At 60.1% G+C, this 45846-nt stretch carries 41 protein-coding genes and 8 pseudogenes; 31 read left to right on the forward strand and 18 right to left on the reverse strand.

Annotated features, from left to right (window positions below; translation table 11 throughout):
* Together ccoO and ccoN are read right to left on the reverse strand one after the other, a co-directional pair.
* A partial coding sequence (ccoO, locus tag NKH38_RS29160) for a cytochrome-c oxidase, cbb3-type subunit II (RefSeq protein ID WP_352904694.1) occupies positions 1 to 391 on the reverse strand: 391 nt, incomplete at its 3' end.
* An 11-nt stretch (positions 392 to 402) separates the two neighbouring features.
* Positions 403 to 2013: a cytochrome-c oxidase, cbb3-type subunit I gene (ccoN, locus tag NKH38_RS29165; RefSeq protein ID WP_352764859.1), complete on the reverse strand. Its 1611-nt coding sequence runs from the start codon at positions 2011 to 2013 to the stop codon at positions 403 to 405.
* 252 nt (positions 2014 to 2265) lie between these two features.
* On the opposite strand from ccoN, the gene NKH38_RS29170 reads away from it, so the two are divergent.
* Entirely contained in the window at positions 2266 to 2679 is a 414-nt protein-coding gene (locus NKH38_RS29170; protein ID WP_023686750.1) for a hemerythrin domain-containing protein, read from the forward strand.
* Here NKH38_RS29170 and NKH38_RS29175 read toward each other — a convergent pair.
* A complete protein-coding gene (locus NKH38_RS29175; protein ID WP_352764923.1) occupies positions 2676 to 3404 on the reverse strand; it encodes a Crp/Fnr family transcriptional regulator in 729 nt (242 codons plus the stop codon). The two genes, NKH38_RS29170 and NKH38_RS29175, sit on opposite strands and share 4 nt — an antisense overlap.
* A gap of 156 nt (positions 3405 to 3560) precedes the next feature.
* On the opposite strand from NKH38_RS29175, the gene hemN reads away from it, so the two are divergent.
* Complete coding sequence (gene hemN, locus NKH38_RS29180; protein ID WP_352764862.1) at positions 3561 to 4910, forward strand: oxygen-independent coproporphyrinogen III oxidase; 1350 nt, start codon at positions 3561 to 3563, stop codon at positions 4908 to 4910.
* A 13-nt stretch (positions 4911 to 4923) separates the two neighbouring features.
* On the opposite strand, the gene NKH38_RS29185 is transcribed toward hemN, so the two are convergent.
* The 5 genes and pseudogenes from NKH38_RS29185 to NKH38_RS29205 form a co-directional block, all read right to left on the reverse strand.
* The gene (locus NKH38_RS29185) at positions 4924 to 5196 is read right to left on the reverse strand and encodes a potassium channel family protein (protein ID WP_502896665.1); all 273 of its coding nucleotides are present in this window, start codon (positions 5194 to 5196) and stop codon (positions 4924 to 4926) included.
* Positions 5196 to 5480, reverse strand: a complete 285-nt coding sequence (locus tag NKH38_RS29190; protein WP_352764864.1) for a hypothetical protein — start codon at positions 5478 to 5480, stop codon at positions 5196 to 5198. Before NKH38_RS29190 ends, NKH38_RS29185 begins: the two co-directional genes overlap by 1 nt.
* A 65-nt stretch (positions 5481 to 5545) precedes the next feature.
* Positions 5546 to 7063, reverse strand: coding sequence for an aldehyde dehydrogenase (gene adh, locus NKH38_RS29195; RefSeq protein WP_352764866.1), 1518 nt, complete (start codon positions 7061 to 7063; stop codon positions 5546 to 5548).
* A 145-nt stretch (positions 7064 to 7208) separates the two neighbouring features.
* Entirely contained in the window at positions 7209 to 8177 is a 969-nt protein-coding gene (locus tag NKH38_RS29200; RefSeq protein WP_023729589.1) for a helix-turn-helix domain-containing protein, read from the reverse strand.
* 854 nt (positions 8178 to 9031) lie between these two features.
* Positions 9032 to 9478 (reverse strand): annotated as a pseudogene (locus NKH38_RS29205) (alcohol dehydrogenase catalytic domain-containing protein); the annotation flags it as partial.
* 367 nt (positions 9479 to 9845) lie between these two features.
* On the opposite strand from NKH38_RS29205, the gene NKH38_RS29210 reads away from it, so the two are divergent.
* Positions 9846 to 10769 carry an MBL fold metallo-hydrolase gene (locus NKH38_RS29210; protein ID WP_352764869.1) on the forward strand — a complete coding sequence of 308 codons (924 nt, stop codon included), beginning with the start codon at positions 9846 to 9848 and terminating at the stop codon, positions 10767 to 10769.
* A 139-nt stretch (positions 10770 to 10908) separates the two neighbouring features.
* Here NKH38_RS29210 and NKH38_RS29215 read toward each other — a convergent pair whose 3' ends face one another.
* Positions 10909 to 11373 carry an SDR family NAD(P)-dependent oxidoreductase gene (locus NKH38_RS29215; RefSeq protein ID WP_352764925.1) on the reverse strand — a complete coding sequence of 155 codons (465 nt, stop codon included), beginning with the start codon at positions 11371 to 11373 and terminating at the stop codon, positions 10909 to 10911.
* Between the two features lie 167 nt (positions 11374 to 11540).
* On the opposite strand from NKH38_RS29215, the gene NKH38_RS29220 reads away from it, so the two are divergent.
* The 8 genes and pseudogenes from NKH38_RS29220 to NKH38_RS29255 all read left to right on the forward strand — a co-directional run bounded on the left by NKH38_RS29220 (position 11541) and on the right by NKH38_RS29255 (position 22329).
* Positions 11541 to 12632 (forward strand): HlyD family secretion protein, encoded by a 1092-nt coding sequence (locus NKH38_RS29220; protein ID WP_352764871.1) that lies wholly within the window; start codon positions 11541 to 11543, stop codon positions 12630 to 12632.
* A gap of 23 nt (positions 12633 to 12655) precedes the next feature.
* Positions 12656 to 14242, forward strand: a complete 1587-nt coding sequence (locus NKH38_RS29225) for an MFS transporter (RefSeq protein WP_352764872.1) — start codon at positions 12656 to 12658, stop codon at positions 14240 to 14242.
* A gap of 308 nt (positions 14243 to 14550) precedes the next feature.
* Positions 14551 to 17946 carry a PAS domain-containing protein gene (locus tag NKH38_RS29230; protein WP_352764874.1) on the forward strand — a complete coding sequence of 1132 codons (3396 nt, stop codon included), beginning with the start codon at positions 14551 to 14553 and terminating at the stop codon, positions 17944 to 17946.
* A gap of 396 nt (positions 17947 to 18342) precedes the next feature.
* Positions 18343 to 18984, forward strand: coding sequence for a response regulator transcription factor (locus NKH38_RS29235; RefSeq protein WP_352764876.1), 642 nt, complete (start codon positions 18343 to 18345; stop codon positions 18982 to 18984).
* Between the two features lie 2 nt (positions 18985 to 18986).
* The gene (locus tag NKH38_RS29240) at positions 18987 to 19364 is read left to right on the forward strand and encodes a response regulator (protein WP_027026534.1); all 378 of its coding nucleotides are present in this window, start codon (positions 18987 to 18989) and stop codon (positions 19362 to 19364) included.
* A gap of 2 nt (positions 19365 to 19366) precedes the next feature.
* The gene (locus NKH38_RS29245) at positions 19367 to 20059 is read left to right on the forward strand and encodes a response regulator transcription factor (RefSeq protein WP_352764927.1); all 693 of its coding nucleotides are present in this window, start codon (positions 19367 to 19369) and stop codon (positions 20057 to 20059) included.
* 393 nt (positions 20060 to 20452) lie between these two features.
* A complete protein-coding gene (locus NKH38_RS29250; protein WP_502896666.1) occupies positions 20453 to 21436 on the forward strand; it encodes an alpha/beta fold hydrolase in 984 nt (327 codons plus the stop codon).
* Positions 21437 to 21580: 144 nt separating this feature from the next.
* Positions 21581 to 22329: pseudogene (locus tag NKH38_RS29255) on the forward strand (glucose 1-dehydrogenase).
* A gap of 158 nt (positions 22330 to 22487) precedes the next feature.
* Here NKH38_RS29255 and NKH38_RS29260 read toward each other — a convergent pair.
* Positions 22488 to 22790 (reverse strand): DUF680 domain-containing protein, encoded by a 303-nt coding sequence (locus NKH38_RS29260; RefSeq protein WP_352764880.1) that lies wholly within the window; start codon positions 22788 to 22790, stop codon positions 22488 to 22490.
* 394 nt (positions 22791 to 23184) lie between these two features.
* Here NKH38_RS29260 and NKH38_RS29265 point away from each other — a divergent pair, with 394 nt between their 5' ends.
* The 9 genes and pseudogenes from NKH38_RS29265 to NKH38_RS29305 all read left to right on the forward strand — a co-directional run bounded on the left by NKH38_RS29265 (position 23185) and on the right by NKH38_RS29305 (position 28144).
* Positions 23185 to 23976 (forward strand): alpha/beta fold hydrolase, encoded by a 792-nt coding sequence (locus NKH38_RS29265; protein ID WP_352764882.1) that lies wholly within the window; start codon positions 23185 to 23187, stop codon positions 23974 to 23976.
* Positions 23977 to 24035: 59 nt separating this feature from the next.
* On the forward strand, positions 24036 to 24794 hold the full coding sequence (locus NKH38_RS29270; RefSeq protein ID WP_352764884.1) for an SDR family oxidoreductase: 759 nt from the start codon (positions 24036 to 24038) through the stop codon (positions 24792 to 24794).
* Positions 24795 to 24873: 79 nt separating this feature from the next.
* Positions 24874 to 25272, forward strand: a complete 399-nt coding sequence (locus tag NKH38_RS29275) for a cupin domain-containing protein (protein ID WP_352764886.1) — start codon at positions 24874 to 24876, stop codon at positions 25270 to 25272.
* Positions 25273 to 25312: 40 nt separating this feature from the next.
* On the forward strand, positions 25313 to 25960 hold the full coding sequence (locus NKH38_RS29280) for an HD domain-containing protein (RefSeq protein ID WP_352764888.1): 648 nt from the start codon (positions 25313 to 25315) through the stop codon (positions 25958 to 25960).
* 59 nt (positions 25961 to 26019) lie between these two features.
* Positions 26020 to 26457 (forward strand): CBS domain-containing protein, encoded by a 438-nt coding sequence (locus NKH38_RS29285; protein ID WP_352764890.1) that lies wholly within the window; start codon positions 26020 to 26022, stop codon positions 26455 to 26457.
* A 280-nt stretch (positions 26458 to 26737) separates the two neighbouring features.
* Complete coding sequence (locus tag NKH38_RS29290; protein ID WP_352764892.1) at positions 26738 to 27403, forward strand: sensor histidine kinase; 666 nt, start codon at positions 26738 to 26740, stop codon at positions 27401 to 27403.
* Between the two features lie 143 nt (positions 27404 to 27546).
* The gene (locus NKH38_RS29295) at positions 27547 to 27678 is read left to right on the forward strand and encodes a GNAT family protein (RefSeq protein ID WP_352764929.1); all 132 of its coding nucleotides are present in this window, start codon (positions 27547 to 27549) and stop codon (positions 27676 to 27678) included.
* Between the two features lie 33 nt (positions 27679 to 27711).
* Positions 27712 to 27837 (forward strand): annotated as a pseudogene (locus NKH38_RS29300) (DUF1810 family protein); the annotation flags it as partial.
* Positions 27838 to 27871: 34 nt separating this feature from the next.
* Positions 27872 to 28144, forward strand: a complete 273-nt coding sequence (locus NKH38_RS29305; protein ID WP_352764894.1) for a DUF1810 family protein — start codon at positions 27872 to 27874, stop codon at positions 28142 to 28144.
* A gap of 81 nt (positions 28145 to 28225) precedes the next feature.
* Here the strand turns inward: NKH38_RS29305 and NKH38_RS29310 are convergent.
* From NKH38_RS29310 to petA, 4 genes and pseudogenes are all read right to left on the reverse strand, one after another.
* A pseudogene (locus NKH38_RS29310) lies at positions 28226 to 29135 on the reverse strand (pirin family protein).
* Positions 29132 to 30680, reverse strand: a pseudogene (locus NKH38_RS29315) (mechanosensitive ion channel family protein). The pseudogenes NKH38_RS29310 and NKH38_RS29315 overlap by 4 nt, the downstream one beginning before the upstream one ends.
* A gap of 31 nt (positions 30681 to 30711) precedes the next feature.
* Positions 30712 to 32013, reverse strand: coding sequence for a cytochrome b (locus NKH38_RS29320; protein ID WP_352764898.1), 1302 nt, complete (start codon positions 32011 to 32013; stop codon positions 30712 to 30714).
* 17 nt (positions 32014 to 32030) lie between these two features.
* Complete coding sequence (gene petA / locus NKH38_RS29325) at positions 32031 to 32507, reverse strand: ubiquinol-cytochrome c reductase iron-sulfur subunit (RefSeq protein ID WP_352764900.1); 477 nt, start codon at positions 32505 to 32507, stop codon at positions 32031 to 32033.
* Between the two features lie 663 nt (positions 32508 to 33170).
* Between petA and NKH38_RS29330 the strand changes: the two genes are divergently transcribed.
* The 6 genes and pseudogenes from NKH38_RS29330 (at position 33171) to NKH38_RS29355 (ending at position 37293) form a co-directional block, all read left to right on the forward strand.
* Positions 33171 to 33419 (forward strand): hypothetical protein, encoded by a 249-nt coding sequence (locus NKH38_RS29330; protein WP_352764903.1) that lies wholly within the window; start codon positions 33171 to 33173, stop codon positions 33417 to 33419.
* A gap of 206 nt (positions 33420 to 33625) precedes the next feature.
* Positions 33626 to 34001 (forward strand): annotated as a pseudogene (locus tag NKH38_RS29335) (DUF3788 domain-containing protein); the annotation flags it as partial.
* 91 nt (positions 34002 to 34092) lie between these two features.
* Positions 34093 to 35010: an NADP-dependent oxidoreductase gene (locus NKH38_RS29340; RefSeq protein ID WP_352764905.1), complete on the forward strand. Its 918-nt coding sequence runs from the start codon at positions 34093 to 34095 to the stop codon at positions 35008 to 35010.
* Positions 35011 to 35604: 594 nt separating this feature from the next.
* Positions 35605 to 36363, forward strand: a complete 759-nt coding sequence (locus NKH38_RS29345) for an SDR family oxidoreductase (protein ID WP_352764907.1) — start codon at positions 35605 to 35607, stop codon at positions 36361 to 36363.
* Between the two features lie 53 nt (positions 36364 to 36416).
* Positions 36417 to 36761, forward strand: coding sequence for a hypothetical protein (locus NKH38_RS29350; RefSeq protein ID WP_352764909.1), 345 nt, complete (start codon positions 36417 to 36419; stop codon positions 36759 to 36761).
* A gap of 121 nt (positions 36762 to 36882) precedes the next feature.
* Positions 36883 to 37293: a cupin domain-containing protein gene (locus tag NKH38_RS29355; RefSeq protein WP_352764911.1), complete on the forward strand. Its 411-nt coding sequence runs from the start codon at positions 36883 to 36885 to the stop codon at positions 37291 to 37293.
* On the opposite strand, the gene NKH38_RS29360 is transcribed toward NKH38_RS29355, so the two are convergent.
* From NKH38_RS29360 to NKH38_RS29375, 4 genes and pseudogenes are all read right to left on the reverse strand, one after another.
* Positions 37199 to 38254 (reverse strand): PAS domain-containing protein, encoded by a 1056-nt coding sequence (locus NKH38_RS29360; RefSeq protein WP_352764932.1) that lies wholly within the window; start codon positions 38252 to 38254, stop codon positions 37199 to 37201. The genes NKH38_RS29355 and NKH38_RS29360 overlap by 95 nt on opposite strands.
* A 461-nt stretch (positions 38255 to 38715) precedes the next feature.
* Positions 38716 to 38892, reverse strand: coding sequence for a hypothetical protein (locus NKH38_RS29365; protein WP_352764913.1), 177 nt, complete (start codon positions 38890 to 38892; stop codon positions 38716 to 38718).
* Between the two features lie 284 nt (positions 38893 to 39176).
* On the reverse strand, positions 39177 to 39539 hold the full coding sequence (locus NKH38_RS29370) for an SPW repeat protein (protein WP_352764934.1): 363 nt from the start codon (positions 39537 to 39539) through the stop codon (positions 39177 to 39179).
* 335 nt (positions 39540 to 39874) lie between these two features.
* Positions 39875 to 41060, reverse strand: a pseudogene (locus tag NKH38_RS29375) (ABC transporter ATP-binding protein/permease); the annotation flags it as partial.
* An 854-nt stretch (positions 41061 to 41914) separates the two neighbouring features.
* On the opposite strand from NKH38_RS29375, the gene NKH38_RS29380 reads away from it, so the two are divergent.
* From NKH38_RS29380 to NKH38_RS29400, 5 genes and pseudogenes are all read left to right on the forward strand, one after another.
* Entirely contained in the window at positions 41915 to 42484 is a 570-nt protein-coding gene (locus tag NKH38_RS29380; protein WP_352764915.1) for a glutathione binding-like protein, read from the forward strand.
* Positions 42485 to 42563: 79 nt separating this feature from the next.
* Positions 42564 to 42803, forward strand: coding sequence for a hypothetical protein (locus NKH38_RS29385; RefSeq protein WP_352764917.1), 240 nt, complete (start codon positions 42564 to 42566; stop codon positions 42801 to 42803).
* Between the two features lie 64 nt (positions 42804 to 42867).
* Entirely contained in the window at positions 42868 to 43932 is a 1065-nt protein-coding gene (locus NKH38_RS29390; protein WP_352764919.1) for an alpha/beta fold hydrolase, read from the forward strand.
* Between the two features lie 162 nt (positions 43933 to 44094).
* Positions 44095 to 45076 (forward strand): annotated as a pseudogene (locus NKH38_RS29395) (Dyp-type peroxidase).
* Positions 45077 to 45186: 110 nt separating this feature from the next.
* On the forward strand, positions 45187 to 45570 hold the full coding sequence (locus NKH38_RS29400) for a VOC family protein (RefSeq protein ID WP_352764921.1): 384 nt from the start codon (positions 45187 to 45189) through the stop codon (positions 45568 to 45570).
* The last annotated feature ends 276 nt before the right edge of the window (positions 45571 to 45846 follow it).

Consider the following 45846-nt stretch of genomic DNA (forward strand, 5'->3'; position numbering starts at 1 on the left):
GATCTGTCAGGTGATCCACGTGCCACAGGTTGGAATAGCGGTCACCGACGCGAGCGAGGTCCGGTCCGGTGCGCTTCGATCCCCACTGGAAGGGGTGGTCGTACATCGACTCGGCCGCCAGGCTGTAGTGGCCGTAGCGCTCGACCTCGTCACGGAACGGCCTGATCATCTGGCTGTGGCAGAGGTAGCAGCCCTCGCGCACATAGATGTTTCGTCCGGCAAGTTCGAGCGGCGAGTAAGGCCGCATGCCTTCCACCTTCTCGATCGTATTATCGAGATAGAAGAGCGGCGCGATCTCGACGATGCCGCCGACCGTTACCACTAGGAGGGAGCCCACGAGTAGAAGCGTAGCGTTCTTCTCGATCAATGCGTGTCTGTCCATCAAGCCCATTTTCTGGCTCCTTATTCGGCAGGCTGAAGGGCGGGAACGGAGGCGGGCATCGGCTCCTCCTCGCGCTGGTGTCCGAGAATTGTCATGCCGATGTTCCAGGCCATGATCAGGGTGCCGGAGAGGTACATGGCTCCGCCGATGGCACGCATGACATAGTAGGGGTGCATGGCTGCCACGGTTTCGGCGAAGGAGTAGACCAGGAAGCCCTGTTCGTCGTATTCGCGCCACATCAGGCCCTGCATGATGCCGGACACCCACATCACCGCAGCGTAGACAACGATGCCGAGCGTCGCCAGCCAGAAATGCCAGGTGACGAGCCTGAGCGAATAGAGGCGTTCACGGTTCCAGAGTCTCGGCACCATGAAGTAGATTGCGCCAAACGAGATCATGCCGACCCAGCCGAGTGCGCCGGAATGGACGTGGCCAATGGTCCAGTCGGTATAATGCGACAGCGAGTTGACCGTCTTGATCGACATCATCGGGCCTTCGAAGGTCGACATGCCGTAGAAGGCGATGGCCATCACCATCATGCGGATGATGGGATCGGTGCGCAGCTTGTCCCAGGCGCCCGACAGCGTCATCAGGCCGTTGATCATGCCGCCCCATGACGGCATCCACAGCATGATCGAGAACACCATGCCGAGCGTCTGCGCCCAATCGGGCAGGGCGGTGTAGTGCAGGTGATGGGGCCCGGCCCAGATGTAGAGGAAGATGATTGCCCAGAAATGGACGATCGAGAGGCGGTAGGAATAGACCGGCCGGTTGGCCTGCTTGGGCACGAAATAATACATCATGCCGAGGAAGCCGGCTGTGAGGAAGAACCCGACGGCATTGTGGCCGTACCACCATTGCGTCAGGGCGTCCTGAACTCCGGAAAATGCAGAATAGCTCTTGGAGCCGAGAAAGGAGGCCGGCATCGATAGGTTGTTGATCACATGCAGCATCGCGATGGTCACGATGAAGGAAAGGTAGAACCAGTTGGCGACGTAGATGTGCGGTTCCTTGCGCTTCAGGATGGTGCCCAGAAACAGGATCAGGTAGGCGACCCAGACGATGGTCAGCCAGATGTCGACATACCATTCGGGTTCCGCATATTCGCGGCTCTCGGTGATGCCGAGCAGATAACCGGTCGCGGCCATGACGATGAAGAGCTGGTAGCCCCAGAACACGAACCAGGCGAGATCGCCACCGAACAGCCGGGCGCGGCAGGTGCGTTGGACGACATAGAGAGACGTGCAAAGCAACGCGTTGCCGCCGAAGGCGAAGACGACGCCCGAGGTGTGCAGAGGCCGCAAGCGGCCGAAGTTGAACCAGGGCTGGATGTTGAGATCGGGATAGGCAAGCTGCAGCGCGATGACCACCCCGACCAGCATGCCAACCACACCCCAGAACATGGTGGCGATGGCGCCGTAGCGGATTGGACCATCCATGTAGGCGGACGGGTCGATCGGAGCGGCAGCTTCGAAACTCGTGTTGCGGAGGAGGATGGCGACAAAACCGAGCAGCACAAGAAACAGCACCCACATATGCTGCCGGAAGGGCTCGTCCACTCCGAAACCGGCGGCCACCAGGGCGGCAAAGGTAAAAAGGGCCAAAGCGAAGACTTGCGTGCCGAACTTCATGACCTGTCCCCGACTTCGGATTCCTGTGCGCGGACGTCAATCCGCCTGACACCAATCCAGCAGTCACGCGGCTGGCGCCTTGATCCATGTCAAAGCCATTTGATTTTGGATTGGGCAGCGTTGGATTTGCAAAGGATCGGGAGGCTGTCATTGAACAGGGAGAGGGAGCTGCGATCGTCGCTGTTCGAAACGAGCCGCGACAGATCGATGCCGATAGTTCGATCTGGCAGAGAAGCAGTCCCGGTTGCGCTCATGAAACGTGCGCATCTGGAAAAGCTGCAGCTCTGCGATGCCTTGGAAAAAATAGCCGACACCCTGCCCAGGGTCGATAGCCTGGCATGCCTGGCTGCGGCAAACGCGATCGTTCCGCTGTTGCGCAACATTCATCAATATGAGGAGACGGTGATCTTTCCGGCCTACGAGGCTGTTTTGACCGGCAGGGATGCCAACCTTGCTTCAACTCGTCGACTGCGCGCCGAACACGTGGAGGATGAATGCTTTGCCGGCGAAGTGACTGAAAATCTGTTAGCGATCGGCCATGGCGAGAGTGTTGAGAATGCCGAGGCTGTCGGCTTCATGCTGCGCGGCTTCTTCGAAAGCTTGCGCCGGCATATCGCCTTCGAACGCGAGCACGTCTTGCCGATGATCGGGGTCGATGGCGGTTAGGCGCCGGAGCGGCGTTCCAGCCGGCCCATGTTGTCCACCGTCACGTGCCGATTATTGTCGATCCGGATCACGCTGTCTGTTCGCAGCCTGGTCAGTTGGCGGCTGACCGTCTCGATCGTCAAGCCGAGAAAATCGGCGATATCGGCGCGGGTCAAAGGCAGGTCGAAGGTCGTCGACTGCGCCGCCGGGTCCAGCGTGGGATCGATGTTCCTGGCGATCATCAGGAGAAAGCTCGCCACCTTTTCCGAAGCACTCTTGCGCCCGAGCGTCACCATCCAGTCGCGGGCTTCGTCGAGTTCGTTGAGCGCTTGTTTGAGCAGACGATGCTCGATTTCCGGAGATTCCTTCATCATCCGCTCGATGGCGGCCTTTGGAAACGAACACACGGAAACCGCGGTTGCGGCTTCAGCGTTGATCGCGCTTTCCACCTTGAAGGGCCTGCCCAGAAAATCGGGGGCGAACTGGAGGCCGACAATCTGCTGGCGTCCGTCCGAAAGGCTCTTGGTCAGCTTCACAACGCCGGAAAGCACGTTCGAATAGCTGTCGACGGTCTCGGCGTCGCCAATCAGTTCTGTGCCCGGTTCAACTGTATGCCTCGATGAGGTTTTGGCCAGGCTTACCAATTGGTCGGGATCGAGCGCACCGCAAACGCCGCGGTGCCGTGCCTCGCAAGACTGGCAAAGCACTGGAATGCTGGAACTGTGAACGTCTTGGCGCACGGTCATCTTCATCGTCCGAGAGATTCCATCTGTCCAGAAGGTAGCATTGGCGCACAAAAGAACCTTGCGGCAGTTTGTCCGCGGGCGGCCTTGACCGAAATCAAGGCCGCTCGCCCCCAATGTGATCAGTGTCGCGCCATGCAAAGGGGATCGGATAGCGACATGCGGCCAGAATTAGTTGCCAGGCTCGGTGAGAACGTTCCACGCTACACCAGCTATCCGACCGCGCCGCATTTCCATCCAGGCGTTGATGCTGCCGTTTGTGGTGGCTGGCTGCAAGCGCTCAACGAGGGCGACGAAATCTCGCTCTATCTGCACATCCCATACTGCGACAAGCTTTGCTGGTTTTGTGCCTGCCATACCAAGCAGACACGCCATTACGAACCGGTGACGATCTATCTCCGCTCACTGCATGCCGAGATCGCTACCGTCGCCGGTCTTGTTGCAGGCAAACGTCGTGTGCGTGCCGTCCATTTCGGCGGTGGTTCGCCGACGATGCTCAAGCCCGAAGATATGGTGGCGCTGGGAACCGCCCTGCGCAAGAGCTTCGGCTTTCTTCCCAGCGCCACGATCAGCGTTGAAATCGAACCCAACGATATCGACGATGCCCGCCTCGATGCGCTTGCCGAAATCGGCATGACCCGTGCGAGCCTCGGCGTCCAGGATTTCGATCCGAAGGTGCAGAAGGCGATCAACCGCGAGCAGAGCTTCCTGCAGACCAAGACTGTCGTCGACGGCGTTCGTTCGCGCGGCGTCGAATCGGTCAATCTGGACCTGCTCTACGGTCTGCCGCACCAGACCAGGGAAAGCGTCGCTTCCACGGTTACGCAGGCACTGACCCTGGAACCGGATCGGATCGCACTGTTTGGCTATGCGCATGTACCGTGGTTCAAGAAACATCAGACGATGATCGACGAGGCCTGGTTGCCGGGTCCCGCGGAGCGATTTGCCCAGTCGCAACTGGCAGCACGGGCGATCGTGGACCAGGGATACGAGGCAATCGGGCTCGACCATTTCGCCAAACCGGGCGACGCGTTGGCGCTTGCGGCCCGCGCCGGGACTTTGCACCGGAACTTTCAGGGCTACACGGACGATTGCTGCGAAACCTTGATCGGGCTCGGCCCGTCATCCATTAGCCAGTTTCGGCAAGGCTATGCGCAGAACATGCCTTCAACCAGCGAATATAGACGCATGGTTGATGACGGTGGACTGGCCGCTGTTCGGGGTATCGCCCTTTCCGCCGACGACCGCGTTCGCGGCTGGATCATCGAGCGGCTGATGTGTGATTTCGCCTTCTCGGCGATCGAGCTGGTGGAGCGCTTTGGCGAAGCCGGCCAAAGTCTTCTCGGCAAGGCAAGTGCGACAGCCCTTCATGATCCTGCGCGGTTGCTCAAGCTCGATGGCGACAGTTTCGTCGTGCCGGCGGAAAGTCGGCCCTTTGTCAGAAGCATCGCGGCAAAGTTCGACAAGTATTTCGAAACCGGCAAAGCCAGGCATTCGGCGGCGGTCTGAGCATTGGCTCCTGTCAGAAATGTTCGCCGGCCTTGAACGGGCCGATGCGGGTGCCTGCCGCGATCAGATAGGCGGTCGACCAGCCAATCAGAAGAAATCCGTTCACGCCTTCAAGCGCCGCCAGGACACGCCATGCGTGGGCCGGCACGATGTCGCCGTAGCCAACCGTCGAGAAGGTGATGGTGGAAAAGTACAGGGCGGTTTCGAAATCAGCGAAGATATCAAGCAACCGGTACAGGTTCGCCCAGAGCCAGACCTCCGCGGTCATCACGGTAAAGAGGCCCATCACCACGCGATCATGGCGACGATACGGCTGCGGCGTCCGTGCATGCGAAACCGCGCGACCAGGTGTCCCATCGCGTGCGTGACGCGATCAGACCAAACGTGTGGATCAAAACCGTCAGACTTATGACGAGTGCCGATGAGGAGATTGAGGATCATCGTTGGAAGGTAGAGATTGCAGCGGCGCCTTCCTTGCTCGGACTGATGGAACAACACCGGACCGTGCTCGGCAACGATCTCCGCGATCAGTTCAAGGGCTGCCGGTGCCGCCGCGACCTTAGCCTGCATTGTGTTTTCCGATTTCCAGCCTGTGGCGCGGCCCCTCGCGGAGCCGCGCCTGTAAAAAGCCGCGATCAGAAGAAGCCCAGCTTCTTCGGGCTGTAGCTGACCAGCATGTTCTTGGTCTGCTGGTAGTGGTCGAGCATCATCTTGTGCGTCTCACGGCCGATGCCGGACTGCTTGTAGCCGCCGAAGGCCGCATGCGCGGGGTAGGCGTGGTAGCAGTTGGTCCAGACGCGGCCAGCCTGGATCGCGCGGCCGAACCGATAGGCGCGATTGCTGTCGCGTGTCCAGACACCGGCGCCGAGGCCGTACTGCGTGTCGTTGGCGATTGCCAGCGCTTCGGCGTCATCCTTGAAGGTCGTGACCGAAACCACCGGCCCGAAGATCTCTTCCTGGAAGATACGCATCTTGTTGTGGCCCTTGAAGACCGTCGGCTTGACGTAGTAGCCGCCGGCCAGATCGCCGGGCAGAACATTGCGCTCGCCGCCGGTCAGCAGCTCGGCGCCTTCCTGGCGGCCGATGTCGATGTAGGACAAGATCTTTTCCAGCTGCTCGGACGAGGCTTGGGCGCCGATCATCGTTGCCGGGTCGAGCGGATCGCCCTGCACGATCGCCTCGACACGCTTCAGCGCACGTTCCATGAACCTGTCGTAGATCGATTCATGGACGAGCGCGCGGCTCGGGCAGGTGCAGACTTCGCCCTGGTTCAGCGCGAACATGACAAAGCCTTCGATCGCCTTGTCGAAGAAATCGTCGTCTTCGGCGAAAACATCCTTGAAGAAGATGTTGGGCGACTTGCCGCCAAGTTCCAGCGTGACAGGGATCAGGTTCTGGCTGGCATACTGCATGATCAGCCGGCCGGTCGTGGTTTCGCCGGTGAAGGCGATCTTGGCAATGCGTGGCGAAGACGCGAGTGGCTTGCCGGCCTCGAGGCCGAAGCCGTTGACGATGTTGAGGACGCCTGGCGGCAACAGATCGCCGATAAGATCGGCCCAGAGCATGATGGCGGCCGGGGTCTGCTCGGCAGGCTTCAGGACGACGCAGTTTCCGGCCGCAAGGGCAGGCGCAAGCTTCCAGCAGGCCATCAGCAGCGGGAAGTTCCACGGGATGATCTGGCCGACCACGCCGAGCGGCTCGTGGAAATGGTAGGCGACGGTATCGTCGTCGATCTGCGAAAGGCTGCCCTCCTGGCCACGCACGGCGCCGGCGAAATAGCGGAAATGGTCGATGGCCAAAGGCAGGTCGGCGGCGGTCGTTTCGCGGATCGGTTTGCCGTTGTCCCAGGTTTCGGCGCATGCGAGCAGATCGAGATTTTCCTCCATGCGGTCGGCTATGCGGTTGAGGATAAGGGAGCGCTCGGCAACGCTGGTGCGCCCCCAGGCATCCTTGGCGGCATGGGCCGCGTCTAAAGCCGCCTCGATGTCCTGGGCATCCGAACGCGCCACCTCGCATAGCAACTGCCCGTTCACGGGCGAGAAGTTCTCGAAGTAACGGCCGGAACGTGGCTCGGCCCATTTGCCGCCGATGAAATTGCCGTAACGCTTGTCGAAGGGCGCCTTGACCGGGCGTGAGAACTCAACCTTGTTCATTATGTCTTCCTCCCAAAGCTGACGTCGCGGAATGCGACGCTTCGGAAGGAGACATGCGATCTCCCATCGCGATTGCCAATGCGCCGGGGACAGTGTGCGGGCGGGATGTGTCGCAGAATTGCGACAGTCATGCGACGTTCGAAGGTTAGTGGGACCTGTGGACGTCCAGGCGGTTGAGCTTACGGTGAAGCGTGGCGCGACTGATGCCGAGCGCATGGGCCGCGGCCGAGACATTTCCGTCTGCCCGCGCCAGCGCCCGCTGCAGAACGCCGCGCTCCGCCTCGGCCAGGACTTCAGGGCCGCTCTCGGCCCAACCGAGCAGATCGGCCGCAGGCATCGGCTTATCGAGACACTGTTGCGTAATTCCTAGCGCCAGGCGAGCCGAACGAGTGGCGCCAACCACGAGGTCGTCCGCATCGAGCGCGATCAACGCCCCGGACCCCTTGTCGGGCACCGGCGCCAGCAGAATGCGCGCCTTGGGGAATGCCATCTTGAAGTTCTCCGCCTCGATCCGACGCGCCGCGTCGACCACGGCCATGGAAATGAGATTGGAGAAGATTTCGGTCAGATCAGCACGGCAGGAAGACACGTCAAGCGCAGCCACAAGATCTCCACGGTGATCATAGATCGGAGCTGTGGTGCAACTCAGCCCGGTGTTGCGCGTGTGAAAGTGCTGATCACGGTGGATCGTCAGGACGCGCTGTTCCACCAGACAGGTGCCAATGCCATTGGTGCCCTCGCTCTGTTCGTTCCAGACGGAGCCAGTCCACAAGCCCCAGGAATGAAACGTCTCGTCGTCTACAGGCGCGCCGCGCCGTTCGACCGGCACGCCCTCGCGATCGGCGAGCAGGACGCAGCATCCGACGCCGCCCACCGCAAGATAGAGCCGGTCCAGGCTTGATCGAGCAACCCGGACGAGCGGCTCGATGCGTTGCCGGGCCTCTCCCAATTCCGCCTCTGTCAAATAACGGGGAGGGCTGCAATCGGCCGGATCGAGCCGGTGCAGACTGGAAGACCTTCGCCAGGAAGCGACCAGCGCGGACTTCGCCGCCGCGTTCGAAGCGATTGCGGCCTGAACGCGGTCGGCGTGATGGCCGGATAGATCCTCACCCATGCATATCCTCCCAGAACCCGATCTCTCCCTTTCGGCTATAGTCGTCCTCGCCTGTGCATTCTCTCTTCCAGGCAACTGTTCGGCTGATCCCCCAAGGCTACCGTATAAACTGGGGCATTCATTGATCCAAAGCAAAGACGACTGCCCATAATCAGCTGCGGGACGGTGCGGAACAATACGGGAAGGTTTTTGATTCTGGCCCGCGAAAAAGTCAATAAAATCAACGATCTTTGTACGTCCTCCGGGCCCACCAAACTGTTCAATATCAATTAGTTATGGCCGTCTTCGCTTTGAAGTGGGCCAATTCAGATACGCTATGTTCCCGCGCTCAGTTCACGATACTTGATCCATAAGAGGGGGAGGGGAGACTATGCCTGCCCTTATGTTCTGTTGTCCTCGTGTTCGTCAGTCAGTTTCTTGCAGCCACATATAGTCCAGGCGTTTCAAGGCTGGAAAAGGCCGTTGGCGGTGTGTGCGGCAAAAGGCGGCAACGGCGTACGAATGGGATGGTCGCCGTGACCTCGGGAGACTGCGCTGTGACTCCTGCCGAGCCGGAACTATGGGTCGAAGCCGGCCTGGGTCGGCCACCGCGTGACGACCGCTTTGCGGCCAATGTCAGCCGTTTAAGCACAGCTTGTGCATCACCTGAAAGGGGACACAACTAAACTCAACTATCTTCGCTCATTCACAACGAGCAAAATACCAATTTGGCTGCGATCAGGTCCGCCAAGCGCATGCTCAGGATCCACGATGAGGCTCTGCGCAGCCTGTCGAAGTCGCCATTGCAGGGAAAATCAGCCTTGGCATGACGGAGGATACCACCTGCACCGATCTACCTATCCTCAGTCGGCTCTCAGGACGCTCTGGCCCGCCTGAAGGCGGCCGTGCTGAAACAGTCCCTGCCACGCGATGAGACCCGAGATCGGCAGGCTCGCGCCCACCGCGAAATCGACATCGCCAGGTAGTGGCGCAAGGTTGCGTGCTTCCATGGCTACATACTCCGCGAGCGTGGTCACGATACCAGTCGGCGAGGCCGAAGACCCGCTGCCCCACCGACAGCCCGGTCGTGCCATAGCCTAGAACGGTGACTATCCCGGCCAGCTCGTGCCCAGGGATCGATGGTGTCCGGGCACGACCGACCCGATCGGTCCAGGTCGAGGGCCACTCTAGCTCAGTCGGGACGAATCCCGACGTCTGAATCTAAACGACGGCGTCGTTTATCGCTGCCTGGGGCTCGGCCGCTCGGCCAGCTTCATCGCAGCCGTCCCGCCAGCCTGATCCGTTACTACGATTGCCTTCATCGGAAGTGTCTCCTCGATCATTCGTCAGCTAGCGATGCCAATAGATATGTCCGGCTCTGGAGCCCTCGATGATCTCGCATTACGATTACGAGCTTTCCGGAAATTGTTTCAAGTTGCTCACAGCCGTTGGTCCCTGCCCGAAGGGGGGTCTTTCGACTTTGCGGGAGATCATCCGCCCTTGCAGAGTCTGCCATGCACCTTCGGATTATCTGGCCGATACTTCCGTTTGATAGTCTCGCAAGCCACGGCGGCGCAATGTCGTCCGCACACGCTGTGTGGCCGTCCATGAAGGCGCATGCCAAGCCGGGTGAGCCCACAGCGGATGCGGCGATACAGCCGCGGTAAGGCGACTCAACAGGAGACAAACATGAGCACAAGCATGAATGTGGACGACATTTCTGCTCGACCGGGGACTGACGAGCTGGTTCCGTCGCGCTACGCACTCAAGGTCGGCGAGATTGACGTGCTCGTGGTCAGCGATGGTATCCTACCAATCCCAGCCCCGACTATCGCATACAACGTCGACCCGGCCGTCCGGACAGCCTGGCTGGAGGACGAGTTCCTCTCGCCGGAGACGCTCGAGTGGCCGCTGAACGTGGCTGTGGTGCGCAGCGGCGACCAAACCATACTCGTCGACGCTGGGCTAGGGGCGGACCCGGACTTGCACTTGCCGCGGGCAGGGCAGTTGATCCATCGGCTGAAGGCCGCCGGCATCGATCTGGCATCGGTGACTGACGTGGTGCTGACCCACATGCACATGGACCACATTGGCGGGCTGCTGATCGACGGCGTGAAGGAGCAGCTGAATCCGGACATGCGGATTCACGTTGCAGCCGCTGAGATCAAGTTCTGGGAATCGCCCGATTTCTCCCGCGTGTCCATGCCGCGGGGGTTTCCAGACGCGCTTCGGCGGGCAGCCAGGCGATTCATGAATGAGTATCGCAGCCATCTGCGCCCGTTCGAAGACGAACACGAGGTGGCGCCGGGAGTGGTCGTCCGTCGCACCGGTGGCCACACCCCCGGGCACAGCGTCGTCCGTCTGTGGTCAGGCGACGACCGGCTGACTTTCGCCGGGGACCTGGTGTTCCAGGTTGGATTCGACCATCCCGACTGGCACAACGGCTTCGAACACGACCCCGAGGAAGCAGCCCGCGTCCGCGTCAGTCTTATGCGGGAACTCGCGGCGAACCGCGAGCCGCTGGTGGCCACTCACCTGCCGTTCCCGTCGGTTTGTCATGTGGCGGTCGACGGCGACGCCTTTCGTTGCGTACCGGCCGTTTGGGACTACTGATTGCTTGCCGGGTGACAATAACCTAGGCTCTCTCCGTCGAGAGCCATCGCGCCATGATCATCTGTTCATGCAAATGTAATGAGCGGTCCGACGTCCGCTCCGCCGTCGAGGCGGAGCGGACGCGCTCGAATGGTCAGGTCTATCCCTGTCTCGGCTGCAGTCCCAGGTGCAGCCGTTGCTGCGCACCATCCGCCCCCTCGCGGACGAGACACTCGGCACCGCGTGTGCGACACCCTGCAAACGACCGCTCGCGGTCTGCCCAATCCTGATTCGGCTGACGCAGGCCCCCTTTCAGCGCGTAGGACGCCATGCCTGAGACGGGCATTCGGTCACCGTTCACCGAACCGATCACGATGATCCGGCCGTCCTCAGGCATCTGCCGCGCCGCCTCGACATAGGCATGGTAGGGAGCGTGGACATTGATCCGAAACAGCCGATCAATCTCTCCGGGTCCTGGTCCACGCGCCAGACAAATAGGTAAGCGCTCGCCATGTGATGGGCCAGTTTGCCTCTTTTGCTTCGGAAGTGACCTGTGCTGAGGTCCAATACGAACTACCGATCGGGCGAGTTGGGATGTCCATTCGTGTGATAGCCGCGAGACCATGAAATCCGCGATCGTTCGGCAGCTCTGCTTGGTGCAGAACCGCAACCCGACGGAGACATTCTCGTGAAAGCCTATCACGCACCGCGGCTTGCAGCCTTGCCGACCATCTCTCTCTCCGGGAGTTACCGCCGCGATGGCGCGTGCGTTGACCTGAGGTCGAGGCGATCATGAGCCGAGCCCGCAAGATCGCACTCGCCATCGTTGCCCTTATGGTGGTTCCATCGGCAGCGATATGGAGTTGGCAATGGTTCACGATGGGCCGATTCGAGGAAGCGACCGACAATGCCTATCTGCGCGGAGACACTACCAATATCGCTCCCAAGCTGGCGGGCTATGTCGTCGAAGTCGATGTGAACGACAATGCCAGCGTTGCAAAGGGGGCTGTTCTCTTTCGCATCGACGACAGCGACTACAAGGCCAAAGTGATCCAGGCGAAGGCCAACGTCGCCGCCCGGCACGCGGATATCGCCAACATCGCGGCGACCCGAAAACTTCAGGACGCGTTGATCGCGCAGGCTGAGGCGCAGAAGCAATCCGCCGCGGCTGACCTGCAGTTCGCGCGCGCCAACCTGAATCGCTACGTGACGTTGCAGAAGAACGGGACAGCAAGCGATCAGAAGCTGCAGGATGCACAGGCCGGCCATGACAAGGCACAAGCATCGGTGGACGGTGCGGAAGCCAATCTATTGGCTCAAAAACTGAAGCTCGACGTTCTGGACGCACAATTGTCCGGCGCGAAAGCCGCCCTGTCGCAGGCGCAGGCAGCGCTCGATCTGGCTATGCTCGACCTGGACAACACAGTCGTGAGAGCTCCGGTCGAAGGGGTCGTCGGCAATCGCCAGATCCGTGTCGGCCGCTATGTCACTCCGGGAGCGGCAGCCTTGGACATCGTTCCTGTCAACGACGTCTGGGTCGTCGCCAATTTCAAGGAAACCCAGCTGAAGCAGGTGCAGATCGGTCAACCTGTCCGCGTCAGGGTCGACGGATTTCCAGATCTGGAAATCGCTGGTGTTGTCGACAGCTTCGCACCCGGCAGCGGTGCGGCGTTCAGCCTGCTGCCGCCGGACAATGCGACTGGAAACTTCATTCGCGTTGTCCAACGCGTGCCTGTCAAGATCAGGATGAAGCGCAACCCGTTGCCCGGCCGCCTGGTTCCGGGGCTCTCGGCGCGCGTTGCCATCGCCGTTAGTGCCCGGGATGCGGCTATTGCGCTGGAAACGCAGCCCGGCGGAACCGCGAACGGACGCTCGGTACAGTGACGGGTCTCGCTGAAGGAGGAGCCATGCAGCATCATCTTGGCGCACCATTGCGCGCCTCGCTCATGGCGACGGGCGTTGTGCTGGCCGCCGTCATGGACGCGGTCGCGTCCACTGCTCTGTCCATCGGCCGGATCGACATGCTTGGCGATACCTACGCAACACCGGACGAACTGGCGATGGCCGACATTGTCTTCATCGCGGCGAAGCTGACGGTGTTCCTTGTCGCGCCGCTTTTTGTCAGGGCAGTGGGGCCGACCGCCTGTTTGCGCGCGGGGATCGTCGCGCTTCTGCTGGCATCCGGGGCAATGACGTTCTCAGTTGACCTCACCTGGATCGACATCTGCCGCGTTGTCCAAGGGCTGGCCGGCGGCACAATTCTCGTCGCGGGTCAGACTCTGCTGTTCTTCAGGTTCCCGCACAGAAATCAGCCGGTCGTCCAGGCAATTTTCGCTGTAGGCGCCGTGATGGCTCCGGCTGCCGTTACGCCTGCGCTGGAGGGCTGGCTCGTCGACCATCTCACCTGGGACTGGATATTCCTGAGCAACATTCCCCTCGGCATCGCCTCCCTTGTCCTTCTGGGGGCCGACGGCGACCGGACCTACCGGCGGGAAATCAGGCTTCCTGTCCTTGAGGTCTTGTTGCTCGGCCTGGGTGCCGCGCTTTTGACCTACGTCCTGCTGCAAGGCAACAGGTTCAACTGGTTCGACGACACGGATATCACCGTGCTTGCCACCATCGGTGTCGTGGCCGTCGGCTTTCTGGCCATTTGGGAAATCGCTTTCCGTTCAGAAGGCTCACTGCTGACTGTTTCGCCACTCGATAGTCCGGACTTCCGCTTTGGCCTTCTCGTCAGCATCGTCGCGGGCTTTGCTCTTTCGGGCAGCGCCTATCTCATCCCGGCTTTTGCCCTCAACGTCCTCGATTTTACGGCCACCGGCGCAGGAGTGCTTCTGCTGCCCAGTGGGGCCGCACTCGCGCTGGGGCTTCTGTTCGCTGGCTTCGTCATCGAAAAGACCGGAATTCACTCGATTGCGCTTGTCCCGTTTGGTGTTTTGCTGTTCGCCGGAGCCATGTGGCTCCTGTCGGGTTCGACCAGCGCGAGCGGTTCACCGGACCTGAGCGTTCCTTTGTTTCTGCGGGGATTCGGCCTGGGTCTCCTGTTCGTGGCATTGACCCTGGTTACGCTTCGGGGACTTGCCGCCGATGCGCTGCCGTTCGGCATCGGCCTGTTCGACTTCGGCAAACAGGTGGGCGGTATGACCGGCACAGCCCTTTTGCAAACGTACATTGATCATCAGAATGTCCACAACCGAACCATACTGGCTGCCCACCTCATGAATGGCGACGCGGCCGTGGACCAGCGCCTGCGCGCCACCGCGAACGTTCTGCTGACAAACGGTATGAACAGTGCCACGGCGACGAAGGCCGCACTCCCGCTGCTGCAGCGCGCCCTTGAGAGGCAGGTCGCCACGATCTCGTTCGATGAAGCTTTCTTCGCGCTTGTCGTGCTGTTCGCGGTCGCTGCGCCCTGTCTCATCCTTGCCAAACAATTCCTCGGCCGCCGAGCCGCTCGGCCGAACCGAACAGGTTTCAGAACCTTGCGCCTCTAGGTCATATACGTTGGAACTTGGTTTGCCGGCAGGGCTCCGGTTTGTCTTGCGAGCGGTGTCGACCGGACGAGATAGGCTGGGGGATGCAGGGGCATTCCGGGTCCGCCGTGCGGCAGACGAAGCGGGACGCGACATGAACTGGCCGCATCGTCCAGGTCTCCGGGCGATGCATGGATTTCCATGAGATGCGGCTGGGGCGCGGCGGCTGTATTATGGGCTGCGACTTCGTCAGCCCAGATTCCAGCTGCTGAGAGCAAGTGCTATACGGAGAGCCGACAAGGCTTTTGTGCGTCCGTCAGGAGCAGCCGATGACGACAGCATCCACCTCGCTTAGCGAAACCGAGTCCGAAGCAACGCGCGCGCTGAAGCATGGGTTGGACCAACCCGGATTTGGATCGCAAGGAAGGGGTCGACCTCGCGCGGCAAATGAACCAAGCCTGCCTCCCGGCAATATTCTCAGTGATCTTGAAACAAGCAATTCGTCTCGTCTCTGGGCGCATCGCCCTCGATCCTTGCATCTGGGACTTTTTATCGCGGTTTACGTCTTGGGCTGCGGATTCGCTCAGTCGCTCGCGATCGTACCTGGAACGGGCATCTCCATTTGGCCTCCGAGCGGGCTTTTCATCGCCACGCTTCTCATCGCCTCCAGGTATAGCTGGCCGTGGTGGATGCTGGGAGGCTGTATGGCTGAACTGACCAGCAACTTGTTGTGGTTCCACACTCCGCTGCCTGCGGCCTTCCTGATCTATGCCGGCAACGCTCTTGAAGCGGGGACCGGGGCATGGCTCGTGAATCGGGCTTGCAAGCGCCCGCTTCGGCTGGAAACCTTGCAGGAAGTTCTCGCGTTCGTCGGATTGGCCGCTGGAATCGCGCCAGTTGCAAGCGCCACAGTGGGAAGCGCGACGCTTGCGTGGTTTGGCATTCAGTCACAGAGCTTCGCCGCGGCTTGGCCTCTATGGTGGATCGGCGACGCGACCGGGGTCCTGATCGTGGCGCCGCTGGCGCTGGTAGTATTCCAGAACTGGCGCGGCAAGGCCCGGCTTTCGGCCGCGCGATGGATCGAAGCTTGCGTCCTGGGGCTGATCTTCCTTGGCGTTGCCGCCCTTTCCTTGAGCGGCTACCTGCCCTTCGCCTACATCATCATGCCGCCTCTTCTTTGGGCCGCGGTGCGCTTTGAGTTCAGGGGCGCCGCCGTCGCCTTGATCCTGCTTGCGCTGATCACGGCGGTATTCACGGTATCCGGCGCCAGTCAATTTGCCGGCGATCCCGTTTCCCAAAAGAACAACCAGATCATGCTGCAGCTTTTTCTGGTCATTTCGGCGTTCTCGGCTCTGATCGTGGCCGCCATATCCCGGCAGCACCAGCAGGCGGTGTTCACATTGCACGAAAGCGTCGAGGCATTGAGGCGGAGCGAGCTGCAACTTCAGCAGATGATCGACGCCGTGCCGGTCCGCATCTGGAGCGCCATGCCGACGGGCGGGCCGGCCTACTTCAACAAGCGGTACCAGGACCATTTCCGTTCCGTCATCGCGAACTTCGAAGATCTGGGCGAGCCGCGCATCGACGAATTACTGCAGAAGCTGATCCATCCCGAAGATGCTCCCGGGGTGCAGTGCACCCTGTCGAATAGCTTCGAGACCGGCGATGGCTCCACCATGCGCTTTCGCTGGCTTGAAAAGGATGGCTCTTATCGCTGGGCGGAATGCAGGGTGGAGCCCCGGCGTGATGAAAACGGCGCCGTTGTGCAATGGTACGGCGTTTCTCTCGACATCGACGATGAGGTGCGCGCGCAGGAGGCATTGCGCGAAAGCGAGCGACGCCTTCAGCAACTCATCGACACGGTGCCCGCCTTGATATGGAGCACGACACGTGAAGGAACGCCATCCTATGTCAACAAGCGGTTCACGGATGTAACCGGAGCCACTCTTGGTGACATCACCGCCCCGGACGGCTCGCCATCCCTCAGCGTGATCCATCCAGACGACATCGATACGGCACGGCAAGCGATCCGCCATTCATTCGCGACGGGCGTGCCTTACGTGCAGAGATATCGCCAACGGCGCGCCAACGGCGGCTATCGCTGGACGGAGACTCGTGCCGAGGCCCTGCGCGACGAAGATGGCCATATTCTGCAATGGTACGGTGTGAGCGTCGACATCCACGACCTGGTGACCACCCAGGCTGCGTTGCACAACCGAGAGCAGGCGCTCTCGCAACTCGTCAACATGGTTCCGAGCTACCTCTGGCGGCTGTCTTCGAACGGCGAGCCGACCTTCTTCAACAAGCGCCTGATCGATTTTCTCGGCCTCGACATAACGGACGCGGAGATGCCGGACACGAACCGGCTGGCGGCCTTCATAGCCACCGTCGTTCATCCCGACGATGCACCCAGCCTGCGGGAAGCACTCAACAGTTGCTTCGCCACTGGCGAGCGCTTTTTCATGAAGTATCGCCTGCGTCGTGCCGATGGCGCTTACCGCTGGATGGAGGGCCAGGCCGAGCCGCTGAGGGATGAGAGCGGACGCATTGTCCAGTGGTACGGCCTTACGCACGACATCGACGATCAGCTACGGGTCGAGGAAGCGCTGCGCGAGAGAGAGCGCGCGCTTTGGCAACTCGTAGAAACGCTGCCGGCAATGATCGATTGTGCCGCGCCGGATGGCGAGCCGATGTACCGCAGCCAGCAGCTCCGCGAATTTCTCGGCTACAACCTCGAAAAACTGGACGAAGCGGGGAAATCGCGGCTGGCCGGCACACTCGAAGCGGGTGTTCATCCCGACGACTTGGCAGGTGTCAAGGAGAGATATGCCCATTGCTTGATCACAGGCGAGCCTTATGCGCGGAGACACCGTCTGCGGCGCTTCGATGGCGAATATCGCTGGGTCGAAACGCGAGCTGCACCGATGCGCAACACGGAAGGGGCCATCGTGCAATGGAACGTTATCTGCCTGGACATTGAAAACGAGGTGCGTGCACAAGAGCAGCTTCGACTGGCGCAAGAGAGACTTGCACGCGCGAGCCAGGTGGCGAGCCTTGCCGAACTCTCCGCATCCATCGCACATGAGGTGAACCAGCCGCTGGCCGCGATCGTTGCCAACTCCAATGCATGCCACCGTTGGCTGTCGGCCGAGCCTCCCAATCTCGACCGCGCGAAGATCACAGCCGAGCGCATTATCCGGGACGCCAACTCGGCGGCAGATGTCGTTAGCCGCATTCGCGCCTTGTTCAGGCCGTCCCTTGAACTGAGAACCAGCACGCCGATCACCAGTGTCATTGACGAAGCGCGTGACCTCATGGCCGAGGAAGCCATACGGTGTCGCGTTCGCATGGATATCGACGTCGAACGCAACCTCCCGCTGGTCGCGTTCGATCGCGTCCAGATCCAACAGGTGCTGGTCAATCTTATTCGCAACGGCATCGAGGCTATGTACGCCATTGCCGGGGACAAGGTTCTTGGGATGCGTGTGCGCCGGACACGGGACACAATCCAGATTGAAGTCAGCGACTCCGGCCCGGGAGTCGAACATCCCGATAAGATCTTCGACCCGTTCTTCACGACAAAAGGGCAAGGAATGGGCATGGGACTTGCGATCTCCCGTTCGATCATCGAGTCTCACGGCGGACGCTTATGGGCGGAGAACCTCGTTCCGCATGGGGCGAGATTCGTCTTCACGCTTCCGGTTGAGGCGAAGGCTGCACCATGATCGGGCGACCGCAATAGTTTTGGTCATACGCGGAACGCATCCGAGACGAGGGCACTGATTGCAGACGCCGCTTCGCTCGCTCGGCATCTCGGTATGAAGCGATTGTTTCGCACGGAGCGCTTGGTTTCATTCCGGTTCTCCAAAACGGGTGTGGCGGACAGTCCGATGGAAATCCATGCATGGATTTCCATGAGGTGCGCATGGCGTGTAGCGGGACTAGGATAGCGCTATGAGCATCCGCCCAAATCCAGCCACTGATAGAAGATGCCATGCGGAGCACCGACAATCTCGAGCCTTTGTTGGTCCGTCGAGATCAACCGATGGCGATGCTTCTCAAACAGCGGCTCGCCCTTTCGATCTCGGCATTCTCGCGTCCGTCGATGCGAAAGTCGCGCCATGACTAGGGACGAGCAAATTGTCTTCATCGTGGATGACGATCAACGCATCCGCGAGGCGCTCAGCGAACTGCTGGTTTCGCACGGCATGCGCGCCATAGCCTTCGGGTCGGCCGGTGAGTATATCGATGCCGACAAGCCGGATTTGCCTGCCTGTCTCATCCTCGATGTCGAGTTGCCAGATATCAACGGCCTTGATCTTCAGAGGGAGATCGCGGTGGGCGGTCATCCGCCGATTGTTTTCATAACAGGACATGGCGATATCCCATCCTCGGTGCGTGCGATCAAGCACGGCGCCGTGGATTTCCTGACCAAGCCTTTCAGCGATGCGGACCTCATGACCGCAATCCATGCCGCGATTGCCCAGGATAAGGAACAGAGATCGCAGCGCGCCGGACTTGGCGTGTTGAAGCAACGTTACCTCGAGTTGACGCCGCGCGAGCGCGAGGTGCTGCCGCTGGTGGTGAGTGGTCTGCTCAACAAGCAGGCCGCCGCTGAACTGGGAATCAGCGAAGTTACGTTGGAAATTCACAGAAGGAACGTGATGCAGAAAATGGGCGCCGCGTCGCTTGCCGACCTCGTCCGCATGGCGGAGCGACTGGAAATACCGATCACGCACTCGCGCCGATCGGGAGGGGGCTGAACGTGAGCAAGCGAAGGCCCGTCGTGGCAGTGGTTGACGACGATCCGAGGCTGCTTGAGTCGCTGGAGGATCTTCTGGAGTCCGCCGGCTATATAGCCCGCAGCTTCTCGTCGGCGGGATCGCTGGTCGTCAGTGGGTTGTCGGACGTGGACGTGCTCATCACCGACATCGGGATGCCCGGCATGGACGGCTTTGAGCTTCGTGACCTGGTCAAGAGGGCGCGTCCGAACCTTCCGGTATTCCTGATTACCGGCCGGCACGAGCTAGCGGATCAGTACCGCGCCAAAGGTATCAGCGGGTTTTTCCGCAAGCCCTTCGATGGCCAGGCCCTGCTTGTGGCGGTGGGTGACGCTTTACGCAACCAAGAAACCGAGGGATGATCATGACAGTTGACCAGCCGCTCCAGCGGAGATCGCTATCGTCGGCGCCGCAGCGCCGCAGTGAAGCGGAGCAACCGCTCGTCATTATTGTCGATGACGATGCGTCTGTCCGCGAGGCGCTATCGGAATTGATCCTGTCGGCGGGTTTCGAGCCAGTTTGCTTTGCCTCGACCCGCGAGTTGATCGACGCCGACATCTTGGATAGCCCCGGCTGCTTGATCCTCGACGTGCGCATGCCAGGATCGAGCGGCCTCGATCTGCAGCAGCACCTTGCGAAAAACGGCAAGCTCAAACCCATCATCTTCCTGACCGGGCATGGCGACATCCCGATGACTGTCCAGGCGATGAAGGCCGGCGCCGTGGACTTTCTCACCAAGCCGGTGCGGGACCAGACGCTGCTTGACGCCGTCATCGCGGGTATTGCGATGGATGCCAAGCGGCGGGCGGATGCCGTGATCGTCAAGCGCAACATCGAGCGCGTTGAAACGCTGACGCCACGCGAGCGTGAGGTTCTGCATGAAGTGGCGCGCGGACGCCTCAACAAACAGATCGCCTTTGACCTCGGCATTAGCGAAGTGACGGTCAAGCTCCACCGCGGCAATGTCATGCGCAAGATGGAAGCCGCTTCCATCGGCGAGCTGATCCGGGCATGGGAGACACTGCCCGCGCCGATGCGACAGGGCGACGCGACATAGATCTCTGCCCAACCTTCCTGCAAGTATGATGCAGGGACAGCCGATTGATCGCGGATTTGCGCGGGTCCACTCCACCTACACTTATCCAGCGATGACGCTTGGCGACTGCTGCGTCAAATCGGTGCCGCACAGGCTTGGGGGCAGCGTAGACCAAATTACTCCGCCGAGCCTTTTCTCAGCGTATCTCTCCTACACCTTGGCATCGCACGACAGACCCTTCCGCAGAATAGGTTTGCAGGCCGGATAAGCGCATCCTCTTCCTCGCAAGCCATCACGATCGTCGAGTGTCGCCCGCTCCTTCGCTCACCCCTCCCCGAAAGCGACCATGCAGGTCGGATCGATGATCGTGATGGTGAGCCAGTTGTTGAAGGCCAAGCATCAGGGATGGGCACGATGAGCAGGGATGGACTTTTCACGATTGGCGCATCCCGCCGTGACGTCTTGGTGGGCGGATTGATCCTCGCCGCTACGGCCGGACTGCCGGTCGCTTCGCAATCTACCGCGGGCCGAAAGCCAAACGCCGCCATCCACCAAAAAGGCAAAGGAACCAGGACTATGAGCACAATCACGACCAAGGACGGCACCGAAATCTACTACAAGGACTGGGGCAGGGGGCCGGTTGTAACCTTCTCGCATGGCTGGCCGCTGAATTCCGACGCCTGGGACGGGCAGATGCTCTTTCTTGCCCATAACGGCTTTCGTGTGGTTGCACATGACCGGCGTGGCCACGGCCGCTCCAGCCAAGCTACGTCCGGCAACGACATGAACGGCTATGCGGACGATCTCGCAGCGGTGATCGACGCGCTTGATCTGCGGGACGTCACGCTGGTCGGACATTCCACCGGAGGAGGCGAGGTTGCTCGCTATATCGGACGGCACGGGACGAAGCGGGTGTCCAAGGCTGTGCTGATCGCTGCCGTCCCCCCGATCATGGTGAAGACGCCAGCCAATCCGGAGGGCCTGCCGATCGAGGTGTTCGACGGTATACGGGCTGGCCTCCTCAAGCATCGCTCGCAGCACTACCTGGACCTCGCACCACTGTTCTATGGTGCAAACAGGCCAGGCGCCGAGGTCTCCCAGGGGATTCTGAATCAGTTCTGGCTCTGGAGCATGCAGGTCGGTCTCGTGAATGCATATGAATGCGTCAAAGCGTTCTCCGAAACCGATTTCACCGAGGACCTCGGGAAGTTCGATATACCGACGCTGATCCTGCATGGCGAGGACGACCAGATTGTCCCGGTCAAGGATGCGTCAGTCAAGTCGGCGCGGCTGATCAGGAGTGCAAAGGAAATATATTACCCCGGTGCGCCCCACGGGATCACGGCCACGCACCAGGATCAGGTCAATGCCGACCTGCTCGCCTTTATCAAAGGATAGCTTCCCGCAATCATGACTACGCGTGTTGCGTTCAGCTGCGGCCATTCAAGTTCTGGAGACCTCTGGCCGCAGCTCCTGCACGCCGCGGAAGCGTTCGCCGCCTTCAGCAGGGCCGGCGCCAATCGTTCGGAGGCAAGAAACGACATGGGCACACTGTCAGGTAAGATCGCTGTGGTCACCGGCGGAAACAGTGGAATCGGACTATCGGCTGCAAAATCTTTGCTGCGGAGGGAGCGCAAGTGGTCATCACCGGCCACCGGCAGCAGGCGGTCGAGGAGGCGGTCGCACAGATCGGGGCAGGCGCGCTGGGCATTCAAGGAGATGTGGCCGATGGGGCGCACCATGACGACGTCGCGCAGCAGATCCGGCAGAGGTTCGGGGCGCTCGACATCTATATGGCGAACGCCGGCTTAAACACCATCACACACTCGGCCGACGTCTCCGAGGCAGAATATGACGCGCAGTTTGCCGTTAATACGCGCGGCGTCTTCTTCGGTGTCCAGAAGCTGATCCCGATCATGCGGAACGGCGGCGCAATCATCCTCACAGGATCGCTGGCCAGCGAGAAAGTCCTGGACGGGCATGCTGTCTATGCTGGCTCGAAGGCAGCGATCAATGCGTTCGCGCGCAGCTGGGCGATCGAGCTGAAGTCCCGTGGCATCCGGGTCAACGTGCTCAGCCCAGGTCCGGTGGATACGGCTATTCTCGATAAGCTAGGCTTACCGTTTGAACAGCGGGAGTCGTTCGAAAAGGCGATGGCGGAAGCAATACCCCTGGGTCGTATGGGACAGCCGGAGGAGCTGGCAAAAGCCGCCCTGTTCCTTGCCTCGGACGCGAGCAGCTTTGTCACGGGTATCAACCTGCGGGTTGACGGGGGAATGGCGTTGCTTTGAATAGCGCTTGCTCCGTTGTCCGCAGTCGCCACGCCCCTTATTCCACCCACCGGGGTGCGCACCCGAACGCTAGGATCGGCGGTGACGTCGACCGCGTCACGCGGTGGGAACCGAATCGAGGGCGCTTGCCGAGGGATCGGCTGGCAAGAGAAGTCGGTTCACCTCTCAAGGAAGTAACTCAGATACCACGAAGGGCCGAGGTCGCGCCCCGGCCCCTTAATTTTGTGTCGGTCAGGATCAGTGACCCCAGATGCCTTGCCATATTCATCGTTGAAAACAGGCTTGCGTACGGTTTTGGGCACGCCGGCATCGTTGTTCATTTTCCTGGTCGAGGATGTATACGTGTTGTCAGATGCAGTTGCAGGCTTCTGGCCCTCGTTTGATCCATAGTGGCCGCTTCCGGCAATTGCGCTTCCTGCTGTAAAAACAAGAGCGGCGGCAGCAAGAGCTGTCATTTTCATTTCACTAACTCCATCGTTAGCTTGGTGGTCTTCATCCCTCCAAATATAATGTCTCGCTCCCACGAGACGATTAGACGATCCGGCTGTGTGACCCCTAGGTTGGCATTGGCCATGCAAGCCGAAGGGCAGCGAACAATGTCGTTGACGGGAGGCAGCCTTGCCTCTGCGCTGAACATTCGTCGTGGCGAAGTGGTGTTTGGAAGCAACCGCTTGCATCGATCATTGTTAGCCGCCGCCCGGCACTCTGCAGCGTGCCACCGGTCACCTGGTCTCAGCGATGACCTACCCTGGACCTTGGCATCATATGACTGACCATTCCGCACAATAGGTCGACGCGCGGGGTCGGCGCATTCTTCTGCGCATAGGTCATGAAGGGCCGCAAAGGAGAAAGCAAATGCGGAACATTACTAGGATCCTGGCGCTCGCAGCGGCAGTTGCCGTATCGAGCACCGCGATGGCGCAGCCGGTCGGCCCAAAGGCCAAGCCGACCGTCGTGCTGGTGCACGGCGCCTTCGCCGAGTCGTCGAGCTGGGATGCAGTCATCACGAGGCTCAAACGCGACGGTTACGTGGCGATAGCAGCAGCCAATCCGCTTCGCAGTGTCGCCAGTGATGCGGCGGCGGTTTCGGCCATCGTCCGGACGGTTTCGGGGCCGGTCGTTCTGGTGGGTCATTCGTATGGCGGACCCGTCATCACCGAGGCCGCCAATGGCAATGCCAATGTGAAGGCCCTGGTCTATGTGGCAGGGTTTGCACCGGAGACCGGTGAATCGAGCCTGACGCTTTCTGGCATGTTCCCCGGCAGCACTTTGGGCAGTGCGATTGTTCCGGTCGCGTTGCCGGCCGGCGGCCAGGACCTCTTCATCCAGGCCGACAAGTTCCGCGCCCAGTTCGCCGCCGACGTCCCGGAAGAGCAGGCGTCCCTGATGGCAGCCACTCAGCGTCCCGTCGCGCAGGCAGCTCTGGCTGAGGCCTCGGGCATTGCCTCATGGAAGACGCTGCCGTCTTACATGATCTACGGCACGGACGACCGAAATATCCCCGCAGCCGTCATGAGCTTCATGGCCAAGCGCGCGCATGCCGTAAAAAGCGTCCTCGTCGAGGGGGCTTCCCACGCCCTCATGGTCTCGCATCCCGACGAGGTCACGTCCCTTATCGAGGATGCTGCTGCATCGGCCAGTCAGTAACTGGCTGAAAACGCCAGCGTCAACAGCGCAAATCAACACGCCCAACCAGGAGATTCGAAATGAAAATCGACGTCATCGGCGGAACCGGGCTGATCGGTTCGAAGACTGTGGAACGACTGCGGAAAAAGGGACACGACGTGCTTGCGGCCTCGCCGAACTCCGGAGTGAACACCGTCACGGGAGAGGGGGTGGCCGCCGCACTTGCCGGGGCGCAGGTCGTCGTCGATCTCGCGAACTCGCCGTCGTTCGAGGAGAAGGCCGCGCTGGAATTCTTCGCGGCGTCCGGGCGTAATCTTCTTGCAGCGGAAGCCGCTGCCGGCGTCCGTCATCACGTGGCATTGTCAGTCGTCGGCACCGACCGGCTGCAGGGCATGGGCTATTTCCGCGGAAAATTGCTCCAGGAAAAACTGATCAAGGAATCCGGAATCCCATTTACGATCGTCCACGCCACACAATTCTTCGAATTCACGGCCGCCATCGCAAACACCGGCGCCGTCGGCGATACCATCCATATGTCACCAGCGTACTTCCAACCCATGGCGGCCGATGATGTCGCCGACGTAATGGCGGACGTCGCGCTTGCCACTCCGTTGAACGGCACGACCGAAATTGCCGGCCCGGAGCGCGTTCGCATGAGCGAACTCGTCGGTCGCTTTTTGAAGGCCACCAACGACCCCCGCAAAGTCGTCGCTGATCCTGGTGCTCTCTACTACGGTCAAGTGGCAATCGACGATCGAACGCTTGTTCCCGGCGAGAGTGCGCGCATCGGCGCCGTGCATTTCGACGATTGGCTCAGCCGGTACACCCCGCCGAAATAAGCAAACAGAAGCTAGCGCCGGTCGTGTGGCCATCAGATCGGCGTTCCCCACCCATGCATATCCAACAAGGAGACCAGACATGATCAAAACACTTCTCTGCGCAGCGCTCATTGCCGCTTCCGTCACCGCGGCAACCGCCGATGACGCGGACGTAAAGCTTGTCTACGACCAGGCTCTTCCAAACGTGCCCGGCAAGAGCATGAAAGCGGTGCTCGTCGAGTACGCATCGGGCGGTACATCGCCGGCGCATACCCATCCCAAATCCGCATTCATCTATGCGACGGTGCTGGAGGGGGCGATCCGGAGCCAGGTCAATGATGGACCGGTGAAGACCTATCGTGCCGGCGAAAGTTTCTCTGAATTTCCCGGCGACCGTCATGCGGTCAGCGAAAACGCCAGCAAGACGGAACGCGCCCGCCTGCTTGCGATCTTCGTTGTCGATACCAACGAGAAGAACCTGACGACATACCCGAAATGAAATCGGGCTAGTCGTCGGGCGTAAAGGAAAGGTCACCGACATGGATGCGATCGCCAGGCGCACGCTTGCAGGCGTTTCGGTCCCAGACACACCGATTGTTGGCCGAGCGATCGAATATGCTCGTCAGCGATGTGAACCCTACTTGTTCAATCACGTGGTCCGATCCTGGCTTTTCGCGGCCAGGATCGGGCAGCTTCAGAATGTCGAGCACGACGCCGAAGTTGTCGCTGTCGGAACCCTGTTGCATGACATCACCCTCAATGAGTCCTTCGCCGGACCTCGCCGTTTCGAGCTGGAAGGCGCGGATCTGGCTCGAACCTTCGTCCGGGACGGCGGCTTCGAAGAACGTCGCGCTCAACTGATCTGGGATAGCGTCGCCCTCAACTCGACGCCGTCAATCGGCCTCTACAAGGAAGCCGAGGTGGCGCTGTGCAGTGCCGGCATCTGCCTCGACGTCGTCGGCCTGCAGTACAACCTTGTCTCTTCCGCAGAGATGGCAAGGATAGTCGGCGAATTCCCGCGGCTCGGAATGAAGCGGCGGATGACGCGATTCTTTTGCCACATCGCGGATGTCAGTCGCGAAACAACCTACGACAACTTTGCCCGGGATTTCGGCGAACGCTTTGTCCCCGGCTACAGGGCTCCTTCGGCAGTTGATTCCGTGGTGAACGCTCCCTTCCAGGAGTGAGGAAAACATCGAACCCCAGCCTCCCGGCTGTGGCCGCGAGGCGCTTTCAGGAGGGCGTCATGCGCATTGACAGTCTGCATCCAATAACGTCGGCCCGCCTCTCAGTGATCGATGTCGACGCCCCGCTTCGCGGCGCCGCACTCTCGCTTTCCAAACCAGCAACAGGCCTGGTCGTCGTGTGCCACGGCAACGGGGAGGCCGCAGGTGTGCTGAGCAAGTCCGATATCATCCGCCATCTGGCCAATTCAGGGCCAACAGAGGCGCCCGTTGCAACGTTGATGAGCCGATCCATCATCTCCTGCGGTCCCGACGACGACGTCCATTCAGTCTGGCAGACAATGGCCGCGCGAGGCCTTCAGAATGTGCCGGTACTTGGGGCGGACCAGAAGCCGATAGGCGTGCTTGATATCCGTGATGCAATGAAGGCGCTCTTCGATCAAGAGGAGCTCCAGGAGCAACTCCTGGCCAACTACATTGGCGGGATCGGCTACCAGTGATGCAGGAACAAGGCACCGGGCCGGGCCACAGCAAGCCCACTCCGGGCGATGTCTTGTTCCTCGTGCTCATCAACATGATCGCTGGGCCCCGCGACGCGATAGCACGACATATACCGCGGTATTGCTCGCCCTCTTCCTCGACCCAATCGACCACAGATGCCCTTCATTTAAGCTTCTTCCAGCAACCAAGAGTCGACCGAGCAACCGGGGGAATGGAATGTCACGCCTAAAGGAAGATGTCTTCGACCGGCCTGCCGATGTTCCGCGAAACGGCCTACCCGTGCAGATATCGACCGCCGGCATTGTTCATGACCTTGGCAATCTCATCCAGGTCGCCTCATCGGCGTTGAACCATCTGGCTCGCGATCCGAACGTCTCGGCCGCTCCAGATCTTGGGCTTGTAATTGCCGGCGCCAAAACGGCCTTGGAACGAGCTGGCGGCCTTGTCCGGCGGACCATTGGCGTAGCCCGAGAAATCCATGCCGAAGTCGAGCATGCGGACGTGGGCGCCTGCCTGGCTGAGGTCGAATCCGTCGCTCGAAGCGCTTGGGGTGCCAATTTGCGCCTCGAGATTCGAGTCGGCTCCGATCTGCCTCGGGTAAAGGGCGATCCGCTTGGTCTTCAAAATGCGGTTCTGAATCTTCTGTTCAATGCACGCGACGCTATGCCTGACGGCGGTCTGATCTCGGTCGATGCCTCCTTGGCGCCCGAAAGTTCCACGGCCGGATGGATAGATGTTCGTGTGGCCGACAACGGAATTGGAATGACCAGCGAGACCATGGTCCGCGCATTCGATCCTTTCTTCACCACGAAAGGCGGCGGCCTCGGTGGCGTTGAGCTGCCAATGGTGAAGCGCTTCGCCGAGGAGGCTGGGGGAAGTGTCGACGTCGAAAGCGAGCTCGGGTCGGGCACCGCCGTGACGTTGCGGTTGCCCGCAATACGATAGAGGGCCAACGACCGACCACCCTGCCGGCAACCTTCGAATTGCCGATCGCCGATGAACTGTTCGCTGCGGCCTATTACAGGATCGAGAGCGGGAAGATTGTTCTCATACACACCGAAGTCTCGTCGGAGTTTTCCTGACAGGGGATCGCAACGCGATTGGCTCAGGGTACGTTTGAGCTGCTGCGCAAAACCGGCCGCAAAGCGATCTTGAAAGGCCCCTTCATGAGCCGGTTCTTCGCAAAGCAGCCGGAATATGCCGATGTCGTCAACGGATAGGTACAGGCTGGTTGCGAAAAAAGCGTCATCGAAATGAGCGACGAATATGATTTGCAGCGGTTCGTCAGAGCGCAGGACGCTGCCTATGAAGACGCGCTAGGTATTTTGCGCCAAGGAATGATGTGCACTTCCTATATGGAGTTCATCTTCCCAAGGTTGGCTGTCAACCGAAGCGACGCCGCGCCTGCGCCATATGCGATCACATCGCTCGACGAAGCGGGGCGCCTACCTCTCATCTCCGGTACTGGGAGGTCGTTATCGGGAATGCATCGGGGCACTGCAACGGCTCTCCGGCTCAAGCGCTCACGCTGTCTTCGGTGATGTTGACGCGAAGAAATTACACGCCTCTCTGACGCTGTTTTCCGAAGCGAGCAACGACGAGTTCCTGCTCGAGACCATCTTTGACGTGTGGTTCGACGGTTTGCTCGACGAGGACACGATGAATGAACTCAACCCGATGTCGTAGCGTCGCCAACGAGAGGCATTCTTGCGGGCGCTGGGTTGGGGAATGGCGGCAGCCAATGTGCGCACCGGGGAACCATCACGCTCAGGTGTCGTCTGGCAGGGGTATGAATTCGTGCTCGCCCGGCACGCCGGGGAAGCGGCCTTCGCGCCAATCCATCTTCGCCTGCGCGATCCGTTCGGCCGAAGAGGAAACGAAGTTCCAGTAGATGTGACGTGGTTCTGAAAGCGGCTCGCCCCCCAACAACATCAGGCTTGCCGCATGAAAGGCAGGCGCCTGGAGCACGATCTCGGTGCCGGGCGCCAGAGCTATCAATTCGGCCTCATGGAATGTCCCGTCCTGGCCGACAATCCCAACCTCGCCGGCGGCAACGTAGATCGCGCGCTCGGCATGTTCGGGTTTCACCTGGTATCGCGCGCCGCTCGTCAGGACAATTTCGGCATAGACCATGTCGGAGAATGTCCTTACCGGCGAGACCAGGCCGTCGGATGCGCCAGCGATCAACGTGAACTCGATTCCGTCGGCGCAGATTCTCGGGATTTCGAGAGCGCCGTAATGCGCAAGGCTGGGCGCAATTTCTTCGTACCGGGAGGGAAGGGCCATCCACGCCTGAGCGCCGAAGAGATTGCCCCCCGACGCTCGGACTTCTGGCGGCGTGCGCTCGGAATGGACGATGCCCGACCCGGCCGTCATCCAGTTGACCTCGCCGGGACGGATGGTCCGCACTTCGCCGAGATTGTCCCGGTGAACGATCTCTCCATCGATCAGGTAGGTCAAAGTCGTAACGCCCGATATGCGGATGCGGTCCGATGTCGAAACCGCGACCCGCGTCGAATACAGCCGGACCAAAATGATCGAACAGGATGAAAGGCCCGATCATCAGGCGGTTCGAGGAGGGCAACAAACGCCGTACCTTCAATCCGTCCGCGAACTCACGGACGCTCGGCTGGATGAGTGCCTCGATGCCTGCGACATCGCTTTGGCGAATGGTCATGGATGTTGATCCTTCTGCTTGACCTCTCGGCCAGGCACTCCAGCATGCTTGAACGGAGCGGCGCGAAAGGCTGCCTGAATGGCTGTAAGGAGCGCGAATTTGGAACTCGCATGCTGCTGTCCTGGAATGCCGCTGTCGCCGAAAGCCGACACCCTCGTCGACAGGATCGCGGCAAGATCTTCGGCCATTTCAGGCCTGTCGAGCAGCAGCGGCGCGATGCTTCTCTGGTCTATCTCATAAACCGCAACATGGGTCATTGCCCGCAATGTCGACTCCTCGCCGATCCCGGCGAGCAAGCCTGTCTCGCCGAAGAAGTCGCCCGGTGCGAGCCGGCCGATTTCCTGGGGGTGAGCATCGTCCTGGCCACGTTGCCGGGCGATGACGCCGGTCCGAACAATCATGAGGGACGGCAGCATTTCTCCCTGCCTTGCGATGATTTCGCCCCTGCGGTAGCTGCGGACCGAGGTCGTCGCGGCAAGCGCCTCCTGCTCGGCATCCGTCAGCGCCGAGAAAATCGGTATGGACTTGATCAGTTCGATCGGGGTGAAGCTGCCAGAGGCTGCCTTATCGTCGCTTGGGCGGCCGGTCATGGCAATCGACGCCGAAAGCGGCTCAGCGAGCAGCATGCCGATTGACTTTGAATGGCGATAGATGAGATCGAAAACTTCGTTCCGAGCGCTAATTCGCTGGTCGAGACTTGCGACCCGAAACGAGAGCTCGACTTCGATTGCCGCAGCATCCAGACTTCTGATGGCAACCGAAGGCGAAGGATCCTGGATGATCGAATTGCAACTCAGCAGGACGGAACGCATGGTATCCAGGATGATCGCCGGCATCTTAGTCGGTACCACTTTGATCGTCACGGCGAGTCCATGGCTCTCGTCTGGACCGCTGACATTCGTCACTCCGATCCTGGCGAGAAAACTGTTGGGCAGCGCGACGACATTGTGAGCTGGGGTAAGCAGGTTGGTCGACCGCCAATTGGTCTCGACAACGCGCCCTTCTGTTCCGTCGCTCAGGACAATCCAGTTTCCAAGCACGTAAGGGCGACCGAGGTTAAGCGCGATTCCTGAAAATACGTCGCCAAGCGTATTCTGGAGCGCCAGTCCCAGGATGACGGCAAATACCCCCGAGGTGGCGATCAACGTTCCGACTGGCACGGAGAAGACGAACGCCAGGATCGACAGCAGCATTCCGGTGTAGACGATGCCGACCACGACGTCCTGCAGGAGACGTGCCTCGCGCGGCTTTCGCTCGAAGACAAGATAGATACGAACAAATCCGATTAGCGCCCAGGCAAGGTGAACCCACCAGAGCAGCTTGACCGACCCGATCAGGATCGCTCCGCCGCTTGCCTCTTCGCCCCCCGGCAGGTTCGTACGGGACAACGCGCAGGTCGAGAACGAGAATCGACATGGCAAGGAAAAAGCCAAGCTGGACGATCAGCCTCGCATTGGCGAAACGTCTAGGGATGAGGGCCCAAACGACGATCCCGGCGAGGCCGATCAACACGATGTAGACCAGAGGCGAGTTCCACCAGTTCATGACGGATCCAGATCGAGCATATTCGCAATGTTCAGCGCCCTTCCGACGGATGTCGGATCTCCGGACCGGGCGCCCGCCCCTTGGCCTTGTTCTTTTCGAGGACCGCTTCGGTGATCGAATGCGGTAAAGGGCGTGGTGTCTCGATCAGCCCAAGCAGCGGCATGACGATGATGAAAAATGCAAAGTAATAAAGCGTCGCAAGCTGGGACATGACCACGTACGCGCCTTCCGCCGGCTGTGAGCCGAGCCAGCCGAGAAAGAGCGCGTCGGCTACGAATATCCAGAAGAACAGCCTGTACCAGGGCCGATAGACCGCCGAGCGCACCTTGGAGCTGTCGAGCCATGGCACCAGGAACAACACGGCGATTGAGCCGAACATCGCCAGCACGCCACCAAGTTTGGAATCGATCGGTCCCACATTGAAAGTGATGGCCCGCAGGATCGCGTAGAACGGCAGGAAGTACCATTCCGGCACGATATGCGCGGGCGTCTTCAGTGGGTTGGCCACCGTGTAGTTGTCCGGATGGCCAAGAAAATTCGGCAGATAAAAGACGAAATAGGCAAAGAAAAACAAGAACACGATGATGCCGACCGCATCCTTGACGGTGGCGTAGGGCGTGAAGTCGACGACATCGGTTTTGGATTTCACCTCAACCCCCGTCGGATTGTTTTGGCCGACCACGTGAAGCGCCCAGATATGCAAGGTCACCACGCCTGCAAGCATGAATGGCAGCAAATAATGGAGTGCAAAGAAACGGTTCAGCGTCGGATTGCCGACAGCGAAGCCGCCGAGCAACAGCTGCTGGATCCAGTCGCCGACCAGTGGGATTGCCGTGAAGAAGTTGGTGATGACGGTAGCGCCCCAGTATGACATCTGGCCCCAGGGCAGCACATAACCGATGAAGGCTGTCGCCATCATCAACAGCAGATTGGTGCAGCCGAGCACCCATAGAAACTCGCGCGGCGCCTTGTACGAACCGTAATAGAGCCCGCGGCAGATGTGGAGGTAGACGGCGATGAAGAAGAACGATGCTCCGTTCGAATGCAGGGAGCGAAGCAGCCAGCCAGAATTTACATCGCGCGTGATCTTTTCGACCGAATTGAAAGCCAGCCCCGTGTCGGGAGCGTAATGCATCGCCAGCACGACACCTGTTATGATCTGCGACGCCAACATGACCGTGAGAATGCCGCCGAACGTATAGGCGTAATTCAGGTTGCGCGGGACGGGATAGACGATGAAGGAATCATGCACCAGCCGTGGCAACGGCAGGCGGGCGTCCACCCAGCGTTCGATGCCGGTTTTCGGCACATATGTCGAATGTTTGTCGCTCATGGTAAACTGCCCATGCTTCAGCCGATACGGATCTTGGTGTCGGAAATGAACTGGAACGCCGGCACCAACATGTTCTCCGGCGCTGGACCCCTACGGACGCGTCCGGCGCTATCATATTGAGAGCCGTGGCAGGGGCAGAGCCAGCCTCCGAAGTCGCCCTGCTGACCAACCGGGATGCAGCCGCTATGCGTGCAGACCTGGACCATCACTATCCAGGCTTCCTTACCTGGCGCAGTGCGGTTTGCGTCGGTCGCCGGCGCGTCGGCGGGCAAATTGGCATTGCGGGCGATTGGATCCTTGAGCGCAGTGAGATTGACCGCCTGGCCGTCCTTCATCTCTTGCTCGGTGCGGTTGCGCACGACCACCGGCTTACCTCGCCATTGCACGACCAGCGACATTCCCGGCGCAACCGAGGAGACGTCAACCTCGACGGCGGCCGGCGCCTCGGCGGGCAATGCGGCGGCGCCGGCTTGAGGTTCGGAAAGGTCGGCCATGACGAGGACTCCTGGTGGTGGACGCATCGAGCAAAGCCGGGGCACGGCCGTGGCTTTTCAAATGCGTTGTGTCGGGTTGAAATATGCCGGCCGTGGTGGGACGTGAGCCATCGTGCCTAGGGCGCGCTCGTCCAATACTTTTGGTCATGATTTACTGAGCGAAGGACTGGCCGGACCGCTGAGGAGGCCATGAATGGTCGCCGGGTTTCTGAATTCTCCGGTTAGCGTTCCTCAGATTCGGCATTGTTCACGCCGTAATCACAGAACAATCGATCAGCCCGATCATACCTCGGCATAGGCACGTCTGGCTGTCGGTGTGGTGGCCGTTCCTCCCCGGCAGATGCAAGTTTTCTGATGCAATCGTCTTTGCTGGCAAGGATAGCTAGCGCGTGGGCCATGCAGGCTTCCGCCCAAATCAGCGGAATGTCATCTGCGTTCGGAAAACAAAGGCACGCACGACGAAATTGACGACGGTTAGCGCTGCGGCGATTGCAGTTGCCGACGCCAGTTTGGGCGCGCCTGCGCTGGCTGTACCTTGGTAGAAGATTCTATCGAAGTTGAGACAAATCGGGTCGTGTACTCGTGAAAGCTCATGTTGTTTCGGGGCCGTCGTCCGCAGATAGCGCATCGTCGTGCGAGCGCTCTCAGATTTGGAGACTCGATATGAAAATTGTAGTCATCGGTGGCTCACATTACATCAGAGCGAGCACTGTCAAAAAGTTACAAAGCAAGGGCCACGAGGTTGAAGCGGTGTCCACGCCCCGCGGTGTCAATACCTACATTACAGACTATCGCGATGCTGGCTACGCTGGCCAACATCTGAGGCGCCGCCTCGTGTATTTGGGGTCGCTGATTCATGAACTGTGGCGCCAGGGACGCGCGTGGCGCAACAAACTTAACGCTCACTTCTAGAGTCGTGCACCCGAGTCGGTATCAATCCCAAGCGGATAGAGGCATTAGCCCCCAGTTGCTCATAATGATCTGATCGGCAGTAGTTTCGCTTCAAGTCCTCGCAGCCGATGTCGCCCCATAGCGGCAGGGAAATCGCGTTCCCGAGCGCAATCTCTTCGACCAAGCTGCCGATCAGCTCTCGGCCGTCCGGTCGTTCCGAGATGCACGTCCGAAAGGCTATCAAAGAAGTCTACCCTGGAGTTTTCGCGCCGGACTGGCTCTACGGTGGCAAGAACCGCGGTTGGTCCATGCGCTACAAGAAGACCAGGCATTCTGCACTTTGGTGCCGGAATACCGGCGGTTTTCGGCTGTCGTGGTCATGGGGGGAGCAGAACGAGAGAAGTTTGAGGAGCGGCGTTATGTCTGGCGCCCGCAATTGGTCAAGCTCTACGATGAAGCCAAAACATACATAGACGGGAAATGGCGATTGCCATCTCATCGGCAGATGATCTGCACGATGTGACGGAGCTTCTGACGATGAAGCGCCCGCCAGATGTCTCTTCGGCATCACACGGCAACTCAACATCGAGGCGGTCGCGGTAGGCGTAGAACCGATAGCTAACTGGGTGAAAGATCTAAGACCACCACGCCTGCAATTTACCCCGACCAACACATCACTGAGGAGACAATTCCCATGAAAGCGATCGTAGTGACGGACCAGGCTGCAGGAACGGCCGGGATGAAGATGGTGGAGCGGCCAGAGCCGCAGGCGGCAATAAACGATGTCGTCGTAGAGGTTTATGCGGCGGGATTCGTCAACACCGAACTGGAGTGGCCTTCGACCTGGGCCGATCGAGCCTTCCGTGACCGGACACCGTCGATCCTCGGCCATGAGCTGGCCGGTGTGGTCACTGCGCTTGGCTACGGCACGACAGGGCTTTCAATCGGTCAGCGAGTGTTCGGCCTCGCCGACTGGCATCGCGACGGCACGCTCGCCGAGTATGTCGCCATGGAGGCACGCAATCTCGCGCCACTACCCGGCGACGTCGACTTCACGGTGGGCGCGAGCCTGCCGATCTCCGGCCTGACCGCGTGGCAGGGGCTGTTCCAGCACGGCCGCCTTCAGGCGGGGCAGAGCGTTCTCGCGCATGGCGCTGCCGGTGCCGTCAGTTCGATGGTGGCGCAGCTTGCAAGGGAGGCCGGAGCCTATGTCATCGGCACCGGACGCGCCGCCGACCGCCAGAAGGCGCTCGACTTCGGTGCAAATGAATTCGTTGACCTCGGAAATGACACGCTGGAAGACGTCGGCGGTGTCGATCTGGTGTTCGATGTCATCGGCGGCAACATCCAGAAGCGGTCCGCAACGCTGGTCCGGGCCGGAGGAACGCTTGTGACAGTCGTCGGACCAACGGATATTCGACCTGCAGACGGCCTGGCGGTTGACTTTGTCGTCGAGGCTGATCGAGCCCAGCTTTCTGAGATAGTTCAACGAATCCGGGATGGACGACTGCGGACGAACATCGGCAAGGTATCTAGCCTGGATGATGCCGTCGCCACCTTCAACTCAACCGAGCGACGCACGGGAAAGACGGTTATCCGCGTTCGTCCGTGAGGATTCGAGGAGACTGAAGGTATTAGCAGCTCTCGCACCTGCAACTAGCGGATGGTTCCCGCGCGCGCTCCTTAGTGATCAGATGCAAACAGCGGACAGTGTGATTTCGGCTCCTGCTCTGCCGTCCGTCGGAAACCGAACCAATGGCGGGTTCCGGCGGCCACCGAAGCGCCCCGAACGGCGACAACAAGGTCGTGAGCCGAACGGCGGCTTTACTCGTTCATCGGCAAAAACCGATCGGACAGCAAACGGCCCCAAAGCTGCCTGACCAGAATGCGCCTCAGTGCGGTCGAAGAGCAACTTGCGGCTGGCCGGAGCGGCCTCTCGGCCGACCTTAGTGGTGATGGCCCCTGACCGCTCCCGGGCGCCATGCCGGCTTAGCTAGTACCTCAAGTCGCTGTCTCCCTGCTGACAAGAATCCCCATTCGACGGATGCATTCGTCCTAGACCTTCGCATCGCATGACAGATGCTTCCGGTCGATAGCCTGGACCGGCAGCCCCGGTGCACTGTCTCGAACGAAGACAAGCGATGCGCCGGCCACTTGGCCGCTCGATCAGAAATCGAACCTGAATCACGAACCGAGGAAGTACGTCATGAAGATCGTTGTTATTGGTGGAACCGGACTGATCGGCTCGAAGACAGTCGAGAGGCTGCGTAAGAAGGGCCATGATGTGCTCGCAGCGTCACCTAACGGCGGCGTCAACACGATCACCGGCGAGGGTCTCTCCGAAGCGCTTGCGGGAGCGCAGGTCGTCATCGACCTGGCGAATTCGCCCTCTTTCGAGGACAAGGCCGTTCTGGAGTTCTTCGAGACCTCTGGCCGGAACTTGCTCGCAGCAGAAAAAACCGCGGGCGTGAAGCACCACATCGCCCTTTCGATCGTGGGCGCCGAGCGTCTGCCTGAAAGCGGCTACATGCGCGCCAAGATGGCCCAGGAAAGACTGATCCGAGGCTCCGCAATCCCATACACGATCGTCCACTCGACGCAGTTTTTCGAATTCCTGAGCGGCATCGCCCAGTCGGGTACTATCGGGGACATCACGACAGTTCCGAATGCCTATTTTCAACCAATCGCGTCTGACGACGTCGCGGACATCATGACGGATGTGGCGCTTTCGCCACCGGTCAATGGCGTGATCGAGATTGCAGGCCCAGAGCCGATCCGCATGAGCGGCCTCGTTGCTAGATTTCTGAAGGCAACGAACGATCCGCGTAAAGTAACAGCGGATCCCCAGGCACGCTATTTTGGCACGGAACTTAACGATCGCTCCCTCATGCCAGGCGATCATCCGCGCATCGGTGCAACGGACTTCCAAAACTGGTTCGGCCACGCTCAGCTCCAGCGGAACTGATCTGTGATTTGCGTGCCGCCCGACGCATCGGTTGCCTCAAGATCGGGTCTCCGTTGAGCAACGAAATTAAGTTGCTTTCCAATTCAGCACGAAAAATTCAAGCAGCGTGTAAGGCAGATAAAATGACATACCGCGTAAAAAAGGAAGCGGACGCAAACGGCTACTCTGTCTTCTTTGTCTACAAAGACGAAAAATATGTCGCCGGCCCCTGGCCAAAAGACTGGCAGGCGTCGCGTTTCATCGAAACATTGACTGAGGGCCGCTACATGGCAAAAGCCGACAGAACGGCTGTAATGCGGGGCCGAAGAAGCAACGGCAAATTGGTTTTGCGCGATCAGCGCGAGGACCAACCCCCGCTTCTTTCCAGTCAATGCCTTGGCCGACCCAGCGCGACATAGCTCGCCTTCATCAGGTCATAGGCTCACGCCGCTCCCCCCCGGCAAGAGCCTGATCGCCGGCCGGCCCTCCCATCGGCCGGCGATCCCTTCTTCACCTCATCGCAAACAAGGAACCAAAGCTATGATTAAGACCATCCTCTGTACCGCTGCTCTTGCAGCTGTTTTTGCAACCGGGGCCAAGGCTGACGATTCTTCAGGCGCAAAGGTGACTATGGTCTACGACCACCAACTCCCGAATGTGCCCGGCAAGAGCATGCGTGCCGTGCTGGTCGAGTATGGGCCTGGCGGTAGCTCCCCGTCACATACTCACGCGAAGTCGGCCTTTATCTTCGCAACGGTTCTGGAAGGCGCGATCCGCAGTCAGGTCAATAACGGGCCAGTGACCACCTATCGGACCGGCGACAGTTGGTCCGAGTTCCCCGGTGATCATCACGGCGTCAGCGGAAATGCCAGCACCACCGAGCCTGCTCGATTGCTTGCCGTGTTCGTCGTCGATACGGACGACACAAACCTGACGACATTCGAAAGGTGAGGTCGACGGGAAGGTAGGGCGATCTCGGAGGACTTTGATGCACATCGAACAACTCAACGCGCTGACAAAGGCTCGCCTTATGGTGATCGAGGCCAACTCGGCGGTGCAACCTCGGCGCTATCGCTTTCGAAGCATGGCATTGGCCTTGTCGTTGCGTGCTAAGCGAATCCGACCTCACCCGCCACCTCACCAGCCCGATATCGCAGGCGTCCCCAGCGTCCGCCCTAATGACCAGCCCAGTCGAGTCGTGCGGTCCGGGAGATGATCTCCGCTGGCGGCCGCGCAGGGCGCGCGCGAGCCGCTCGTCCGGCAGACGCAGTGATTCCTGCGCGCGGACCTCGTCGTCGATGTCGAAGTTGACGCCGTACCAGCGAGGGATTGTTGCGCCTTCGTCGCGCAACGGTTCGAGGCGCGAATCGATCCAGCGATATTCGCCATCCTTCCGGCACAGCCGACCTTTGTGCTGGAGTGGCTCTCCCCGGGCAAATGACTTCTGAAACACGGCCTTGACGCCCGCCTGGTCATCCGGATGGCACACTCCACATGCGAGGCGAACTGCCGGGTGCCTCCCGGTTCCTCCTTGGCTGAACTGATGCCCGCCCAGTCTGCGAACCGTTTGTTGAAATAGTACCGCAATCCCGCCGGCGTCATCAGCCAGATCATCGTGGGCACCGTATCGATCTGCAGCCTGAGCTCCTTTCGCTCCTGCGTAGCGGTCTCCGCTTTGCGCCGGTCGTCTATGTTCTCCGGCCATGCCAGCCGACGATTCGCCCCTGGTCATCGCGGGAGGCAAATCCGGTATCGCGAAACCGCTGATAGGTGCCATCGAGCCGGCGCAAACGCTTTTCTCGATCATAGGTCTAGGCTGTGGCGCCGTTGCGCCATTCTCGCCTCGACATCGTCGGGATGGACAGATCTCCGCCACCAAGAAAAGTTCGTCGGCATCCATGATCGCGCGCATTTCCTCGACCGTGACGCCAATGTATCCAAGGGCTGCGGGAGTGAGAAACCGAAGGCGTCCGTCCGGACAGGCGGACCAGGCGATGCCCGGAATATCGGCGATGCCCGACCCAGCGCCCTGGTAAAGTCGGCCATAGAAGCTGATGGTCCCGAAGATCCTTACCACCAGCGAAAGTGCAAACGCCCCGTTCTCTGTGACGTATTCCGGCGACAGCAGGATAGCCGCTGACACCAAGCTGGCGGCTGCTACGGCACCAATCCCGCCTTCCAGCCCATGCAGACGCAGACAATTGCGACCACGACCAACAGGTCGGATGGCTCATGGGTTAAAAGCGTAACCAAAACGCATCCAACGTTAATCGCGGCAGGCCATGGCGCGGCGCTGCCGCGATGAGGTTAGTTCCATCTGAGACCTTTTGGATGCGGTTCCCCCGGCCGACCTGTCATCGTGGCCGCGTCTACTCAGTTCGCAAAGCGCCCCGTTTTTTTAACGATTATGCGACTGCTTTCCCGGCAGCCGAAGCCATCTTCAACTGGCACTGAAATAGGTTGGAGGGGCTGACAATCGTTGAATGGATCTGAGACGGACCGCGCCTTTTTCTTCTTCATCATATTGGTCCGATGGACGTTCACAGTCACTTCGCTAAAACCAAGATCGACCGCAATCTCCTTTTATCGCGCCGGAGACCACGAATCCGGGGCTGAGGAAAACGACAACTTCTCCTCAATATCTGACGCAACGGAAGCATTGAGGCCAGTGCAACACGATTAGGCATGGAGGTTTGATTAGACAGGCTAGGCCTGAGTATAGGGCTCCATCTGGTTTGAGCGCTGCAGCCGTGCAGCATCGTTGGAGGCGCCGAGGCGCAGGAGGCGAGCCGAAACTCCCATTGCCGCGCTGCGGCGCCCTCCGGGCAACAGAGTTAGTTGGAGCTCGAATGAGCTTGCGCCCTGCGACTCGCCACGAGTTGCGCCGCAGCTATTGTCGCTACGCAACCCCCGACGAGGACATGCGTCCACATCGGCCCCTGCGCCGATCCGAAGCCGAGCAGAAATGGAGCGACCAACGCCCAGCACCCCAAGGTGAGGTTGGACCATTCCGTCCAGTTCCCGTAGCGGTAGAGGGCCACGGCAGAGCTGCACACAATCAGCGCGCCCACGACCCCAGCGTCCCAAGCCGCAGCAGGTAGCCCGACGAACATGATTGCGGCGCAGGCCAAGCCTGCGCCGCAAATAAGGTTGGTCCATTCCAACCCCTTGTTTGACACATCATTTCTCATTTTCATTTCCTTCTTCAGCCGTGCCACGGAGGTGGCCGGTACGCCGAGAATGGGGCAGTCCCAGGTACCCGCCAATTCTACGCAGGCACCTGTTCGTCGATGCTAAAGTCTAGGGCGTCCAGGCGCGATGATTGTAGAAGATATCGATGCGCTCGGTCACAGCTCGTCAGGGATGTGCGATCCCCAGCATACATGCCAAGTGGCATTCCTCCGCTCCGAGGAGCAAAGACGTTGCCCGGCCGATGCATTTAGCAGACCGTGTAAGTTGACGTCTGTCCTTACTCTCAAAGCAATCCGTGAGGGGAGTGTCCAGCGGCGAGAAGAGGCTGCTTGCCCTTCTATTCGGGACAGCAGGTCTCAAGTTTCTCGGGGGGCAGGCCCATCGGCATTGTCGCCGACTTCGATGGGCTTTTCCATGTCCTGCCCCATCTCGGCACTATTCAGCGCGATGCGAAAATCCGCAACACGCATCAGCGTGGCGCGCCAGTCGGCGATGCTGCCGACGTTGTTGATGAACCAGCGCAGCGAAGAATTCATCTGGTTAAACGCGCCGACTGCCATCATCAGTCCGCCGAAGCCTATCTGGCCCGAGAAATACACAGGTGCCGCGATAAGGATTGGGACCACGATGCCAATCCAGCCGTAAGTGTTGGTCACCCATGACAGGTTGATCTGGGCGGTGTAGATGCGCCGCATCGCTGCCAGCACCGCACTGAGGTCCATTTCGAGCCGTCGCTTAGCGTCGGCCTCGCCATGGTAGAGCGCGATGGCATGGACATTTTCGTTGATGCGCACCATGGAGGAGCGCAGTTCCGCTTCCCGTGTGTAACGATCACCGTCGAGGTTGACCAGCGGGCGCCCCACCAGCCAACTCAGCCACGATGCTATGCCGGCATAAAGCAGCGCCGCCCACACCATGTAACCTGGTATCGCCAAGGGATAACCGCCAATGTGGAAGACGAAGCCAGAAGAAATCCGCCAAAGCACCTCAACAAAAGATGCCAGCAGGGTGAACGACTGCAGCAGCCCGACCCCGAGGTCCGTCGACAGATCTGAAAGATGCGCGGCGTCCTGCTGCATGCGCTGATCGGGATTGACGCCGATAGCACCGGCATTTGTCAATCGCAACGCCCACGCCGGGTGCATCCATTGGTCGATCAGGTCGAGCGTCAACGCCTCGCGCAGCTTCAGCCGGATCATCTGGTTAAGCCAGGCCTGGCTAATATTGAGCACCAGAAGGCTGCCGGCAATAAGGGCAAAGATCACAAGCTGATAAAGGAGAACCGGCAAGTCGCGGCGCGCCAGCGCGTCGTAGAAGGGTTGGTTCCAGCTGTTGAGCACGACCTGGCCGATCGATGTCGCGCCAATGACTGCCACGATTCCAACCGACGTCCAGAGCAGCCACTTGCGGACCGGCGATGCCTTCAAACCTAAATGGATCGTCGCCAATTGGTCGCCGAGGCTGCTGGCCTCGACCGAGACGGCGGCCATCTTGACACCGGAGTTGTCGTCCTCTTGGTCAACCATACATGAGGTCCATGCTTGCGAGGCGGGTCACATCGGCGCCAGAGCCGTGCCGCGAACTCGTGATTGCGAGCGGGTTCGTCGCGGTTACCGTGCTGGCCAGGGTTGGGAATGCCGTTTGCCGGATGAGACGGCGGAAGGACCGAGGCCTCGCCCGGTTCAATGCTCTCAGGCTCAATAGCCCCAGTTGCCCCGGCCAGATTCTTCCTTGGGACCGATCGGCCTGCGGACGGTCTGCGGTACGCCGGCATTGTTGTCTGCTTTTTTGCTTGATGCCGTATGCACGGCGTCGGTCGCAGGCAACTGCGGATCGGCGCCGGACCCTTAATGGTCACCTCCGGCATGATGATGACTCCTGGCTTTGGAAAAAAGCTGCTTCATTGCATCGGCGGCGCTTCACGCAAATCCACGCTTCCGTCTTCGCGCCGCTGGTCAGCTTGAAATATGCCAACCAAGGCAGGATGTGAGCCATCGTGCCAAGGGCACGCGCTTCCGATACCTTCGTCTATGGTCTCCCGAGCGAAGGACTGGTCGGACTGTCGAGCACGCCATGTCCAGGAGGGCGGGGACTCTGGTTTCTCCTGACCCATTCCCGATTTGAGCTGAGACGCTCGCCGTTGAGCGTGCGGCAACCACGGAACAATTGTTTCAGCTCGACCATACCTCGGCATAGGCATAGCTGGCAGTCGGTGTCGTAGCCATCCCCACCGCCAAGTGCGAGGTCTCTGGAGCGTCGTGGATGCCGACGGCGTGGATGCCGACTGCAAGGACGACCGGCGCATCGCACTGAGCAGCCTTCCGCCCGACGACGGCCAATTTTTCGGAACGTCGCCCGGGTTCAGAAAAAGGAAAAGACCGTGAAACTCTACTATAGCCCTCTCGCCTGCAGCCTGGCCGACCACATCGCCTTGGAGGAGGCTGACGCTTCCTTCGAGAGCGAAACCGTCGATCTCAAAACCAAGCGGACCGGCTCCGGGGAGGATTTCACCACGGTGACGCGCAAGGGGTATGTTCCAGTCCTCGTGCTGGATAGCGGGGAAACGCTGACAGAAAACGTCGCCGTCCTCGATTGGATCGCGTCGCAATACCCGGCACTGGGAGTGGAAGGGCCAATGGGCCGTACGCGCGTTCTCGAAGCGCTGACCTACGTCTCGACGGAAATACACCGAAGCTTCAAGCCCATGTGGCACCAAGGCAGCGATGCTGAAAAGGCTAAGGCGCGCGCGACGATTACGACGCAACTCGGCCTGTTCTCGGACGAACTCAAGACCGACTATCTGTTCGGCGACAAACCCAGCGTCGCGGATTTCTATCTTCGTGATGCTGCTCTGGGCCGCCCGCTTCCAAGTCCCCGTTCCCGCGCCTCTGGATGCGCTCCGCGCCCGAATTGCGGCCCGTCCGGCCGTTCGCGCCGCGATGGTTCGTGAGGGTCTCGTCTAACTGCGATGCTGGCCGGTCGCGCGTTCTATCGCCCTTGAGCCAAGGCATACAACAGAGGAGCTATTCATGCTTGCGTTACTGCAGAATCTCCACCCGATCGCTGCCAAGCGCGGCGATGGGTTACGCCCCCAATTTCTAAAGACGGAAGCCGAGGCGCCACTCTGCATCGTCTTCCCGCACGTAGAAACGCAGGTTCCTACGTTGCCCGGCAAGGGCGTCAAACTTCAGGCGGTGGCGTCACTCACGCCCGGCCGTCCTGAACGATTGCCACGGCATGCAGCCTGGCACTGCCAAATCGATGAATGAAGGTGATGCCAAAGCCGCGTCAAACAGCGGGCATCCGATCTTGCCCTGAAAAGAGGTGGCAACAATGGAAAATGCAGAACCGCCGAAAGAGATCGATCGATATCGCAGGGCCTTCGTCGGCGCCGCGGCAATCGGTCTGGCTGTTACGCAGTTCACGACAGTTCGCTCGGCTCAGGCACGACCTGTTTCAGGGCTGGACGGAACAACGACAGAGCGGTCGACGGCTGCTTCCTTCGCAGTGCTCAGGCAAATCGACGCTGGCGTCCTGAATGTCGGTTACGCTGAGGCGGGTCCGCCCGACGGTCCCGTGGTTATCCTCCTTCATGGCTGGCCCTACGACATCCACAGCTTTGTCGACGTCGCTCCGTTGTTGGCGATGGCGGGCTATCGCGTGATCATTCCGTATGCACGCGGCCATGGCACGACGCACTTTCTTTCCAGTCAGACGGCCCGCAACGGCCAGCAGTCTGTGCTGGCTGTCGATGTCATCGAGTTGATGGATGCGCTGAAGATCAGCCATGCGATCATCGCCGGCTATGATTGGGGCGCGCGCACGGCCTGCATCGTCGCTGCGCTCTGGCCTGAGCGTTGCAAAGCCCTTGTCTCGGTCAGCGGCTATTTGATCGGCAGTCTCGCGGCAAACAGAATGCCGTTGCCGCCGAAAGCAGAGCTCCAATGGTGGTACCAATACTATTTCGCCACGGAACGCGGGCGGGCTGGCTACGAACGATACCGGCGAGACTTCGCAAACCTTATCTGGCGGATCGCCTCGCCGAAATGGGACTTTGATGACGCCACGTTCGATCGCAGTGCAGCGTGCCTCGACAACCCGGATCACGTCAGCATCGTCATCCACAATTATCGCTGGAGGCTCGGCCTGGCACAAGGCGAGCCGGAATTTGACGCCCTGGAAAAACGGCTAGCCGAAAGTCCCCTGATCACGGTGCCCACCATCACACTGGAAGGTGATGCCAATGGCGAACCCCATCCCGACAGCAGCGCCTACGCCAAGAAATTTTCAGGCAGATACGACCACCGGATCATCACTGGCGGTATCGGCCATAACTTGCCGCAGGAAGCCCCGCAGGCCTTCGCCCAAGCGGTCATCGACGTCGGCGAATACCGATGAGCAGGCAGATACTGGTGAGGCAAGCTGATGATCGGCTGGTCGCGGAGCTGATCCTGGGCTTGCCTCGAATTGGGCAAATCGCAACTCGGCTTTTCCGCGCTTTGCCGTCAACTCAGCGGCGTTCCGGGTGATGTATCGAAAGGATCTATCGTGGATTCAACTGTGCCATCTGCTGTTTCGCAACCGGTCGTCGCGCAACTGACGCGGTCCGCAATTTTTCTCGTCGTGACGGTCAAATCCGGGCCTGAACATGATGCGGCCGTGCGCGCCTTGTGTGGCGATCTTTCCGCGCTTCTACGCGCCGTTGGGTTCCGTGACCTCGAGGGTCGGTTGTCGTGTGTCATGGCGTTTGGGTCCGGTGCGTGGGACCACTTCTTTGGAGCGCCCAGGCCGACGGAACTACACCCGTTTCGTGAGATTCACGGCCAACATATCGCCGTCTCGACGCCAGGCGACATCCTGTTTCACATCCGTGCCGCCCGGATGGATCTTCGCTTCGAGCTGGCGACACAGATCATGTCGCGGCTCAATGGCGCGGTCTCGGTGGCGGATGAGGTGCACGGCTTCAATTACTTCGATGACCGCGATCTGATCGGCTTCGTTGATGGGACCGAAAACCCGGTGGATCAGGACGCCGTCAAGGCCACGATCATCGGCGAGGAGGACCCCTCTTTTGCGGGAGGAAGCTACGTGATCGTGCAGAAATACCTGCACGATCTGAAAGCCTGGAACACGCTTCCCATCGAGCAGCAGGAGGGAATTGTCGGCAGAAAAAAGATCTCTGACATCGAGCTCGACGATGCCGTGAAACCGATCTTCGCGCACAATGCGCTGACCACGATCGTAGGACGGAGAGCAGTTGCAGATTGTGCGCGACAACATGCCGTTCCGCGACGTCGGCAAGGGTGAGTTCGGCACGTATTTCATCGGCTATGCCCGCTCGCCGCGTAGAATCGAGCAGATGCTGGAGAACATGTTCGTTGGCCGGCCGCCAGGCAACTACGACCGACTGCTGGATTTCAGCCGCGCCGTCACCGGCACTCTGTTCTTCGTGCCGTCGGCGACATTCCTCGAAAACGTTGCGACGAGCGAAACGGTCACCTCGACTGCTGGTCCGGCGCTGTCGGGCGGCCACCGAATTTGAGAAGATACGAAGATATGGTGGGTAAACGACCCTTTGAGGAAACGATTGGGTTTTGTTGAAAGACGACGTTCCTCCGGTGCCCCATAGCCGTTGATTTGAAAGGTACGGACATGCTCAAGGATCATGCATCGTCGGCGATTGTGCCGTGCGCCAACCTCGCTCGGGCAAGGGCCTTCTACGAGAGTATCCTGGGCTTGCCGCTTCTCGCCGACCACGGCAGCGGCTTCGTCCTCGGAACCGGTGCAACGAAGCTCAATGTCTATCTCAGCGATTACGCCAGTACCAATCGAGCAAATGCGGTCATCTGGGCGGTAGGCGACGAAGTCGAGACAATCGCCGCGGATCTGCGTGCCAAAGGGGTGACGCTCGACGAATATCCCGAGGGCTTTGACCGGGTAATCGACGGAGTTCACGTAAGGGGCGCGCTTCGCGTGATCTGGTTCAAGGATCCGGATGGCAACATCCTCCACCTCACCAGCGGTAGCGCCAATTGACCTCCATCGTAATTTTCTCGTAAAGCCGTCCCGGCAAAAAGACGGGGATCCGCACCTCTTGGCCACGCGATGCATCAGGTCGCCAGGGCGTCTCACCAGGTGGCGACATACCATTGTGGGGGTGAAGTACTGCCTTGGAATAGATGCCTCGAGGGCACCGGCGCCGTATAAAAGGGTAGTGTGCTGAGAGTTCTGCAAATTCGCTGAGAGGGGGCGGTCATGGCAGGCTGGTGATTGTTCACGTCACCTGATTCCCGCGAAGGAACGCCACCATGA

This window comes from Mesorhizobium sp. M1078, assembly GCF_040318615.1.
Classification (GTDB): Bacteria; Pseudomonadota; Alphaproteobacteria; order Rhizobiales; family Rhizobiaceae; genus Mesorhizobium.

What these genes read in the sequence shown, in the direction of transcription:
- NKH38_RS29320 (WP_352764898.1), bottom strand. Translation starts at nt 32,013, where the DNA reads ATGAGCGACAAACATTCGACATATGTGCCGAAAACCGGCATCGAACGC.
- adh (WP_352764866.1), bottom strand. Translation starts at nt 7,063, where the DNA reads ATGAACAAGGTTGAGTTCTCACGCCCGGTCAAGGCGCCCTTCGACAAG.
- NKH38_RS29280 (WP_352764888.1), top strand. Translation starts at nt 25,313, where the DNA reads ATGGATGCGATCGCCAGGCGCACGCTTGCAGGCGTTTCGGTCCCAGAC.
- NKH38_RS29345 (WP_352764907.1), top strand. Translation starts at nt 35,605, where the DNA reads ATGAAGATCGTTGTTATTGGTGGAACCGGACTGATCGGCTCGAAGACA.
- NKH38_RS29225 (WP_352764872.1), top strand. Translation starts at nt 12,656, where the DNA reads ATGCAGCATCATCTTGGCGCACCATTGCGCGCCTCGCTCATGGCGACG.
- NKH38_RS29340 (WP_352764905.1), top strand. Translation starts at nt 34,093, where the DNA reads ATGAAAGCGATCGTAGTGACGGACCAGGCTGCAGGAACGGCCGGGATG.
- NKH38_RS29270 (WP_352764884.1), top strand. Translation starts at nt 24,036, where the DNA reads ATGAAAATCGACGTCATCGGCGGAACCGGGCTGATCGGTTCGAAGACT.
- NKH38_RS29215 (WP_352764925.1), bottom strand. Translation starts at nt 11,373, where the DNA reads ATGGTCTCGCGGCTATCACACGAATGGACATCCCAACTCGCCCGATCG.
- NKH38_RS29355 (WP_352764911.1), top strand. Translation starts at nt 36,883, where the DNA reads ATGATTAAGACCATCCTCTGTACCGCTGCTCTTGCAGCTGTTTTTGCA.
- NKH38_RS29370 (WP_352764934.1), bottom strand. Translation starts at nt 39,539, where the DNA reads ATGAAAATGAGAAATGATGTGTCAAACAAGGGGTTGGAATGGACCAAC.
- NKH38_RS29385 (WP_352764917.1), top strand. Translation starts at nt 42,564, where the DNA reads ATGCTTGCGTTACTGCAGAATCTCCACCCGATCGCTGCCAAGCGCGGC.
- NKH38_RS29275 (WP_352764886.1), top strand. Translation starts at nt 24,874, where the DNA reads ATGATCAAAACACTTCTCTGCGCAGCGCTCATTGCCGCTTCCGTCACC.
- ccoN (WP_352764859.1), bottom strand. Translation starts at nt 2,013, where the DNA reads ATGAAGTTCGGCACGCAAGTCTTCGCTTTGGCCCTTTTTACCTTTGCC.
- NKH38_RS29400 (WP_352764921.1), top strand. Translation starts at nt 45,187, where the DNA reads ATGCTCAAGGATCATGCATCGTCGGCGATTGTGCCGTGCGCCAACCTC.
- NKH38_RS29230 (WP_352764874.1), top strand. Translation starts at nt 14,551, where the DNA reads ATGACGACAGCATCCACCTCGCTTAGCGAAACCGAGTCCGAAGCAACG.
- NKH38_RS29220 (WP_352764871.1), top strand. Translation starts at nt 11,541, where the DNA reads ATGAGCCGAGCCCGCAAGATCGCACTCGCCATCGTTGCCCTTATGGTG.
- NKH38_RS29265 (WP_352764882.1), top strand. Translation starts at nt 23,185, where the DNA reads ATGCGGAACATTACTAGGATCCTGGCGCTCGCAGCGGCAGTTGCCGTA.
- NKH38_RS29390 (WP_352764919.1), top strand. Translation starts at nt 42,868, where the DNA reads ATGGAAAATGCAGAACCGCCGAAAGAGATCGATCGATATCGCAGGGCC.
- NKH38_RS29235 (WP_352764876.1), top strand. Translation starts at nt 18,343, where the DNA reads ATGACTAGGGACGAGCAAATTGTCTTCATCGTGGATGACGATCAACGC.
- NKH38_RS29250 (WP_502896666.1), top strand. Translation starts at nt 20,453, where the DNA reads ATGAGCAGGGATGGACTTTTCACGATTGGCGCATCCCGCCGTGACGTC.
- NKH38_RS29175 (WP_352764923.1), bottom strand. Translation starts at nt 3,404, where the DNA reads ATGACCGTGCGCCAAGACGTTCACAGTTCCAGCATTCCAGTGCTTTGC.
- NKH38_RS29190 (WP_352764864.1), bottom strand. Translation starts at nt 5,480, where the DNA reads ATGCAGGCTAAGGTCGCGGCGGCACCGGCAGCCCTTGAACTGATCGCG.
- NKH38_RS29305 (WP_352764894.1), top strand. Translation starts at nt 27,872, where the DNA reads ATGCGATCACATCGCTCGACGAAGCGGGGCGCCTACCTCTCATCTCCG.
- NKH38_RS29330 (WP_352764903.1), top strand. Translation starts at nt 33,171, where the DNA reads ATGAAAATTGTAGTCATCGGTGGCTCACATTACATCAGAGCGAGCACT.
- NKH38_RS29185 (WP_502896665.1), bottom strand. Translation starts at nt 5,196, where the DNA reads ATGGGCCTCTTTACCGTGATGACCGCGGAGGTCTGGCTCTGGGCGAAC.
- NKH38_RS29285 (WP_352764890.1), top strand. Translation starts at nt 26,020, where the DNA reads ATGCGCATTGACAGTCTGCATCCAATAACGTCGGCCCGCCTCTCAGTG.
- NKH38_RS29245 (WP_352764927.1), top strand. Translation starts at nt 19,367, where the DNA reads ATGACAGTTGACCAGCCGCTCCAGCGGAGATCGCTATCGTCGGCGCCG.
- NKH38_RS29210 (WP_352764869.1), top strand. Translation starts at nt 9,846, where the DNA reads ATGAGCACAAGCATGAATGTGGACGACATTTCTGCTCGACCGGGGACT.
- NKH38_RS29170 (WP_023686750.1), top strand. Translation starts at nt 2,266, where the DNA reads ATGAAACGTGCGCATCTGGAAAAGCTGCAGCTCTGCGATGCCTTGGAA.
- NKH38_RS29200 (WP_023729589.1), bottom strand. Translation starts at nt 8,177, where the DNA reads ATGGGTGAGGATCTATCCGGCCATCACGCCGACCGCGTTCAGGCCGCA.
- NKH38_RS29260 (WP_352764880.1), bottom strand. Translation starts at nt 22,790, where the DNA reads ATGAAAATGACAGCTCTTGCTGCCGCCGCTCTTGTTTTTACAGCAGGA.
- NKH38_RS29360 (WP_352764932.1), bottom strand. Translation starts at nt 38,254, where the DNA reads ATGCGCGCGATCATGGATGCCGACGAACTTTTCTTGGTGGCGGAGATC.
- hemN (WP_352764862.1), top strand. Translation starts at nt 3,561, where the DNA reads ATGCGGCCAGAATTAGTTGCCAGGCTCGGTGAGAACGTTCCACGCTAC.
- petA (WP_352764900.1), bottom strand. Translation starts at nt 32,507, where the DNA reads ATGGCCGACCTTTCCGAACCTCAAGCCGGCGCCGCCGCATTGCCCGCC.